The 42,995-nt window shown below is 69.6% G+C and carries 36 protein-coding genes and 1 pseudogene (1 of these 37 only partly in view); 22 read left to right on the top strand and 15 right to left on the bottom strand.

The features are described 5' to 3' along the window. Window positions 1–214 precede the first annotated feature (214 nt). The gene (locus ORI60_RS17510) at window positions 215–1,222 is read right to left on the bottom strand and encodes a Gfo/Idh/MocA family oxidoreductase (RefSeq protein ID WP_266038449.1); all 1,008 of its coding nucleotides are present in this window, start codon (window positions 1,220–1,222) and stop codon (window positions 215–217) included. Between the two features lie 191 nt (window positions 1,223–1,413). Here ORI60_RS17510 and ORI60_RS17505 point away from each other — a divergent pair, with 191 nt between their 5' ends. Both ORI60_RS17505 and metX read left to right on the top strand, forming a co-directional pair. Next, a complete protein-coding gene (locus tag ORI60_RS17505) occupies window positions 1,414–2,700 on the top strand; it encodes a bifunctional o-acetylhomoserine/o-acetylserine sulfhydrylase (RefSeq protein ID WP_416234418.1) in 1,287 nt (428 codons plus the stop codon). After that, window positions 2,700–3,713: a homoserine O-acetyltransferase MetX gene (gene metX / locus ORI60_RS17500; RefSeq protein WP_266038448.1), complete on the top strand. Its 1,014-nt coding sequence runs from the start codon at window positions 2,700–2,702 to the stop codon at window positions 3,711–3,713. The genes ORI60_RS17505 and metX overlap by 1 nt, the downstream gene beginning before the upstream one ends. On the opposite strand, the gene ORI60_RS17495 is transcribed toward metX, so the two are convergent. Next, the gene (locus ORI60_RS17495; RefSeq protein ID WP_266038447.1) at window positions 3,676–4,362 is read right to left on the bottom strand and encodes a TioE family transcriptional regulator; all 687 of its coding nucleotides are present in this window, start codon (window positions 4,360–4,362) and stop codon (window positions 3,676–3,678) included. The two genes, metX and ORI60_RS17495, sit on opposite strands and share 38 nt — an antisense overlap. A 78-nt stretch (window positions 4,363–4,440) precedes the next feature. On the opposite strand from ORI60_RS17495, the gene ORI60_RS17490 reads away from it, so the two are divergent. Next, on the top strand, window positions 4,441–5,568 hold the full coding sequence (locus tag ORI60_RS17490; RefSeq protein WP_266038446.1) for an erythromycin esterase family protein: 1,128 nt from the start codon (window positions 4,441–4,443) through the stop codon (window positions 5,566–5,568). On the opposite strand, the gene ORI60_RS17485 is transcribed toward ORI60_RS17490, so the two are convergent. Further along, window positions 5,540–6,046: a hypothetical protein gene (locus tag ORI60_RS17485; RefSeq protein WP_266038445.1), complete on the bottom strand. Its 507-nt coding sequence runs from the start codon at window positions 6,044–6,046 to the stop codon at window positions 5,540–5,542. The two genes, ORI60_RS17490 and ORI60_RS17485, sit on opposite strands and share 29 nt — an antisense overlap. Before the next feature lie 120 nt (window positions 6,047–6,166). Between ORI60_RS17485 and ORI60_RS17480 the strand changes: the two genes are divergently transcribed. From ORI60_RS17480 to ORI60_RS17465, 4 genes are all read left to right on the top strand, one after another. Beyond that, window positions 6,167–7,285 (top strand): sensor histidine kinase, encoded by a 1,119-nt coding sequence (locus tag ORI60_RS17480; protein WP_266038444.1) that lies wholly within the window; start codon window positions 6,167–6,169, stop codon window positions 7,283–7,285. Then, window positions 7,282–7,935: a response regulator gene (locus ORI60_RS17475; protein WP_266038443.1), complete on the top strand. Its 654-nt coding sequence runs from the start codon at window positions 7,282–7,284 to the stop codon at window positions 7,933–7,935. The genes ORI60_RS17480 and ORI60_RS17475 overlap by 4 nt, the downstream gene beginning before the upstream one ends. 62 nt (window positions 7,936–7,997) lie before the next feature. Beyond that, window positions 7,998–8,708, top strand: a complete 711-nt coding sequence (locus tag ORI60_RS17470; RefSeq protein WP_266038442.1) for an alpha/beta hydrolase — start codon at window positions 7,998–8,000, stop codon at window positions 8,706–8,708. Then, window positions 8,705–9,727 carry an acyltransferase family protein gene (locus tag ORI60_RS17465; protein ID WP_266038441.1) on the top strand — a complete coding sequence of 341 codons (1,023 nt, stop codon included), beginning with the start codon at window positions 8,705–8,707 and terminating at the stop codon, window positions 9,725–9,727. The genes ORI60_RS17470 and ORI60_RS17465 overlap by 4 nt, the downstream gene beginning before the upstream one ends. Before the next feature lie 1,360 nt (window positions 9,728–11,087). Here ORI60_RS17465 and ORI60_RS17460 read toward each other — a convergent pair. Then, window positions 11,088–11,321, bottom strand: a pseudogene (locus ORI60_RS17460) (hypothetical protein); the annotation flags it as partial. A gap of 387 nt (window positions 11,322–11,708) precedes the next feature. On the opposite strand from ORI60_RS17460, the gene ORI60_RS17455 reads away from it, so the two are divergent. From ORI60_RS17455 to ORI60_RS17445, 3 genes are read left to right on the top strand one after another with little or no spacing between them, the layout of a single operon-like run. Next, window positions 11,709–12,791: a DUF418 domain-containing protein gene (locus ORI60_RS17455; protein WP_266038440.1), complete on the top strand. Its 1,083-nt coding sequence runs from the start codon at window positions 11,709–11,711 to the stop codon at window positions 12,789–12,791. A gap of 5 nt (window positions 12,792–12,796) precedes the next feature. Continuing rightward, window positions 12,797–13,918, top strand: coding sequence for a sensor histidine kinase (locus tag ORI60_RS17450; protein WP_266038462.1), 1,122 nt, complete (start codon window positions 12,797–12,799; stop codon window positions 13,916–13,918). After that, the gene (locus ORI60_RS17445) at window positions 13,915–14,535 is read left to right on the top strand and encodes a response regulator (RefSeq protein ID WP_266038439.1); all 621 of its coding nucleotides are present in this window, start codon (window positions 13,915–13,917) and stop codon (window positions 14,533–14,535) included. Before ORI60_RS17450 ends, ORI60_RS17445 begins: the two co-directional genes overlap by 4 nt. Here ORI60_RS17445 and ORI60_RS17440 read toward each other — a convergent pair. Then, window positions 14,532–15,104, bottom strand: a complete 573-nt coding sequence (locus ORI60_RS17440; RefSeq protein ID WP_266038438.1) for a TetR/AcrR family transcriptional regulator — start codon at window positions 15,102–15,104, stop codon at window positions 14,532–14,534. The two genes, ORI60_RS17445 and ORI60_RS17440, sit on opposite strands and share 4 nt — an antisense overlap. 164 nt (window positions 15,105–15,268) lie before the next feature. Between ORI60_RS17440 and ORI60_RS17435 the strand changes: the two genes are divergently transcribed. The 5 genes from ORI60_RS17435 to ORI60_RS17415 all read left to right on the top strand — a co-directional run bounded on the left by ORI60_RS17435 (window position 15,269) and on the right by ORI60_RS17415 (window position 23,709). Beyond that, window positions 15,269–16,054: an SGNH/GDSL hydrolase family protein gene (locus ORI60_RS17435; protein ID WP_266038437.1), complete on the top strand. Its 786-nt coding sequence runs from the start codon at window positions 15,269–15,271 to the stop codon at window positions 16,052–16,054. Window positions 16,055–16,193: 139 nt separating this feature from the next. Beyond that, on the top strand, window positions 16,194–17,783 hold the full coding sequence (locus ORI60_RS17430) for a carboxyl transferase domain-containing protein (RefSeq protein WP_266038436.1): 1,590 nt from the start codon (window positions 16,194–16,196) through the stop codon (window positions 17,781–17,783). Window positions 17,784–17,785: 2 nt separating this feature from the next. Next, entirely contained in the window at window positions 17,786–19,699 is a 1,914-nt protein-coding gene (locus tag ORI60_RS17425) for an acetyl/propionyl/methylcrotonyl-CoA carboxylase subunit alpha (RefSeq protein ID WP_323055917.1), read from the top strand. A 5-nt stretch (window positions 19,700–19,704) separates the two neighbouring features. Then, complete coding sequence (locus ORI60_RS17420) at window positions 19,705–20,856, top strand: acyl-CoA dehydrogenase family protein (protein WP_266038433.1); 1,152 nt, start codon at window positions 19,705–19,707, stop codon at window positions 20,854–20,856. 126 nt (window positions 20,857–20,982) lie between these two features. Then, a complete protein-coding gene (locus tag ORI60_RS17415) occupies window positions 20,983–23,709 on the top strand; it encodes a hypothetical protein (protein ID WP_266038432.1) in 2,727 nt (908 codons plus the stop codon). On the opposite strand, the gene ORI60_RS17410 is transcribed toward ORI60_RS17415, so the two are convergent. Then, window positions 23,706–25,241 (bottom strand): acyl-CoA dehydrogenase family protein, encoded by a 1,536-nt coding sequence (locus ORI60_RS17410; RefSeq protein WP_266038431.1) that lies wholly within the window; start codon window positions 25,239–25,241, stop codon window positions 23,706–23,708. The genes ORI60_RS17415 and ORI60_RS17410 overlap by 4 nt on opposite strands. A 170-nt stretch (window positions 25,242–25,411) precedes the next feature. On the opposite strand from ORI60_RS17410, the gene ORI60_RS17405 reads away from it, so the two are divergent. Together ORI60_RS17405 and ORI60_RS17400 are read left to right on the top strand one after the other, a co-directional pair. Then, complete coding sequence (locus ORI60_RS17405) at window positions 25,412–26,662, top strand: FAD-binding oxidoreductase (protein WP_266038460.1); 1,251 nt, start codon at window positions 25,412–25,414, stop codon at window positions 26,660–26,662. Beyond that, complete coding sequence (locus tag ORI60_RS17400; RefSeq protein WP_266038430.1) at window positions 26,663–27,895, top strand: SAM-dependent methyltransferase; 1,233 nt, start codon at window positions 26,663–26,665, stop codon at window positions 27,893–27,895. A 41-nt stretch (window positions 27,896–27,936) separates the two neighbouring features. On the opposite strand, the gene ORI60_RS17395 is transcribed toward ORI60_RS17400, so the two are convergent. The 4 genes from ORI60_RS17395 to ORI60_RS17380 all read right to left on the bottom strand — a co-directional run bounded on the left by ORI60_RS17395 (window position 27,937) and on the right by ORI60_RS17380 (window position 32,613). After that, window positions 27,937–28,767, bottom strand: a complete 831-nt coding sequence (locus ORI60_RS17395; RefSeq protein ID WP_266038429.1) for a S1C family serine protease — start codon at window positions 28,765–28,767, stop codon at window positions 27,937–27,939. A 66-nt stretch (window positions 28,768–28,833) separates the two neighbouring features. Continuing rightward, entirely contained in the window at window positions 28,834–30,867 is a 2,034-nt protein-coding gene (locus ORI60_RS17390) for a putative bifunctional diguanylate cyclase/phosphodiesterase (RefSeq protein WP_266038428.1), read from the bottom strand. Window positions 30,868–31,048: 181 nt separating this feature from the next. Further along, window positions 31,049–31,516, bottom strand: coding sequence for a GNAT family N-acetyltransferase (locus ORI60_RS17385; protein ID WP_266038426.1), 468 nt, complete (start codon window positions 31,514–31,516; stop codon window positions 31,049–31,051). After that, the gene (locus tag ORI60_RS17380) at window positions 31,513–32,613 is read right to left on the bottom strand and encodes an LLM class flavin-dependent oxidoreductase (RefSeq protein WP_266038425.1); all 1,101 of its coding nucleotides are present in this window, start codon (window positions 32,611–32,613) and stop codon (window positions 31,513–31,515) included. Before ORI60_RS17380 ends, ORI60_RS17385 begins: the two co-directional genes overlap by 4 nt. Before the next feature lie 191 nt (window positions 32,614–32,804). On the opposite strand from ORI60_RS17380, the gene ORI60_RS17375 reads away from it, so the two are divergent. Next, window positions 32,805–34,499, top strand: a complete 1,695-nt coding sequence (locus ORI60_RS17375; RefSeq protein WP_266038424.1) for an FAD/NAD(P)-binding protein — start codon at window positions 32,805–32,807, stop codon at window positions 34,497–34,499. Here ORI60_RS17375 and ORI60_RS17370 read toward each other — a convergent pair. From ORI60_RS17370 to ORI60_RS17360, 3 genes are read right to left on the bottom strand one after another with little or no spacing between them, the layout of a single operon-like run. Continuing rightward, complete coding sequence (locus tag ORI60_RS17370) at window positions 34,488–34,955, bottom strand: flavin reductase family protein (RefSeq protein WP_266038423.1); 468 nt, start codon at window positions 34,953–34,955, stop codon at window positions 34,488–34,490. The two genes, ORI60_RS17375 and ORI60_RS17370, sit on opposite strands and share 12 nt — an antisense overlap. Beyond that, window positions 34,952–35,431 carry an NADPH-dependent FMN reductase gene (locus tag ORI60_RS17365; protein WP_266038422.1) on the bottom strand — a complete coding sequence of 160 codons (480 nt, stop codon included), beginning with the start codon at window positions 35,429–35,431 and terminating at the stop codon, window positions 34,952–34,954. The genes ORI60_RS17370 and ORI60_RS17365 overlap by 4 nt, the downstream gene beginning before the upstream one ends. Window positions 35,432–35,488: 57 nt before the next feature. Continuing rightward, a complete protein-coding gene (locus ORI60_RS17360; RefSeq protein WP_266038421.1) occupies window positions 35,489–37,144 on the bottom strand; it encodes an FAD-binding dehydrogenase in 1,656 nt (551 codons plus the stop codon). 73 nt (window positions 37,145–37,217) lie between these two features. Between ORI60_RS17360 and ORI60_RS17355 the strand changes: the two genes are divergently transcribed. Continuing rightward, window positions 37,218–37,637, top strand: a complete 420-nt coding sequence (locus ORI60_RS17355; protein ID WP_266038419.1) for a cupin domain-containing protein — start codon at window positions 37,218–37,220, stop codon at window positions 37,635–37,637. 277 nt (window positions 37,638–37,914) lie between these two features. Next, on the top strand, window positions 37,915–38,358 hold the full coding sequence (locus ORI60_RS17350) for a DUF6098 family protein (RefSeq protein WP_266038418.1): 444 nt from the start codon (window positions 37,915–37,917) through the stop codon (window positions 38,356–38,358). On the opposite strand, the gene ORI60_RS17345 is transcribed toward ORI60_RS17350, so the two are convergent. Beyond that, window positions 38,342–39,028, bottom strand: coding sequence for a hypothetical protein (locus ORI60_RS17345; protein WP_266038416.1), 687 nt, complete (start codon window positions 39,026–39,028; stop codon window positions 38,342–38,344). The genes ORI60_RS17350 and ORI60_RS17345 overlap by 17 nt on opposite strands. Before the next feature lie 27 nt (window positions 39,029–39,055). Beyond that, entirely contained in the window at window positions 39,056–40,924 is a 1,869-nt protein-coding gene (locus tag ORI60_RS17340) for a tetratricopeptide repeat protein (RefSeq protein WP_266038415.1), read from the bottom strand. A gap of 43 nt (window positions 40,925–40,967) precedes the next feature. Here ORI60_RS17340 and ORI60_RS17335 point away from each other — a divergent pair, with 43 nt between their 5' ends. Beyond that, window positions 40,968–41,507 (top strand): hypothetical protein, encoded by a 540-nt coding sequence (locus ORI60_RS17335; RefSeq protein WP_266038414.1) that lies wholly within the window; start codon window positions 40,968–40,970, stop codon window positions 41,505–41,507. Between the two features lie 254 nt (window positions 41,508–41,761). Further along, a protein-coding gene (locus ORI60_RS17330; RefSeq protein WP_266038413.1) for a S8 family serine peptidase crosses the window boundary here: on the top strand, window positions 41,762–42,995 show its beginning. The gene runs 1,997 nt beyond the window's last position; the window shows 1,234 of its 3,231 coding nt (coding positions 1–1,234); the start codon lies at window positions 41,762–41,764; the stop codon falls past the right edge of the window.

The following is a 42,995-nucleotide window of genomic DNA, read 5'->3' as shown; positions in this document are numbered from 1 at the left end:
TGTCAACTCGACGAAAAGCGTGTCGAGTTGACACCCCTTCTCTCATGCAGCAAGTGCTATGGCGCGACTCGTGATGGGACCCCACCGCCCTTGCCTTATGGAAAGACGGCTCGCCTTCGGCATCGCTTGGAGGGCGGCTCGCCTTCGGCATCGCTTGGAGGGCGGCTCGCCTTCGGCATCGCTTGGAGGGCGGCTCGCCTTCGGCTTCGCTTGGTTATAGGCGTACTGCGTCGCCTGTTGTTGCTGACTGCTTTGCTGCTTCGATCACTTCTAGGCCCGCTACTGCGTCTTGGGGTGAAACTGGGGGTTTTCCTGCTGCTACTGAGGCGTAGAAGTCCTGGTATGCGCCTGGTTCTGTGCGGTGAGGCTTGCCGTTCAGCTTGCCCCAGGCTTCTTCTGGTTCTTCGCCCCAACCCGGGCCTGCTGGGGTTTCTCCTGCCTTCAGGTGTTCTTCCTGGGGGTCCATGCCGTACTTCACGTAGGCGGCGTCGTGGCCCAGCACGCGGAAGCGCGGGCCCAGGTCTGCTGCCAGGGCGCTCATCCAGAGGTGGGAGCGGACGCCGTGTTCGTGGGTCAGGGAGAGGAAGACGTCGTCGTCTGCCCTTGCGCCTGGGCGGACGGTGGCTATTTCGGCGTGGACTGAGGTGGGGCGGCCGAAGAGGGCCACTGACTGGTCCACCAGGTGGGTGCCCAGGTCGAAGAGGATGCTGCCCAGGTCTGCCGGGTCGCCCGATTCCTTCCAGGAGGACTTGATCTCCGGGCGGTAGCGTTCGAAGCGGGACTCGAACTTGTGGACCGTGCCCAGGGTCTTCTCCGCCAGCAGGCGTTTCACCGTGAGGAAGTCGCCGTCCCAGCGGCGGTTGTGGAACGGGACGAGCATCAGGCCCTTGGAGGAGGCGATCGACGCCAGTGCTCTCGCCTCCATCGCCGAGCCCGCGAAGGGTTTGTCCACCACCACGTTGAGGCCGTGTTCCAGGACCTGGCGGGCGTGGGTCGCGTGGAAGCGGTTCGGGGTGGTGATGACCACCAGGTCGAAGTCGCCCGACCAGACTTCGTCCAGAGAGGACAGAAGGCGGGTGTTCGGGTAGCGGGCCGCCACCTCTGCCTGGCGCCTCGGGTTCGACGTGACGACGGCGGAGAGGTCCAGGCCTTCCGTCGCCTCGATGAACGGGGCGTGGAAGGCCGCCCCACCTAGTCCGTAGCCGACCAGAGCTGTGCGCATGCGATCAGCCTAAGCGGTCTCACCTGGTGGACGGGGTGTCGGAGGGACCGTCCGGCCCCCTACCTTCGTCGACCATGACCATGTCGTTGGTTAGCAGGCGCCACGTCGACTACGTGCGCGTCACCAGCATGGCCTGTCGTCGCTCCCGTTGATCTCAGACCCCCCGAATCAGCGAACGTTGGAGCACAGCCATGTCCTGGTCCTTCGAGACTGCTCAGATCCACGCGGGCGCCGCGCCCGACCCGGCCACTGGCGCTCGTGCCACGCCGATCTACCAGACCACCTCCTACGTCTTCAGGGACACGCAGCACGGCGCTGATCTCTTCGCGCTGGCTGAGCCCGGGAACATCTACACGCGCATCAACAACCCCACGCAGGACGTGCTCGAGCAGCGCGTCGCCGCGCTCGAGGGGGGCGTTGCGGCTGTCGCGTTCGCGTCCGGGTCGGCCGCGGAGACCGCGGCGATCCTGAACCTGGCCCGGTCCGGGGACCACCTCGTGTCCAGCGCGTCGCTGTACGGCGGTACGTACAACCTGTTCCACTACACGTTGCCGAAGCTCGGCATCGAAGTGTCGTTCGTGGACGATCCGGACGACCTCGACGCCTGGCAGGCCGCGGTGCGGCCCAACACCAAGCTGTTCTTCGCGGAGACGCTGGCCAACCCGCGCAGCCACGTGCTGGACGTCGAAGGGGTCGCCGGGGTCGCGCACGCGAACCAGGTTCCGCTGATCGTCGACAACACGGTGCCCACGCCGTACCTGCTCAGGCCGTTGGAGCACGGCGCTGACATCGTGGTGCACTCCGCGACCAAGTACCTCGGCGGGCACGGAACGGCCATCGCGGGCGTGGTCGTGGACGGCGGGAAGTTCGAGTACGGCGCGGAGAAGTTCCCGGACTTCCACGAGCCCGACCCCAGCTACAACGGGCTGCGGTACTGGCCGGTGCTCGGGCACGGGGCGTTCGCGGCGAAGCTGCGGGTGCAGGGGCTTCGGGACACGGGTGCGGCCATCGCGCCGCTGACCAGCTTCCTCGTCATCCAGGGCATCGAGACGTTGTCGCTGCGGATCGAACGGCACGTGCAGAACGCGCAAGCGCTTGCGGAGTGGTTGGAGGGACGGGACGAGGTCGCGAAGGTCCACTACGCGGGCCTGCCGTCGTCGCCGTTCCACGACAACGCGCGGAAGTACCTGCCGAAGGGCGCGGGCGCGGTCGTGAGCTTCGAGCTGCGCGGTGGTGTCGAGGCCGGACGGGCGTTCGTCGACGGCACGAGTCTGTTCAGCCAGCTGGTGAACATCGGTGATGTGCGGTCGTTGATCGTCCACCCGGCGTCGACCACGCACAGCCAGCTCACGCCCGAGGAGCAGCTCGTCACGGGTGTCTCGCCCGGTCTGGTGCGGCTGTCGGTCGGACTGGAGGGGCTGGAGGACCTCAAGGCGGACCTGGAGGCGGGCTTTACCGCGGCGAAGTCCGAGCTGTAGTGGGCGGCTGGCGGTTCGGTGATCCGTTCGGCCGGCGGAAGTGGTTCAGCCACGCCGGGAAGTTCGGGGAACTGCCGGGTTTCCAGCTCGCGTACGAGACGTGGGGGACCTTGAACGCCGAGGCCTCCAACGCGGTGCTCGTGCTCCACGCCCTGACCGGGGACAGCCATGTCGCCGGGGGCGTGGAGCCGGGTCACCCGACGCCGGGCTGGTGGGACTCCCTCGTGGGGCCGGGTAAGCCGCTCGACGCGTTCTTCGTCGTCGCGCCGAACGTGCTGGGAGGCTGTCAGGGCAGCACGGGGCCCTGGCAGCACCCCCGGTTCCCCGACCTCACCATTCGCGACCAGGTCGCGGCCGAGGTGCTTCTCGCGGACCACCTGGGCATCGGGCGGTGGGCCGCCGTGCTCGGCGGGTCCATGGGAGGCATGCGGGCCGTCGAGTGGGCGGTGAGCGAGCCGGAACGGGTCGAGTCGCTGCTGTTGCTGGCGACGACCGCCGCGGCGTCCGCCGAGCAGATCGCGCTGGCGTCCGCGCAGCTGCACGCGATCCGGGCCGATCCCGTGGGAGGACTGGGGATCGCGCGGCGGATCGCGCACATCAGCTACCGCAGCGAGCAGGAGTTGCAAGCCAGGTTCGGCAGGAGCAGGCAGGAGGACGGGCGGTTCGAGGTCGAGTCCTATCTGGACCACCACGCGGCGAAGCTGAGCAGGCGGTTCGACGCGGCCAGTTACGTCACGCTGACGGAGGCGATGAACTCGCACGACGTCGGGTATCAGCGCGGTGGCATCAAGGCGGCGCTGCGCAAGGTCACCGCGCGCACGATCGTCGCCGGTGTCGACTCGGACCGGCTCTATCCGCTGGCGCAGCAGGAAGAGCTGGCCGCGGGCATCCCCGGGGCCGACGACCTGAGGGTGATCGGGTCGCCGTACGGGCACGACGCGTTCCTGATCGAGAGCGAACAGGTCGGCGCGCTGGTCACGGAGCTGCTGCCCGTGCGGTCAGGTAGTCGTTGAGGCGTGCGGAGGCGGCCAGCATCGCCAGGCCCCGTGCGGTGAGGCGGCGGCGCCAGTCGGCGAGGGCGGCACCGAGGGTGTCGGTGCCGCCTGCCGTGCGGATCTGCTCGACCACCAAAGCTATGCGCGCCAACGGATAGCCGCCGCGCCGCAGCAGGTGGGCGAGTTCGGCGTCGCGGACGTCCTCGGCCCGGAACAGGCGGTGGCCGGTCGGTTCGCGAGACGGCACGAGGATGCCGGCCTCCTCCCACGCGCGCAGCGTCGCCGGGGTCACGCCGAGGCGCCGGGCCAGCTCGCCGATCGTGCGCGGCTCCAGGACGGGTTCGACGTCGGTCAGGTCCTGCACGGCCCGGCTGACCGAGTCGAGGGTCGAGCGATCGCGCAGCAGCTGTTCGTGGCCCCTGTCGATCGTCGTGAGCACGTCGTCCAGCGAGCCGGCGTGGATCGCGTTCATGATCTGGCCCGCGGTGGCGTGCCCGAAGGCCGGGACCAACGCTAGGAACGTGCGCAGCGCGGCGGCGTGGGTCTCGGTGTAGACGCGGTAACCGGACGGTGTGCGCTCGGCGGGCGGGAGGAACCCGGACTCCTCGTAGTTGCGCACCGCCTGGGTCGAGAGGCCGTGCTCGCGGGCGAGGTCAGTTGGTCGCACGGTTGAGACTTTAGATGCGAATGACGAGAAGATCGCACAAAAGTCTCAACGGAGCTTTCAATGTTACGGTTGAACCACATGAGCCAGGACATTCGCGAGTTCATCACCCCCTTCACCGAGCTGCTGGGCTTCGGGGAGCCGACCCACCTCGAGCACGCCCACACGTGGATCCGCAACGAGCTGTTCGAGCAGCTCGCGGGCTTGGGCTTCCGCTCGATCGCCCTGGAGACCTGCCGGATCAGGGGCTTGAGCGTCAACGACTACGTGCACGGCGGCCCCGGTGACCTCGACACGATCATGAAGGAGGGCTTCTCCCACACGTTCGGGGAGAACTGGCCCGCCAACCGCGAGCTCGTGCAGTGGATGCGCGAGTACAACGCGGGCAAAGCGCCTCGGGACCGCCTGTCGTTCCACGGCTTCGACTTCCAGACCGAGACGGCCAGCGCGCCCAGCCCGCGTCCCTACCTCGAACACGCCCGCGACCACCTGGGCGAGGACGTGGACCTGACGATCGACGACGAGAAGTGGAGCCGCGACGAGGCGGTCATGGACCTCACCCAGTCGCCGGGCCGGTCGGAAGAAGCGATCAGGCTGCGCGAGATCGGCACCGGGATGCTCCGGCGGCTGCACGAGCGCAGGAGCACCGACGAGGCCTGGGCCCGCGCGGAGACGCATCTGGTGGCCGGGCTGAACCTGCTCCGGTACCACCGGGAGTGCGCGGAACCGAACCCGCTGGGCGTGCGCCTCACCCGCCTGTGCCAGATGCGGGACGGCGTGATGGCCCGGAACCTGCTGGAGATCCGGCGCGCCGAGGCCGCGAACGGGCCGACGTTCGTGTTCGCGCACAACGCCCACCTGCAGCGCACCACCAGTTCGATGGAGATGGCCGGCGAACGCGTCGAGTGGTTGTCGGCAGGCGCGCTCGTGGCGCCGATCCTCGGTGACCAGTACACCGTGATCGGCGGCACGCTCGGCCGCAACGACTCCATCGGGCTCGGCGAACCGGACGAAGCCACCTTCGAGGGCCAGTTGCAGGACCGGTTCACGACCTGGGGCATCACGAAGGACAAGCCCGAGGGCTCACCTCGCACCGACACGGGCGCCGACCCCATGCTGGCGATGGCCTACTTCCCGCTCGACCAGCACCTCATGGACGGTGTGGACGCTCTGCTGCACATCAGGGTTGGTCGTCCAGCGACGCGGTGATCCACGGCGCGACGGGGAGGTCGCGCGTCTCGCACTCGATCGCCAGCTTCAGGGTCCACCGCAGGGCTTGCAGGACGACTGTCGCAAGCTCCTGCGGTTGACCGTTGGCCAGGGCGATCTCGATCTGCTCCGACGCCGCGTCCTGATCGCCGTGCACCTCGGCCAGCAGCGCGCGGATCGCCGTGCGGACGGGTGGGTCCGCGTCGTCGATCTGGACCTCGTTGCCCTCCTCGTCGAAGACCTGCATCTTCACCGGGGTGGCGCCGCCGGAGCCGAGCGCGCTGACCATGCTGCTGCACTCGGCGAACAGCAGGAGCACGAGCTCACGGATCTCCTCGTTGCCCTCGGGCGACCCGCTGAGGTACCCGGTCACGAGGTCTACCGCCACAGCGTCTTCCCCGGCCCTGGCCGCAGCCAGCGCCTCGCCGGCGACGGCCGTCAGCCGTGACCAGCGATCTGGATCCTGTGGTGGTGTCACAGGTACTGCCTACCGCGCGGTGTCACGCATTCGCAATGCCCCATCTTGATCAGAGTGCTACCCGGGTATGTCACTCCGCAGGTCAATGTGCGAATCGGCGGATCCACCTAGCATCGGCTGGTGTTCCGCGCGCTGTACCGAACCGTTCTCGGTCCTGATCGCACCCGAGTGCTCGCCAAGGCGCTGGGGCGGTGGCGCGTCCCGGTGCACGGCGCGCTGATCATCTACGCTGTCGTGTGGGCGATCGTCGCGAGCGCCGGCTACGTGCGCCAGGAGGACTCGGACGGCTGGTGGGTCGTCATCTTCCTGGTGACGGTCGTGCCGTACGTGCTGCTGATCTGGTCGCCGCTCTACGCCTGGCGGCTGGCGGTTCCGGGCTTCTACCTCGTCAGTCTCCTGTGTGCCGGCGACGGCGCCGAGACCTTCCAGTACTGGACCGCGGTGCCGCTGTTCGTCGCGGTCGCGGCGTTCTACTCGCGCGCGATCGTGATCGTGGCCACGTTGCTCAGCGGCGCGCTCATCATCGCGTCCGAGCCGCAGGCCGCGGACATGGCGTTCTTCGTGCCGATCGTGGGTACCGCGGTCTTCCTGTTCGGTGCGCGCGGCAGAGCGGAACGCGAACTCGAGGAGGAGCGCGACGCCAAGGCCGCGCTGGAGGAACGCGCCCGCATCGCACGCGAGATGCACGACGTCGTGGCGCACCACATGTCGCTGGTGGTGGTCAGGTGCGAGACCGCGCCCTACCGTCTCAAGGGGCTGAACGAGGAAGCACAGCGGGAGTTCGCGGAACTCGGCGAGGCCGCGCGTGAGGCGATCACCGACATGCAACGGCTGCTGGGCGTGCTGCGGACGAACGGCGAGGCTCCTCAACGGGAACCGCAGCCGGGCATCAGCCGCATCCCGGAACTGGTGAGACCCGGCGACGAGGCCGAGGTCGACGTGGACGACGTCTCGGAGGCGGTCGGCCTGACCGCGTACCGGATCGTGCAGGAGGCGCTCACGAACGCCACCAGGCACGCGCCCGGCTCGAAGGCGTCCGTCCAGGTGCACCAGAACAAGGGCGTGCTGGAGGTGTACGTGATCAACACCGCCGGCGGGCCGTCCAGGGGTGGCGGCAGCGGGCAGGGCCTGGTGGGGATGCGGGAACGCGTCGCGGTGCACGGTGGCACGCTGACCGTGAAGTCGACCGAGGACGGCGGGTTCCTGGTCAGGGCGAGAATTCCGTTGGGGGACAAGTGATCAGGGTGGTCGTGGTCGACGACCAGGAGATGGTGCGCGAGGGGTTCTCCGCGCTGCTCGACTCGCAGGAGGACATCGAGGTCATCGGTTCCGCGGGCAACGGCGTGCAGGGCGTCGCGCTGGCGCGTACGGTCAGACCGGACGTCGTGCTGATGGACATCCGCATGCCCGAAATGGACGGACTGACGGCGACGAGGTTGTTGCTGAACGGGTCGGACGACCTGAAGGTCCTCGTGCTGACCACGTTCGACCTCGACGACTACGTCTACGAGGCGTTGCAGGCCGGTGCGAGCGGGTTCCTGCTCAAGCACGCGCCCGCCCGCGAGCTGCTCAACGCCGTGCGCGTGGTCGCCGCGGGAGAGGCCCTGCTCGCGCCGTCGATCACCAAACGCCTGATCGAGGACTTCGTGCGGTCGCGCCGGTCCGACCGCGTCCGGCCGGCGCAGCTGTCGGTCCTGACCGAACGCGAGACCGAGATCCTCGTGCTGATCGCGCAGGGCCTGTCGAACACCGAGATCGCCGCGCACCTGGTGCTGGCCGAGCAGACCGTCAAGACGCACGTGAGCCGCGTGCTCACCAAGCTCGGCCTGCGCGACCGCGCCCAGGCCGTCATCGCGGCCTACGAGAGCGGGCTCGTGGTACCGGGGTAGCAGCGGGAAGACGGCACGCCGGGGTGACGATCCGGGGTCCGTGGTCTTCCTAGCGTCGGTGCATGCGCCGAGCCGTCCTGTTCCTCCTGCTGATCGCCCTCCCGTCGGTCGCGCCGTCGATCGCGCAGTGGCGTTCCGACGTCGCCCGCCGGGTCGCGATCGTCGGTGACCTGAGCACCGCGCGTGACGTCGTGGTCCTCGTGCCGGGGTCCGACGTGGACCTCGGCAGGTTCGAGCGCACCGTCGGGCGGATGGCGTCCAACTTCTACGAGCAGGCGCGCCGGGACGACCTCGCGGTGATCGCCTGGCTCGGGTACCGGACGCCGCAGGGGCTCGGCGTGGACGCGATGACGGGCTCGCTGGCGCGTCAAGGGGCCACGGCGCTCGCCGACTTCGTGCGGTCGTTGCGGACGCAGGCGCGCGTGCACGTCGTCGGCCACAGCTACGGGTCGGTGGTGGTCGGTCTCGCGGCGCACGAACTGGACGTGGCGGACATCGTGTTCACCGGAAGCCCTGGCGTGCGGGCGGACTCCGTCGAGGAGCTGGGGACCCGCGCTCGGGTGTGGGCGCTGCGGACCAGCGGGGACTGGATGAGGTTCGTGCCCAACGCGCGGTTGTTCGACCTCGGGCACGGCACGGATCCGGCTTCGGACGGCTTCGGGGCGACAGTGCTGCGGTTCGAGGGCGGGAAGCACGACACGTACTACGAGCCGGGCAGCGAGACGTTGAACGCTCTCGTCCGGATCGCTTCGGGTTCGGGGGAGAAGCTGTGAGAAATCCGTTCATCGACGCCGTGCGGGCGATCGCCGTCGTCACGGTCGTGCTCGGCCATTGGCTGGTGACCGCACTCGTCGACACGCCCACCGGCATGTACATCGACAGTCCGTTGAAGCACCTGACCTCGCTGACACCGGTCTCGTGGGTGCTGCAGACGCTCGGCCTGTTCTTCTTCGTGGGCGGGTATGCGGCCGCCCGCTCGAAGACGCCGTTCCTCGTCCGGCTCAAGCAGCTCGCCGTGCCCACGGCGCTCATGCTCGGCTGCTGGGCCGCTGTCCTCTTCGGACTGACGTTGCGCGGCGTGGACCAGGGCACCGCCTGGAACATCGGGTTCCTGGTCACGACGCCGCTGTGGTTCTTCGGCGTCTACCTGGTGCTGCTCGCGTTGAAACCGCTGGTGCGCAGGCTGGACGAGCACTCGTGGGGTGTGCTCGTCCCGGTCCTGCTGGTGCTGGTCGTGCCGTACGCGGTGTGGTGGGCGGTCTGGCAGCTCGGGTTCTCGCTGGCGCGCAGGAGGATTCCCGGACCGCCTCTGCTGGTGCTGGGCGTGCTCGGGTACGCGCTGCTGACGACGTTCGGAGGCTACCCGCTGTCGGCGGTGGGCATCCCCGGTGAGGCCGTCTCGAACCTGAACCCGCCGAACTACGCGACGCTCGCGCTGGCGTTCGCACAGATCGGCCTGGTACTCACGATCGCACCGCTGCTCACGAGGCTCGGCACGGCGAAACCCGTGGCGTGGCTGAACAAGCACGCGCTCGGGATCTTCCTGACGCACCAGAGCGCGTTGATCACCGTGACGCTGGCGCTCAGCGCGTGGGGTTCGCTGCCGGGGCTCCAGCAGCCACCAGACCATCCAGGCTGGGTGTGGCAGCGGCTGCTGTGGCTGCCGGTGTGCGCGGCCGTGACCTGGGGATGGCTCCGAGCGCTGCGAGCCCGATCGCCACGGCGTGCAGCACCACCACCGGCGGGGCCGGGTCCAGCGCCAGCATCGGCGGCACGCACGCCAGCGCCGTGAGCAGCCACGGCAGGCGGGTGTCGCAGCTGCCGGTGCGGGCGGTGTGGATCAGGTACCAGCCGAGCAGCAGGTGGATGAGGTTCTGCAACGGGTCCACGGGCAGCAGCACCAGCACGCCGTCGCCGAGGAACCCGCTCACCACGAACCCGAGCACGCCGAGCGTCCCGAACGACACGCCCATGGCCGTCGCGAGCCGTGTGCGGTGCGACTCGTGGGGCAGGCGTTGGAGCCGGACCAGGCGGCGTTCGAACCGGTGGAACAGCAGGATGAGCGGCACCAGCCCGAGCACCAGCCAGACCGGGGCCTGTGTCAGCCCGAGCAGCCCGACCAGCGCGCCGACCCCGGCCAGGTACGCGAGGTACACCGTCATCGGGGCGCGGCGGGCGAAGTCCACGACGTGCCACGACCGGCCGTCGAGCCACGAGGTGACGCGCCCGCGGGCCAGCAGCGCGAGGCACACCTGCGCCACGCCGAGCACCATCATCGAGCGCGGGTAGTCGCTGAAGAACACCAGCGCGGGCAGCGTGACGGCCCCCAGCGCGGCCAGGAGCCTGCGCGAGAGGACGGTCAGCGTGCCGTCCGCGTAGAAGAAGCCGATCTGCTGCATCAGCAACGCGCCGACGATCAGGTTCGCGTACCCGCCGGTCTTCCAGTCCGTCGACGTGCGCGCGATCTCGACCGCGAGCGTCACCAGCACCAGCACGAACGGCGTGGTGCGGCGGAAGTGCCGGTGCAGCCACGCGGCCGCCGGGGTCGCGGCCACGGCGAGCAGGTAGACCCCGAGGAACCACAACGGATGCGTGATCAGCCGGCTGTACGCGTCGACCTCCACGTCCATCAGGTTCAGCGCCGCGAACAGCACCACCCACAGCAGCACGAACGCCAGCACGGGCCGCAGCAGCCACGACGTCCGGCTCGACACCCAGCAGCCGAAGCCGCCCTGGTGCGCCTGCCAGCTGCGCAGGTTCGCGTGCCCGCCGGCGAAGAAGAACAGCGGCACCGCCTGCAGCGCCCACAGCCACGGCGTGCCGACGCCTCTGAGGTGCGCGAGCGTCGCCACCGTCTCGCCGAGCACGAGCAGCGCGAGGCTGAAGAGCCGCAGGAACGTCGCGTACCGGTCCTGCTCCGCGTGGGCCAGCACGAGGGGCAGCGAGTTCGCGGTCGTGCTCTCGCGACGCCGGCCGTGCAGCCGCGCCAGCAGGAGGAACACGACGACCGCGCTGCCGAACGCCCACGCCACCACGGGTTCGTGGCCGGGCGCTCCCCACCGCTGCCGCCAGGAGTTGAACTTCAGCCCCAGCGCGTAGGTCTCGGCCACCGCGTGACAGCTCTGCTGCGCACCGCGCGGGTTCAGCCGGCACTGCGCGTGCAGGTCCGTCGTCAGCCTGTCGTCCAACGCCTTGCGCGCCTGCGGCCCGAGCGGATCGCCCTTGTGGTCGGCGTAGCGCAACAGGTCGTAGCCCAGGTCGTGCGCCCGGCACGCCGCGCTGAAGTCCCACTCCGTGTCACCGGCCGGCCCGGAGCACCCGCCACCCGCGTCGACGACCCGCAGCGTCCCGTCCGGTGCCGTGATGGTCTGGGGATCGCGCCCCATCTCGCGCGCGAAGTCCGACGGCAGGTTGAGGTACGGGTCGTGCGTCGCGGACGGCGCCACGAACGCGTCGACGGCGTTGGCCGCGGCGATCACGTCGGCACTGGGCGGAACCCCGTTGTCCCCGGTGGCCGGGCGGGAGGCGACCACCCCGCAGACGAACACCGCGAGCGTGATCACCGTGAACCGGAACCAGGCCGGGAGCCGGAGGAGGAGTTTGCGCGCGCCCATTGTCGGGCAAGGTTACGGAAGGGTCTCGGCTGATCGCCAGTTCGCCAGGTCAGGCGCACGCCATCCGTCGATCGGTGGATCCCGGGCCAGCCCCGGTGGAGGCCGGGGTGCGCGACACGGCCGATGCCGCGCGGTTCGTCGCGCCGCCAGGCTCGAAGCATGAAACGCCTGCTCACACCTGATCTCGCCCGCGGCGGCATGCTCGCGTTGATCGCGCTGGCCAACTCGGCGGTCTACCTCCACGGCCGTCCGTACGGCGTCCGCCAGCACATCGTCGAGACGGACCTGGCCGATCGCCTGGTCAGCGCCGGTGTGGTGACGTTCGTCGACGCCCGCGCGTACCCGATGTTCGCCTTCCTGTTCGCATACGGCGTGGCCCGCATGGCGCCGGAACGGGCCCGGTCGCGCAACGTCTGGCTGATCGTCTTCGGGTTCGTGCACGCCCTCCTGCTGTACCCCGGCGACGTGCTCGGCCTGTACGGCCTGCTCGGGTTCGGGGTGATCGCGATGAGCAGGCTGAAGGACAGGACGTTGCTCGTGGTCGCCGCCGGCTGGCTGGTGCTGACCGCGGTGGTCCAGGGCCAGGCGTACGCGGCGCCGCCGAACGGGCAGCGGTCGTTCTTCCAGTCGTTCGAGACAGCGGACCCGCTGGCCGCCATGGCGCTGCACCCGGTCGAGTGGCTGCTGGTCCCGTTCGGGCTCTTCGGGGTCGGTGCCGCCGCTCTCACCGGCGTCTGGGCCGCCCGTCGCGACGTCCTCGCCGAGCCGGAACGCCACCGGCGGCTGCTGCGGCACGTCGCTACGTGGGGTCTCACCCTGGCCGTGCTCGGCGGGCTGCCCAGCGGCCTCGCGGTCGCGGGCTTCTGGCACACCTCCGCCCTGTGGCAGCTCGGCGCTCTGCACGCGGTCACCGGCGTCGCGGGCGGACTGGGGTACGCCGCGCTGATCGGTCTGATCGCGATCCGGATCACGCGGCCGAACGCGGTCGTGCGAGCGATCGCGGCGTGCGGGGAGCGGTCGCTGAGCTGCTACCTGTTCCAGTCCGTCGTGTTCGTGCTGCTGCTCAAGCCCTACACGCTCGGGCTGGGTGCGACGCTCGGGTCCGCTGAGGGCGCGGTGCTGGCGCTGGCGACGTGGCTGGTCTCGGTGCTGCTCGCGGACCTGCTGCGGCGCAAGGACATGCGCGGACCTGCGGAGACCTTGCTCAGAAAGGTGCGGGAGCTGCGAAGCTCACCGGCGTGAAGTCCATGGTCGAGCAGGAACGCCGGTGGAACCTGGTGTGGGCGCTCGCGCCGTACGGTCTCCTGGCCGTGGCGACGAGCGTCTACCTGGTGAGCCGGCCGGTCACCCCGGTGCCGCTGGTCGTGGTCGCCGCGCTGGCGGTGTGGCACTGGTGGTTCGTGATGGCGCACCCCGAGTGGTGGGAGCGCAGGACCGGGCTGATGCTGCTGTACTTCGCCGGCGTGCTCGGCGGGACCTTCTCGCTGCTGCTGCACGACAGCGCGTTCGTGATCTTCGTGCCGGCCTGCTACGGCCTCGCGTTCCTGGCGCTGCCGGGCTGGCTCGCCTACGTGGGCGTGCTGGTGGTGAGCGCGCTGTGGGTGGTGCCGCAGGGCACCGACGTCGGCGCGACCCTGCTGGCCAACCTCGGCGTCACCACCCCGATGGCGATCCTGATCGGCTGGATCATCCGCGTGATGGAACGCGAGGTGATCCGGCGGCGCGAGATGAACGAGCGGCTCACGGTGCTGTCCGCCGAGAACGCGAGGTTGCAGGTGCTGGAGGAACGCGCACGGGTGGCGCGCGAGATGCACGACACCGTCGCCCAGGGCCTCACCGGCATCGTGACGCAGCTGGAGGTCGCCGAGGAGCTGACGCCCGCCGGTGATCCGGCGCGCGGCCGCATCGCCACCGCCCGCCGGCTCGCCAGGGACAGCCTGGTCGAGGTGCGCCGGTCGATCGAGGCCCTGCGGCCGGGCCCGCTGCGCGACGCCCGGCTCGGTGAGGCCGTGGAACGGGCGGTGGTGGCGTGGCGGGAGGAACACGGCGTGCCGGTGCACTGCACGGTGACCGGCGACGCGCGTCCGTTGCCCGCGGAGACCGAGGTGGCGGTGCTGCGCGCGGCCCAGGAGGCCCTGGCGAACGCGGGAAGGCACGCCCGCGCCGGGAGGGTGGACGTCACACTGTCCTACATGGAGGACGTGGTGGTGCTGGACGTTCTCGACGACGGCGTCGGGTTCGACCCGTCGGTGCGCGGCTTCGGCCTGACCGCGATGGAGGAACGGGTGGCGTTGCTGGGTGGCACGGTGACCGTGGAATCCGCGCCCGGCGGCGGAACCGCGGTCAACGTGACGCTGGACGCCCGGTGATCCGCGTGGTGGTGGTCGACGACCACCCGGTGGTGCGGGACGGCCTGCGCGGCATGCTCGGCACGCAGGACGACTTCGAGGTCGTCGGCGAGGCCGCGAGCGGACAGGAGGCGCTGACCGTGATCGCGGCCGTGCGCCCGGACGTCGCGGTCACCGACCTGCGGCTGCCCGCGCCGAGCGGGGCCGAGCTGGTGCGGCAGATCCGCGCACGCGCGCCCTCGACGCGGGTGCTGGTGCTGACGACGCACGACACCGACGCCGACGTGCTGCCGACGATCGAGGCGGGTGCGATCGGGTACCTGCTCAAGGACGCGCCGCGGGAGGAGCTGTTCCGCGCGGTGCGGGCGGCGGCACGCGACGAGACGGTCCTGTCGCCCTCGGTCGCCACGAGGCTGGTGCAGCGGATGCGCGCGCCGGTGTCCGCCGCCCCGCTGAGCAACCGCGAGCGGGAGGTGCTGACCCTTGTCGCACAAGGGAAGACGAACCGCGAGGTGGGCGCTGCGCTGCACATCAGCGAGGCGACGGTGAAAACGCACCTGCAGCACGTCTACGCCAAGCTGGAGGTGCCGGACCGGGCTTCCGCCGTGTCCGCGGCGCACCAGCGAGGGCTGCTCTAGGACGCCACCACGGCGGGCGTGAGCGAGGCGAGCGCCATGCGGGACAGCAGCGCGGCCATCTGGTCGCGGTCGAGGTGGGCGCTGTGCGGCGTCGAGTTGATGAGCCCGAACACGGCGTGGGCGGCGGCCCGCGCCGTCGGTTCGTCGAAGTCCGGCACCGTGCGCCGGATCGTCTCCACCCACACCTCGACGTACCGGCGTTGCAAGGCGCGCACGCGCCGGCGGTCCGGATCGGTGAGGTTCGCCAGGTTGCGCATCTGCACGGTGATGAGCGCGGGGTCGTCCAGCGCGAAGTCGACGTGCCAGCCGATGAGCTCGCGCAACGCCTCCTCGGCGTTCGAGGCGGCGTCCACCCGCGCCTGGCCGCCGTCGAGCAGCCGTTCGGAGATCGACGTCAGCATCTCGCCGAGCATCGCGTCCTTGCTGCGGAAGTGCCGGTAGAGGGCCGGGCCGGAGATGCCCACGGCCGCACCGATGTCGTCGATGCCCACGCCGTGGAAGCCGTGGCGCGCGAAGAGCTCGGCCGCGGCGTTGAGGATCTGGTCCCGACGTGAGGGTTTGTCGACCACGGAAGGAGGTTAGCAGCCGTTCACTTCATCGCCCGATGGGTGGAATTCACGCAGGTGCAGGCCCTGATCGTTGACTGTTGACCAATACTTCACACAGGCCTTACCCGTGGGTAACCATTGACCCGCAATGCATCACATCCCTGCGGCCCCTTCGGGAGTCTTCGATGCGTCCTGCTCACCTCATCGCCTCGGTGGTCACCGCCGCCGCGGCCGTCATCGCGCTCGCCAACCCCGCCAGCGCCGCTCCGATCAACTACGTCGCGCTCGGCGACTCCTACGCCTCCGGGCTCGGGACCGGCAGTTACGACGGCGCCAGCGGTAGCTGCAAGCGCGGCCCGCTCGCGTACCCCGCCCTGTACGCGGCGGCGACAGCGCCCGCGACGTTCAAGTCCGTGGCCTGTTCCGGCGCACGGACCGGCGACGTCATCACCCAGGCCAACAACCTCACAGCCGCCACGAACCTGGTCACCGTCCAGGTCGGCGGCAACGACGCCGGCTTCACCGACGTCATCACCACCTGCACCTTCGGCTCGGACCAGGACTGCACCAACCGGGTGAACCAGGCCAAGACCTACGCCGCCACGACGCTTCCCGGGCTGCTCACCAACGTCTACAACACGATCAGGTCGAAGTCGCCGTCGGCGCGCGTGGTCGTGCTCGGCTACCCGCGCCTGTACAAGGTGCCGGGCACGTGCAACGTCGGCCTGAGCGACACCAAGCGCGCCGCGATCAACTCCGGTTCCGACGCGCTGCACAACACCATCGCCGCACGTGCGGGGGCGGCCGGGTTCGGTTACGTCGACGTGCGCGGTGCGTTCACCGGGCACGAGATCTGCTCGTCGAGCTGGTGGCTCAACAGCCTGAGCTGGCCGGTCGAGGAGTCCTACCACCCGAACCGGGCGGGACATCAGAGCGGCTACCTGCCCGCTCTGCGGTCGGCCGTCGGCTAGGTTGATTCCGGAACGTGAGAGTGTCCGAAAGGCGGCTTGACCTGCGTTCGGGTCACTCTCGAGCCGTTGCTGTGGACCGCCAGGTGAGCGGGCGTTAACATTGCCTTGTTAACGCCCGCTAACCTGAGGTCTGGGGAGCATGGACGCACCTGTCCTGCGCAGCGCAGCCGAGCCGTCGGACCGCTACGCCAAGGAGCACACCGCGCTCGTCGACGAGCTGCGCGGCAAGCTCGCCACCGCCGCTCTCGGCGGTCCCGAGAAGGCACGTCAGCGGCACGTCGACCGCGGCAAGTTGCTGCCGCGTGAGCGCGTCGACACGCTGGTCGACCCCGGTTCGCCGTTCCTGGAGCTGTCGCCGCTGGCCGCCAACGGCATGTACGGCGATGAGGCACCGGCCGCGGGCATCATCACGGGCGTCGGACGCGTCTCCGGCCGTGAGTGCGTGATCGTCGCGAACGACGCCACGGTCAAGGGCGGCACCTACTACCCGATCACGGTCAAGAAGCACCTGCGCGCGCAGGAAGTGGCGCTGCAGAACAACCTTCCGTGCATCTACCTCGTCGACTCCGGCGGCGCGTTCCTGCCCAGGCAGGACGACGTGTTCCCGGACCGCGAGCACTTCGGCCGGATCTTCTACAACCAGGCCACGATGTCGGCGCGCGGGATCCCGCAGATCGCCGCCGTGCTGGGGTCGTGCACCGCCGGTGGCGCGTACGTGCCGGCGATGAGCGATGAAGCGATCATCGTCCGCAACCAGGGCACGATCTTCCTCGGTGGCCCGCCGCTGGTGAAGGCCGCGACCGGTGAAGTGGTCTCAGCCGAGGACCTCGGCGGCGGTGACCTGCACTCCCGCACGTCCGGCGTCACCGACCACCTGGCGGAGAACGACGCGCACGCGCTGCGGATGGTCCGCTCGATCATCTCGACGCTCGGCCCCCGCGCGCAGCGTCCGTGGGACGTCGCGCCCGTCGAGGCGCCGGTGGTCACGGACGACCTCTACGGCGTCGTGCCGACGGACTCCCGGACGCCCTACGACGTGCGCGAGGTGATCGCGCGGGTCGTCGACGGCTCGAAGTTCCAGGAGTTCAAGAAGGAGTACGGGCAGACGCTCGTCACCGGCTTCGCGCGCATCCACGGCCACCCGGTCGGCATCGTGGCCAACAACGGCATCCTGTTCGGCGAGTCGGCGGTGAAGGGCGCGCACTTCATCCAGCTGTGCGACAAGCGGTCCATCCCGCTGGTCTTCCTGCAGAACATCACCGGCTTCATGGTCGGCCGCGAGTACGAGGCGGGCGGCATCGCCAAGCACGGCGCCAAGATGGTGACCGCCGTGGCCTGCGCGCGCGTCCCGAAGTTCACCGTGATCATCGGTGGCAGCTTCGGTGCCGGCAACTACTCGATGTGCGGCCGGGCGTACTCGCCGCGGTTCCTGTGGATGTGGCCCAACGCCCGCATCTCCGTGATGGGCGGTGAGCAGGCGGCGTCCGTGCTCGCGACGGTCCGCCGCGACCAGCTCGGCGACGAGTGGTCGGCTGAGGACGAGGAGGCGTTCAAGGCGCCGATCCGCCAGCAGTACGAGGATCAGGGCAACCCGTACTACTCGACCGCGCGGCTGTGGGACGACGGTGTCATCGACCCGCGCGACACCCGCACGGTGCTGGGACTTGCCCTGTCCAGTGCGGCGAACGCCCCCATCGACGATGTTTCCTACGGCGTCTTCCGGATGTGATCATGTTCGACAGCGTTCTGGTGGCGAACCGCGGGGAGATCGCGGTCAGGGTGATCCGCGCGCTGCGGTCGCTCGGGATTCGTTCCGTCGCCGTGTACTCCGACGCGGACGCCGAGGCGTTGCACGTCAGGCTGGCCGACGAGGCCGTGCGGATCGGGCCGGCCGCGGCCCGGGAGAGCTACCTGTCCATCGAGAAGATCGTCGCGGCCGCGGTGTCCACCGGAGCGCAGGCGATCCACCCCGGTTACGGCTTCCTCGCCGAGAACACGGCGTTCGCGGCGGCCTGCGACGCCGCCGGGATCGTGTTCGTCGGACCGCCCGCGTCGGCGATCGACGCGATGGGCGACAAGATCCGCGCGAAGCTGACGGTGTCGGCGGCGGGCGTTCCCGTCGTGCCGGGCCGCACCCGCGCGGGCATGTCCGACGACGAGATCGCCGAAGCGGCCCTGGAGATCGGCTTTCCGGTGCTGCTCAAGCCTTCCGCGGGTGGCGGTGGCAAGGGCATGCGGCTGGTGCACGAGGAATCGGCGCTGCGCGAGGCGATCGAGTCCGCACGGCGCGAGGCGCGCGGGTCGTTCGGTGACGACACGTTGCTCATCGAGCGGTTCATCACGAACCCGCGCCACATCGAGATCCAGGTCCTCGGTGACGCGCACGGCAACGTGATCCACCTCGGTGAGCGCGAGTGCAGCCTCCAGCGGCGGCACCAGAAGATCATCGAGGAGGCCCCGTCGCCGTTCCTCACGCCCGAGATGCGCGAGGCCATGGGTTCCGCGGCGGTCGACGCGGCGAAGTCCGTCGGGTACGTCGGCGCGGGCACCGTCGAGTTCATCGTGGACGGTGCGTCCGGCGACTACTTCTTCATGGAGATGAACACCCGGCTGCAGGTCGAGCACCCGGTGACCGAGATGGTCACGGGCGTCGACCTCGTCGAGTGGCAGCTCCGCGTGGCGTCGGGCGAGGTGCTCGACCTGACCGTCGAGCTGAACGGCCACTCGGTCGAGGCCCGCGTCTACGCCGAGGACCCGGCGCGCGGGTTCCTGCCGACCGGTGGCCGCGTGCTGGCGTTGAGCGAACCGGCCGACGTGCGCGTGGACTCCGGTCTGTACGAGGGACTTGTCGTCGGTTCGGACTACGACCCGATGCTCGCCAAGGTGATCGCGCACGGCCGCACCCGCGAGGAAGCGTTGCGGCGCCTGGACCACGCGCTCGGCCGGATGGTGCTGCTCGGCGTCACGACGAACATCCCCTTCCTGCGCGCGCTTCTGCGCGACGAGGACGTGCGTTCGGGCGCCCTGGACACCGGCCTGGTCGAGCGGAAGCTGGACTCGCTGACCTCCGCCGAGATCCCGGACGACGTGTACGTCGCGGCCGGCCTGGAACGCTCGCTGCAGCCGCACGGCGACGACCCGTGGGACCAGCCGGGCGGCTGGCGCGTCGGTGAGCACGCCTGGACGACCTGGCGGATCAACGACGTCGACGTGCGCGTGCGCGGCGAGGAAGTCGTTGTGGGTGCTGGAGAACCGGTCCGCGCTCGGGCGCGCCGCGAAGGCGCCGACCTGCTCGTCGGCTCCCGCCGCTACGCGATGGCCCGCGACGGTGACGTCCTGTGGCTGGGCCACGACGGCGCCTCCTGGGCGCTGGTCGAGGCCGAGTTCCTGGTCGGCGCCGCCGGCGGTGCCGCCGCCTCCGGTGGCCCGGTGAAGTCGCCGATGCCCGGCACCGTGCTGGTGGTGCGAGCCCAGCAGGGCGAGGAAGTGACCGCCGGTCAAGCGTTGTTCGTGGTCGAGGCCATGAAGATGGAGCACACCGTCACGGCACCCGTCGACGGCGTGCTCGCCGAAGTGAACGTGCAAGCAGGCCAGCAGGTCGCACTCGACCAGGTGCTGGCCCTCGTCGTCTCTCACGAGGAGTGACAGCAATGGTGGACTTCAGGCTCCCGAGCGAGTACGAGGACCTGCGCAAGACCGTCGAGGAGTTCGCCCGCGACGAGGTGGCGCCGGTCATCGGCGACTACTACGAGCGCTGCGAGTTCCCGTACCCGATCGTCGCGAAGATGGGGCAGATGGGCCTGTTCGGCCTGCCGTTCCCCGAGGAGCACGGCGGCATGGGCGGCGACTACTTCGCCCTGTGCATCACGCTCGAGGAGCTCGCGCGCGTCGACTCGTCGGTCGCGATCACGGTGGAGGCGGCGACGTCGCTGGGCGCCATGCCGATCTACCGCTTCGGCACCGACGAGCAGAAGGCCGAGTGGCTGCCTTCCCTGACGTCCGGCGAGAAGCTCGGCGCGTTCGGCCTCACCGAGCCGGGCTCCGGCTCCGACGCGGGCGCCCTCGCCACCACCGCCCGCCTCGAAGGCGACGAGTGGGTCATCAACGGCACCAAGGCGTTCATCACGAACTCCGGCACGGACATCACCGGCCTGGTGACGGTCGCCGCGGTCACGGGCACCCGGCCCGACGGCCGCAAGGAGATCTCCTCGATCATCGTCCCGTCCGGCACCCCGGGCTTCACGGTGTCGAAGAAGTACTCCAAGGTCGGCTGGAGCGCCTCCGACACCCGCGAACTGTCCTTCCAGGACTGCCGAGTGCCCGCCGCGAACCTGCTCGGTACGCGAGGCCGCGGCTACGCCCAGTTCCTGCGCACGCTGGACGAGGGCCGCGTCGCCATCGCCGCGCTGTCGGTCGGCCTCGCCCAGGGCTGCGTGGACGAGTCGGTCCGCTACGCCCACGAGCGCGAGACGTTCGGCGCGAAGATCGGCACCTACCAGGCGATCCAGTTCAAGATCGCCGAGATGGAGGCCCGCGCCCACACCGCGCGCCTGGCCTACTACGAGGCCGCGTCCCGGATGCTGCGCGGCGAGCCGTTCAAGAAGCAGGCGGCCATCGCGAAGCTGGTCTCCTCGGAGGCGGCGATGGACAACGCCCGTGACGCCACGCAGATCTTCGGCGGCTACGGCTTCATGAACGAGTACCCGGTCGGCCGGTTCTACCGCGACGCCAAGATCCTGGAGATCGGCGAGGGCACCTCCGAGGTGCAGAAGATGCTGATCGCCCGCGAGCTGGGTCTTTAGTCCGTTCCATCTAAATAGTTTCAAAACGCCGGTTCGAATCGCGCTGTCCGGCTACCGTCGTCTGCCTTCCGCACGAGTGTGAGGGTGCAGATGACAGGTAGCCGGACAGAACCGTTCTTCCCGGGTTTGAACGTTCTTCTCGAAGTCATTCGCGGTCTGTGCGACAGGCCCGGCTTCTTCTACCGGAGCAGGACCGAGGAAGTGGTCGGTGACCAGCCACTTCCGCTGCTCTACCTGGAGAGCGAAGCCAGTCCGACGCCATTTCTGCGCGCCCTCGAACACAAGCTCGACGAGGGTCGTCCGGCAATACCGCACGCCTATGTCGACGTGTCCGCCGTACGTGCGGAAGTGGACAAAAGATGGCCACCGGAAGCGCGTGAGACGCCGCCGTTGTTGCCGTTGCTGGACGTGTTGAGCCGGCAGCTGGCCGAGGTCCACGTCGGCACCGAACGGCTGACTCGGTTCGACCACTACCGGCTCGTCGACTGGCTCACGAGCAAGCGCCTGCCGCGCAAGCCCGGCCGTGACGACCGGGCGAGCGTCATCGAGCTGCTGCGGCAGTGGACGGGCCGTTCCGGCCAGGACGGAGACGCGCTGAACCGGGCCGTCGACGCGTTCATCCCCAACCTCGTGACGAGGCTGGGCCTGGGGCTGGTCGCGTGGGTCGGCAGCAAAGCCGGCTTCCGGTGGCTCGGCAAGCGGGTGCCGGGGCTCGCGCGCGAGTCGAAGTGGTTCATGCGCGGGCAGAACTTCGCGCTGCCCAACCACTCCATCGAGTTCCTCGGGTTCGCCGAGCGGCTCACGCTGGGCAGGCGCGAGTCGGAGAACGAGGAGCAGATCAAGCTGCTGCTCGTGCACGCGTTCCTGGAGGACCTGCGGATCTCCTACCGGCGGCGCCGCCGGTTCCTGCCGCGCAGGGCCGGGTTCCGCCGCACCGCCTACATCCCCGTGCTGCTCGACGGCGTCACCGAGGACAACGGCGGCTGGGAGCTGCTGGAGCTGATCAACGACGTCCGCAACGAGACGGGCGAGCTGGACCCGCTGCTGGTGATCGCGGCGAGCTCGGTCCAGCCGGCGCTGTCGCAGCGGCTCGGGACCACGCCGGTCGCGCCGGACGAGACGGCGGAGGCGTTGACGACCTGGCGGGAGGAGCTGCCGCGCAAGCGCCAGATGCTCGCGCCGGACGCCCGCTACCTGATGATCACGCTGCCGTTCCCCAGCTCGGACCGGAAGAAGTGGAAGGGAGCGCCCGCGTTCACCGCGGCTCCGGTGCGCTGGCTCGCGAAGTCGCGACGACTGGAGGCGATCATCGCGGCGGTGGTCGTGGTGCTGCTGGTGCCGGGGTTCGTGGCGGTGCAGAACAACGTCGAGGCCAACTGCTCCATCGTCGGCTCGGCGATCTCACCGGGCGTCTCGACGCGGCTGATGGACGTCGGCGGCAACGTGGAGTGCCTCGGCTACAGCGACAACACCAGCCAGGTGTTCGGCTCGAACGAACGGCTGCGGTGGACGCAGCAGGCGGTCTTCGCGCAGAACGAGGCGGCGGAACGGCTGCACGACTCGGAGCCCGCACGCCCGCTCGTCTCGCTGCTCTACTTCTCGAGCCTCACCCACAAGGACAGCAACCCCGACGCCGACCACTCCAGGGCCGAGGAGTTGGAGGGGATGCTGCTCAAGCAACGGCAGCAGAACGACAGGTCGAGCTCGGGACCGTTGCTGCGCGTCGTGGTCGCGAACGGCGGCGGGAAGATGGGCCGCGCGGACGACGTGCTGTCGGAGATGCTGATCCCGTTGCTGGAGAGGGACCCGAGCATCATCGGCGTGGTCGGGCTCGACCGCAGCGTCGAGCAGACCCAGAAGGTCATCAGCGCGCTCGGCTCGTTCGGCGTGCCGACCATCGGCACCACGCTGACCGAGGCGTCGCTGCCGAAGCTCTCGACGACGTACTTCCAGCTCATCCCCGGCAACGTCCGGCAGGCCGACCTCGTCAGGAGGTACGCGCAGCACGTCGGCGCGAGCAAGGTGTCGATCCGCCACCCCCGGCTCGGAGGAACGGACGTCTACCTCGACAACCTGGTCAACGTGCTGGGCAAGGAACTGGCAGCCTCGGGCGTGCGGTACGAGGCGATCGAGTGGGTGAACAGCCCGCAGGAGGTTCCATCGCAATGCGTCGAGGACCACTCCGGCGAACTGGTGTTCTTCGCGGGCCGCGAGGAGCACTTCGGCGAGTTCCTGCAGGCGGTCGGCAAGGACTGCTACGACAAGAACCGCCTGCCGCGCATCCTCGCGGACGACGCGATCATCCGGTTCATCGCGCAGAAGGCCAGCCGCACGCGCGACTCGCTGGCCGGCATGCGCGTGTCGTACGTGAGCATGGCCGGACTCGTCGTGCTCGCGGGCAAGTCCTGCGTGGAGGGCAAGCCCGACCAGAAGGTGCGCGGTGGCCTGCCGCTGGACGCCTTCTGCGCCGGCTACAGCAGGCTGGCCGACGAGATCCGGCAGTCCGCGCTGCCGCCGGAGGACAAGCCCGCGAAGCCGTGGCCGGGCGAGCACATGGCGGTCGCCTACGACGCGGCAGGCCTGTTCCTCGACACCGTGGGCAACGCCCAGGCGCGTCTGTCCGGGCGTGCCCCGCACCGCGGTGCGATCGCGGGGGAGCTGCGCGAGCTGGAGTTCTTCGGCGCGACGGGACGCACCAACTTCAAGGCGTCGCGGGTCGGTGAGACGCGGAACTTCACGATCCTGGAGATCGCGAACATCCACGACTTCGAGCAGCAGCCCACGTGCGTGTTCCTGACCGGTGACCTTTACGGGCCGGAGTCGCCGCGCCTCGCGAACGGATGCCCTGCCTAGATCTTCGGTACAGCCCGGTCGATGATCGAGGCGAAGTCGGTGGACCTGGGGAGCGTGCCGAACGCGACTCCCCAGTCCCCGCCCAGCCGTGAACCGAGGAACGCGTCCGCGACGGCGGGGTGCCCGTGCTTCACCAGCAGGGCACCCTGCAGGATCAGCGCCATCTTCTCCACGACCCGGCGGGCCTGCGACTCGTCCACATCGGACAGCGCGGTGCCGAGCTCGTTCAGCGCCCTGTCGACGCGCTGGTCGACCCCGGTGACGGCGGCGAGGAACTCCTGCACCGAGTCGGGCTCCTTCTTCATCGCCCGCAGGACGTCGAGCGCGGCGACGTTGCCGGAGCCCTCCCAGATCGACATCAGCGGTGACTCGCGGAACAGCCGCGGCATCCCGCTGTCCTCGATGTACCCGTTGCCGCCCAGGCACTCCAACGCCTCAGCGGCGTGCGCCGGGCCGCGCTTGCACACCCAGTACTTGGTGACCGCGAGCCCGAGCCGCGGCCGGTGCTGGGCGAGCCACATGGCGGTCGTGGTCGCCGCCTCGGACTCGATCGCGAGGTCGGCCAGCACGTTGCGCATGGCCGGCTGGTCGATCAGGTAGCTGCCGAACGCCTTGCGGTGCGCGGCGTGGTGCGCGGCCTGCCTGAGCCCGGCGCGCATACCCGCGGCGCTGCCGAGGACGCAGTCGAGCCGGGTCGTGTTGACCATCTCGATGATGGTCCGCACGCCGCGGCCCTCGTCGCCGACCCGGTGCGCGAACGCCTCGTCGTACTCGATCTCGGCGGAGGCGTTGGACTTGTTGCCGAGCTTGTCCTTCAGGCGCTGCAGGAAGAACCGGTTGCGCGTGCCGTCCGGGAGCACCCGCGGCACGAGGAAGCACGTGAGTCCGCCGGGTGCCTGCGCGAGGGTCAGGAACACGTCCGACATCGGCGCCGAGGTGAACCACTTGTGCCCGGTCAGCACGTAGCCGTCGGCGACCGGCCTCGCGACGGTCGTGTTCGCGCGGACGTCCGATCCACCCTGCTTCTCGGTCATGGACATGCCGGCGATCAGGCCCTGTTTGGACAGCGGCGCGCGCAGCCCGAAGTCGTAGTTCCGCGCGGTCAGAAGGGGTTCGTAGCTCTCGGCCAGATCCGGCGCGACGCGCAAAGCGGGCACGGACGCGTAAGTCATCGAAATCGGACATCCGTGGCCCGCCTCGACCTGGGACCACACGTAGAACCTGGCCGCCCGCTCGAGGTGTCCACCGTCGACATAGGCGTGCAACCCGTGCGTAACGGCGACGTCCATCAGTTGGTGCCAGGCGGGGTGGAACTCGACCTCGTCGATTCGGTTCCCGAATCGGTCGTGGGTGTGCAGCACCGGCGGGTAAGCGTTTGCGAGCCGGCCGCGCTCCTGCCACTCGTGGCTGCCCGCGAGCCTGCCCAGCGCGTGCAGTTCGGCGTCGTCGACCCAGCTGAGCAGGGCCGGGTCGTCCGCGACGTCGTGGCCGCTCAGCAGCGGGACCTGGTTGGTCACCTCGTGCGTAGCCATGCCCCGCACGTTACTACTCGCAAGTAACTTTAGGCAGGGGGCCGGTGAAGATCGCTGGCCCATTCGGGCTTTTGGGCGTGCCAAGGACGCTGACGAGGAATAACGTCGTTCTGGTGAGTGACCATGGGCACAGCTCGGCCGTGGCTGCGCTGAGCGCGCAGTACGCCGCGATGCGCGAAGGTGCGCCAGTGCGGCTCGCGAAGAAGACGTCGAACCTCTTCCGGTTCCGCGCCGACCAGGCCGGCGGCCTCGACGTCGGCAGGTTCGACCGGGTCCTGTCCGTGGACCCGGCCGGACGCACCGCACAGGTGCAGGGCATGACCACCTACGAGAACCTCGTCGCCGCGACACTTCCCCACGGCTTGATGCCGTTGGTGGTGCCGCAGCTCAAAACCATCACCATCGGCGGTGCGGTCGCCGGACTCGGCATCGAGTCCACGTCCTTCCGCAACGGGCTGCCGCACGAGTCCGTGCGGGAGCTGGAGATCCTCACCGGCGACGGCGAGGTGGTCGTCGCCAAGCCGGACGACGACCTGTTCCGCGCGTTCCCCAACTCCTACGGGACGCTGGGCTACGCGCTGCGGCTGGAGATCGAGCTGGAGCCGGTGCGCCAGTACGTCCGGCTGCGGCACGTGCCGTTCGGCTCCTTCGCAGAGTGCGCCGCCGTCATCGAGGAGGTCTGCGAGGACGGCTCGGCGGACTTCGTCGACGGCACCGTGTTCTCGCGGGGTGAGATGTACCTGACGCTCGGCCACTACGCCGACATCGCGCCCTACACGTCGGACTACACCGGCAACCAGATCTACTACCGGTCCATCCAGAAACGCCGCACGGACCACCTGACGATCCACGACTACCTGTGGCGCTGGGACACCGACTGGTTCTGGTGCTCGCGGGCGTTCGGCGCGCAGAACCCGGTCGTCCGTCGCATGTGGCCGAAGCGGTACCTGCGTTCGGACGTGTACCGCAAGCTCGTCGCGAAGCACCGGCGGCTGAGGCCGCGCACGGACGTCGAGCCGGTGATCCAGGACGTGGAGATCCCGGTCGCCGGACTGGCCGACTTCCTCGACTTCTTCGACCGGGAGATCGGCATCTCGCCGGTGTGGCTGTGCCCGGTCCGCCTGCGCGACACCACGGGCTGGCCGCTGTACCCGATGGACGAGGACACGTTGTACGTCAACGTCGGGTTCTGGTCGGAGGTCCCGGTACGACCGGGGGAGAAGATGGGTGACCGCAACCGGCTGATCGAGCGCGAGGTGGCGCGGCTGGGCGGCCACAAGTCGCTGTACTCGGACTCGTACTACACCGAGGACGAGTTCTGGCGGCACTACAACGGTTCGCACTACCGGTCCGTGAAGGCCCGGTACGACCAGACGAACCGCCTGCCTGATCTGTACGCCAAGTGTGTCAGGGGACGATGAATGCGGTTGGCCTCCATTTTCCAGAGCATCACAGGTGGCAGCGACGTTCGCTTCCAGGCCTACGACGGCAGTACCGCCGGGCCGTCGGCGGCCGCGGTGTCCATCGACATCAAAACACCGGAAGCCTTGTCCTACCTGGCTTCCGCGCCGGGTGAACTGGGCCTGGCCCGTGCCTACGTGACGGGTCACCTGGAGATACTCGGCGACGTGCACGCCGGGCTCTCCCGGCTGTCGGAGTTCTCGCTGCGCGAGCTCCCGTGGCTGCAACGGGTCGAGCTGCTGCGGTTCCTCGGCCGGATCCGGTTGTCGCACAAGGTGACCCCGCCGCCGCAGGAGACCCGCCTGCGCGGCCTGCGGCACTCCAAGGCCCGCGACTCGCAGGCCATCGCGCACCACTACGACGTCTCGAACCAGTTCTACGAGTGGGTCCTCGGTCCGTCGATGGCCTACACCTGCGCGGTCTACCCGGCCCTCGACTCCACCCTGGAGGAAGCCCAGTTCGCCAAGCACGACCTGGTGGCGCGCAAGCTGGGGCTGAAGCCCGGGATGAAGCTGCTGGACGTCGGCTGCGGCTGGGGCGGCATGGTGATGCACGCGGCCCGCGAGTACGGGGTGCGGGCGATCGGCGTGACGTTGTCGCGCAACCAGGCGGAGTGGGCGCAGAAGGCGATCGTCGAGGCCGGGTTGTCGGACCTGGCGGAGGTCCGGCACCTCGACTACCGCGACGTGCGGGAGACCGGGTTCGACGCGGTGTCGTCCATCGGCCTCACCGAGCACATCGGCAAGGCCAAGCTGCCGGCGTACTTCTCGTCGTTGTACCGGAAGCTGAAGCCCGGCGGCCGGCTGCTGAACCACTGCATCACCCGGCCGGACAACAAGCAGCGGGCGTTGTCGGGGCCGTTCATCGACCGGTACGTGTTCCCTGACGGTGAGCTGGTCGGGCCCGGCCACCTCGTGTCGCTGATGCACGACACCGGGTTCGAGGTGCGGCACGAGGAGAACATCCGCGAGCACTACGCCCTCACGCTCGCCGCCTGGAGCCGCAACCTCGACGCGCACTGGGAGGAAGCGGTCGAGGAGGTCGGCGAGGCCCGGGCGCGGGTGTGGCGGCTGTACCTCGCGGCGTCGCGGCTCGGGTTCGAGCGCAACAACATCCAGCTGCACCAGGTGCTCGGGGTGCGGCTGGACGGGACGACGTCGCACATGCCGTTGCGCCCGGACTGGCTGTCCTGACACGGCTGGGGCCGCGGCGTCACCGCGGCCCCAGCCGAACGTCAGCTCAGCTCGTCCACGATCTGCTTGGCCGTGTTGGACGGGATCGCGAACCCGATGCCCACGCTCCCGGCCTCACCGCTGCTCGACGCCGGCGAGTAGATCGCCGAGTTGATCCCGACCAGCTCGCCGGCCGCGTTCACCAGCGCGCCACCGGAGTTGCCGGGGTTGATCGACGCGTCGGTCTGGATCGCCTGGTACGACACGGAGGACGCGCGGCGGGTCTCGCCCGGCACCGTCACCTTGCGGTCCAGGGCCGAGACGATGCCGGTCGTCACGGTGCCCTGCAGCCCGGACGGCGAGCCGATGGCCATCACCGCGTCACCGACCTTCACCGAGCCGGAGTCCGCCCACTTGATCGGCGTGAGGCCGGACGCCCCGGAGACCTGCAGCACGGCGAGGTCCGAGGCGGGGTCGGTGTCGACGACGGTGGCCGGCAGTTCGCGGCCGTCGTTGAACTTCACGGTGACCCGGCCGCCGGACGAGGCGACGACGTGGTTGTTGGTGAGGATCTTGCCGTCCGCGGAGAGGACCACGCCGGAGCCGAGGCCGTTGCCGACGTTCACCTGGACCACCGAGGGCAGCACGCCGGAGGCGACGGCGCTCCAGTCCGGTGTGGACGTGTTCGCGATCGTCTGCGCCGACACGGAGGAAGTCGTGGGGGTGGAGTCCGGCGAGGCGATCACCGCTCCGGTGACGCCTCCGAACAGGCCCGCGACGAGTGCCGCGGCCGTGAGCATCGGCGCGGTCCGGCGCCAGAACTTCGGGGCGACGACGACGGGCTGCGGTTCCACCAGTGACCCGCTCATCGCGGGGAAGCTCTGCTCGGTCATGACTCCACGATGGACCCCCATCATGTGAGCCAGCTGTGCCGAAACCCTCGAAAACCCTGATAAGAACTAGCTGAGAAGGAGCGCGGAGACCTCGGCGGCCGACAGCGGCGGCCCGAAGTGCGGGCCCTGCCCGCCCTCGACACCCAGCTTCCCCAGCCTCGCGGCCTCGGCGGGGGTGCGCACGTCCTCGGCGTAGAGCGTCAGCTTCAGCATCGACGCCCACCGCAGCAGCGCCACCGAAGCGCTCTCCTCCACGCGGTTCGCGCCCTCGTCGAGACCGTGCACGACGGAACCGGTGAACTTCACGCCGCTCAACGGCAGCCGGCGCAGCCGGTCGACGCCCACGTTGCCGCCGTTCACCTGGTCGAGCACCAGCCCGACGCCGCGTTCGGCCAGGATCGTGAGCTCCTCCAGCTGGTCGTCGTTCAGCAACGCCGGCAGCTGCTCGTGCAGCTCGAAGCGCAGCAACGACGCGGGCAGGCCGGTGCGGTCCAGCACTCGGGCGACCTCGGCGACGAGCTCGGGCTCCTGGCACAGCCGCGGCGGCAGGTCCATCGAGAGCACGGGCATCCGCGGGCCCAGCGCCAGGTGCCAGTCGGCCGCGTGCCGGCACGCGGCCTCCAGCGCCCAGTGCACCAGGCGGACGACCATGCCGTTGTTCGACGACTGGTCGAGGAACGTGTCCGGGCACAGCACCCCGCGTTCGGGGTGCTCCCAGACGATCTTGGCCTCCAGCGCGAGCACCGAGCCGTCGGCCAGCGAGTGGACGGGCAGGTAGTCGACGCGGAACTGGCCCTCTTCCAGCGCGCCGGGGATCGAGGCCGCGAGCGCGTACCTCGCCTTGTCGTGCATGTCCCGTTCACGGTCGTACAGCGCCCACTGCGCCTTGCCGTCGCGCTTGGCCCAGCCGACCGTGACGTCCGCCGCGCGCAACAGGTCCGCCGAGTCGCCGTCGCGCGCCGCCCGCGCAACGATGCCGACGCTCGTGGTCACGCCGACGCCGTGCGAGTCGATCCAGATCGGCTCCTCCAGGCGTGCGGTGAAGTCCTCGACCAGGGCGACCACGCTGCGCACGTCCTGCGGGTCCTTGATCAGCACGCCGAACTCGTCCTCGCCGATGCGCGCGACCTTGGCGACGTCCTCGGAGAACACCGCCCGCAGGTGCGTCGCGACGTGCAGGAGCACCCGGTTGCCCGCCTCGTGCCCGAACGCGTCGTTCACGCCGCGGAAGCCGTCGACGTCGACCTGCACGAGCGCCAGCGTCTCCGGGCCCTTCGAGCCGGACACGCCCTCCAGCCAGCCGAGGAACTGCGCGCGGTTCGGCAGGCCCGTCTGCACGTCGTTGAGGCTCTGCCGCACGAGCTGCGTCTGCAGCGCGCGCATCTCGCTCATGTTCTCGATCATGGTGACGAGGTACGGCGGCGTGCCGTCCTCCTCGCGCACCACCGAGATCGCCATGTGCGTCTGGATCGTCTCGCCGTCGCTGCGGACCATCCGCTTCTCGACGCGGATGTTGTCGTGCCCGGACGCGATCAGCTGCTTCGTCAGCTCCCGCAGCCCGGCCCTGTCGTCCGGGTGCACGAGGTCGCGGCCGCTCATCTTGCGCAGGTCCTCGTGCTTGTAGTCGAGCATCGCGAGCAACGCCTCGTTGACGTCGATGATCTCACCCTTGACGCCGCTCACGACGATGCCGAACGCCGAGCTCTCGAAGACCGCGCGGAACTTCGCCTCGCTCGCCCTGACCGCGGCCTCGGCCCGGCGCATCGTGTTGATCGCGGCCGTGCGGCTGAGCTCCTGCTGGGCGAGCGTGCGGTCGCGCAGCCCCTCCGCGTACCCGGCGGCGAGCGCGGCGAGCTGGGCCGGCGTGACCGCGGTGTGCTCACTCAGACAGGTGAGCGACAGCTCCAGCGTCGCCGAGGCGATGAAGTCGTGCTCGACCATGGACCGGCCCACCTGCCGGGCCTCGTCCACGCCACCGCTGAGCAACTGCTCGACGTAGACGCCGAGCAGTTGCTCGAGTTTCGCGCGCGTGAAGTTCGCGACGAGGGTGCTGGAGATCGCCGCCGCCCAGCGAACGGCGGGCTCTCGGCTGTCGACCATGTTCATTCAGCTCAGGTGGCCGTTCGTGGGGACCGGGGTGATCTGCTTCGATCGGTTGACGCGGTACCACCACCAGGAGTGGGTCCAACGGACAAGCTTACTGATCACTCAGAACCTGTCCAACCGAACCGCGAATCCCGGCCGAGAATCGGCGGTTCGACCACTAATTCACTCGTTTGAACTAATGAATCACCTTGCTGAAGGCTAGCGAGCCAATTGTCAGGGGGTCTGTATCAACGTCGAACAACGGTGTGTAACCGGTCGCCAGGTACAGCCCTTTCGCCTCCGGCTGGCGCGGTCCCGTGGTGAGGTAGATCCTGGTGTACCCAAACGTTCTGGCCTCGTTCTCCAGTTCCACGAGAACCCGCCGCGCCAATCCGCGCCGGCGGTGTCGTGAATGCGTCCAGATGCGCTTCAGTTCGGCTGTTTCGGCGTCAAACCGTTTGAACGCACCGCCCGCTACGGCCACACCCGCTTCCACGAGAAGGAGGAACTGTCCGTTCGGCGGCTCGAACACATCCGCCGGTCGTTGCATCTCCTGTGCACCCATCGGGCCGTAGCGAGATGTGTATTCGTACGTGAGCTCAGCGACCAATGGCGCCGCGTCGGGATCCGATTGCCGGACGCGGCGCACTTCGAGAGTCGTCATGCGGCCTTGGCCCGGTCTCGCTTCGCGACCTCCTCGCGCACGATGGGGATCACGTACCGGCCGAAGTCGATCGCGTCGTCGAGCAGGTCGTAGCCCCGCGCGGACAGGATGTCGACGCCGAGGTCGTAGTAGTCCAGCAACGCCTGCGCGACGGTCTCCGGAGTGCCCACCAGCGCGTTGGAGTTGCCGGCACCGCCCGTCGCCTTCGCCGTCGGCGTCCACAGAGCACGGTCGAACCGCTCGCCGCGTTCCGCGACCGCCAGCAGCCGTTGCGAACCGGTGTTCTCCGGGCTGGTCGCCGAATGCCGGCGGCTCAGCGGCCCGTTCGCCTTCCGCGCCTCGATCCGGTCGACCGTGCGGTGGGCCTTCTCCCAGGCCAGTTCCTCGGTCGGCGCGATGATCGGCCGGAACGCGACCTGGATCCTCGGCACGTCCGTGCGCCCGGCGTCCTTCGCGGCCTGCTTCACCGACTCGATCTGCTGCGCGGTCTCGGCCAGCGGCTCGCCCCACAGGCAGAAGATGTCGGCCTCCGCTCCACCGGCCGCGTAGGCGGCAGGGGAGGAGCCGCCGAACGACACCTTCGGGCGTGGTTGCTGGACGGGGAACACGTCGCTCACGAAGTCCGCGAAGTGGTAGTGCTCGCCGTCGTGGTCGAAGGCCGACCGGCTGGTCCAGGCCTTCTTGACGATCTGGATGTACTCGCGGGTGCGGCCGTAGCGCTGGTCCTTGGTCAGGTAGTCGCCCTCGCGCTGCTGTTCGTGATCGGTGCCGCCGGTGATGAAGTGCACGGTCAGCCGGCCGTCGCTGATCTGGTCGAGCGTCGCGAACGTCTTCGCCGCGAACGTCGGGTAGCTGACGTTCGGCCGGTGTGCCAGCAGGATCTGCAGCCTGTCGAGCTTGCTGGCGAGGTAGGCGGCCGCCGCGGAGGGTTCCGGCGCGCCCGAGCCGTACGCGAAGAGCACGCGGTCCCAGCCGTGCTCCTCGTGCGCCCTGGCGAGCCTGAGCGTGTAGTCCTTGTCGAACGCGCCGCTGGACGACCGCGGCGTCGTTTCCGACCCGTCGTTCGTGGCGGCGATCCCGAGAAACTCAACTGGCATGACCGATTCCCCAGAACTGGTAGTGGGAGTGGGGCGCGTTGAGGGAGGCGCTCTTCGAGTGCACACCCGGACCCGGCTCGTCGCAACGACGTCCACAGAGCGGGATTTGCTTGCACACGCGGGGTACCGTGGTGGTGCTCGCGTTGAGGGACGTGGCTCGTTTCTCGTTGCCCTCCAACGGAAAGACGCGCATGCGCTCACTCGTCCTGATCGGTGGCGGCCCCCGTGCCGCCGGCCTGCTGGAACGCATCGCCGCCCAGTCGCCCGCCGTGGCCCTGACCGTGCACGTCGTCGACCCGTTCCCGCCCGGTGCGGGCCGGGTGTGGCGGCACGCCCAGTCCCCGTTGCTGCGCATGAACTCCATGGCCGAGGACGTCACCGTGTTCACGGACGACTCCTTCGACGGCCTCGGCCCGGTCCGTCCCGGCCCGTCGCTCGCGGAGTGGACCGGCATCGACCCGACGGCGTTCCCGTCACGTCAGGTGCAGAGCGGATATCTGGCGTGGTTCTTCGAGCACGTAAGAGAATCTCTGCCACCGAACATCTCTGTGACCGTGCATCAGGCCTCGGCCACGAAGGTCGCCGGCAACGAGGTGTGGCTCGACGACGGCTCCTCGTTGACCGCGGACGTCCTGGTGCTCGCCCTGGGACACCTCGACGCCGAGCCGGAACCCGAACACCGCAAGCTCGCCGAGCACGCCGCGGAGCACGGGCTGGTCTACGTGCCGCCGCTGTACTCGGCCGACGCGGACCTGTCGGCCGTGTCCGGTGACGTGGTGCTGCGCGGGTTCGGGCTCGCGTTCATCGACCTCATGGTGTTGCTGACCGAAGGGCGTGGCGGCCGGTACGTGCGGTCGGACGGCCGGCTGTCCTACGTGCCCTCAGGTGCGGAACCGACGCTGTACGTGGGCTCGCGGCGGGGCGTGCCGTACCACTCCAAGACCGGCTACCGGCTCCAGGGAACCCGCCCGGCGCTGCCGCACTTCTTCGTCGCGGATGCGTTGCGAGGCCGCGACTTGGACTTCCGGACCGACGTGTGGCCGTTGATGGCCAAGGAGATCGCCTGGGGCCACTACCACGAGCTCTTCACCGGACATCCTGGCCTGGTGCGGATGCCGTTCGTGGAGTTCGCTGCCTCGTTCACCGCCTTTCCCTGGTACAGCGCCGAAATGCGGGCGCTGGAAGAGCTCGCCGTGCCCGATCCCGCCGACCGCATCGACTTCGAGCGACTCGATCGCCCGCTGGCCGGCGTGACCTTCGGCTCCGCCGAGGAGTTCCAAGAGCACCTGAGGGCGTACGTCGAGGCCGACGTGGCCCGGCGCTCCGATCCGCGGTACAGCGCCGATCTGGGGGCGTTCCTGGCGTTGCTGTCGGTCTACGGCCAGCTGGCGGGGCTCATGCCGTTCGACGGCTGGTGGCACGGCTACTTCAGCTACCTGGCCTCGGGCCCGCCGCCGGACCGGCTCGAGGAGCTGCTGGCGTTGTCGCGCGCAGGGATCGTGCGGTTTCTCGGCGCCGACATGTGGGTGGAGGCGGTCGAGGGCGCCTTTGTGGCGGGCAGCGCGACGACGCCGGACGTGGTGCGCGCCAACGGTCTGATCGAGGCCCGCCTGCCCACGCACTCGTTGTCGCGCACGGCGGATCCGGTGCTGCGGTCGCTGCGCGCGGCCGGAGCGGTCTCCGAGGACGCCGCCGGGCTGGTGCGGGTGTCGCCGGTGGGGCGCCTGATCGACGAGAACGGAGACGAGGACCCGTTCCGGTTCGCCGTGGGGCCTTACACGACGGGGAAGGCGTTCGCGGCGTTCGCGCGACCGAACACGAACGCCCCGGCGTTCCGGCAGAACGACTTGCTGGCGCGGGAGGTCCTGCGAGTGCTAGGCGACTGAGGTGTAGCGCCCCTGGTGCCGCACCAGGGGCGCGGCGAGGTCGGAGTGCGTGATGTCCAGCGGTTCGCCGACCAGCGCCACGTGGTCACCGACCGCGATCCGCCGCGCCGTCCGGCACCGCAGCCGCACCGGCGCGTCCAGCAGCCACGGCACGCCGTCGGCGTCCTCCTGCCACCGCGTCGCCGGGCCGAACCTGTCGACGCCCTTCGTCGCGAACAGGTCCGCGAGCCCGGTCTGCGCGGCGTCCAGCAGGTGCACGGCGAACAGCGGCGCGGTCCGCAGCACCGGCCACACCGACGCGCCCTCGCCGATCCACACGACGACGAGCGGCGGTTCGAACGAGACGGAGGTGAACGAGGAAACCGTTGTGCCGACGGGACCTTCCGGTCCGGTGGCGGTCACGATCGTCACGGCCTGGGCGTGGTGCCGCAGCGCGTCGCGCAGCTGCTCCTTCATCGCAGCACCTTCAGCGCGTCGAGGTCGAAGTCCGTGACGTCGGCGGGAAGCGCGGCCTCGTTGAGGAACAGGGCCTGCGGCACCACCGCCCCCAGTTCGGCGAGCACCGGACGCAGGTGCACCTCGACGGCGAGCGCGTGCCTGTCGGAGGCGGCGATCTGCAGCGGGACGACGAGCTTGCCCTTCAGCCAGCCTGGCGGTGCCTGGTCCAGCACCGCCTTCAGCAGACCGGTGTACGCGGCTTTGTACGTCGGCGTCGCCACGACAAGCACCTCGGCCTGCCCGAGCACCGCCAGCGCGGCCTTGATCGTGTCCGGTTCCGTGAACACGGCCGGTGCCAGGTCCGCCGCCTCGACGACGGGCCCCTCGACGGACACGCCCAGGGTCGCGGCGAGGGCCTCGCGCAGGGCCAGAGCAGCCTGCAGCGTGCGTGAGGCGGGCCGCGGGTTGCCGACCAGAACACCGATCTGCGTCATGCCTTCCAGCACAGCCGCAGGGCCGGGGACCGTCAACCCGCGTCCACCACGCGAGAACTACTTGACGGCCTCCGCCGCCGAACGCCCGGCCACCCTGCCGGAGAACAGGCAGCCGCCGAGGAACGTGCCCTCCAGCGCGCGGTAGCCGTGCACGCCACCACCGCCGAACCCGGCTGCCTCACCGGCGGCGTACAGGCCCGGCAGCACCTCGCCGGACGCGTCGAGCACCCGCGACGACAGGTCGGTGTGCAGGCCGCCCAGCGTCTTGCGCGTGACCACCGAGAGCCTGACCGCGATCAGCGGACCGGCCTTGGGGTCGAGCAGCCGGTGCGGCTCGACGACGCGGATCAGCTTGTCGGTCAGGAAGTGCCGCGCCGCGCGGATCGCGTTGACCTGCATGTCCTTGCTGAGCCCGGCGGTGACCTGGCGATCGCGCTCGACGATCGTCTTCTCGAGCTCGGCCGCGTCGATGCGCGAGTCGCCGGTCAGCGCGTTCATGCCGCGGGCCAGGTCCGCGACCGTGCCCGCCTGGATGAACTCCTTGGAGTTCTGGGCGAACGCCTCCACGGGCGCCACGGCGCCCGGCAACGCGCGCTTGAGGACGGCCCTCGTGTCCTTGCCCGTGAGGTCCGGGTTCTGCTCGGAGCCCGACAGCGCGAACTCCTTGCCGATGATCTTCTTGTTCAGCACGAACCACGAGTGCTCGTGGCCGTGCGTGGTGATGTGCTGCAACGACCCCAGCGAGTCGAAGCCGGGGAACAGCGGGATCGGCAGCCTCTTGCCCTCGGCGTCGAGCCACAGCGACGACGGGCCCGGCAGGATGCGGATGCCGTGCCGCGACCACACCGGGGCGTAGTTCGCGATGCCCTCGGGGTAGTGCCACATGCGGTCGGCGTTGATGATCGCGCCGCCGGCCTTCTGCGTGATCTCCATCATCGAGCCGTCCACGAAGTCCGGCACACCGGCCAGCATGAACTTCGGCGGTGTGCCCATGCGCTCCGGCCAGTTCTTGCGCACCAGGTCGTGGTTGCCGCCGATGCCGCCGGACGTGACGATCACGGCCTGCGCCGTGAACGAGAAGTCGCCCGCGACGGTCCGCGAGCTCGGCTCGGCCCTGCCGGCCGACGAGGCTTCCAGCACGTCGCCGGACACGCCGTCGCACACACCGTTGGTGACGTTGACGTTCGTGACCTTGTGGCGGAACTTGAGCGTCACGAGACCCTTCGCGACGGCTTCCCGCACCCGGCGCTCGAACGGCTCGACGACGCCCGGCCCGGTTCCCCACGTGACGTGGAAGCGCGGCACCGAGTTGCCGTGCCCGTCGGCCAGGTAGCCGCCGCGCTCGGCCCACTGCACGAACGGGAACCAGCGCATTCCCATGTTGTGCAGCCAGGAGCGCTTCTCACCGGCGGCGAAGTCCACATAGGCCTGCGCCCACAGCCGGGGCCAGTGGTCTTCCTCCCGGTCGAACGCCGCCGAGCCCATCCAGTCCTGCAACGCCAGGTCGTGCGAGTCCTTGACCCGGAGCCTGCGCTGCTCGGGGGTGTCCACCATGAACAACCCGCCGAACGACCACCAGGCCTGGCCGCCGAGCGACGCCTCAGGCTCCTGGTCGAGGAGAATGACCTTGCGACCCGCGTCCGCGAGTTCTGCGGTCGCGACGAGACCTGCGAGGCCCGCGCCGACGACGATGACATCCGCGTCATGTGCCATCGGGCGAGTCTAGATCTACCGCTGGTCACACACGAGACCTGAGTCAATTTCACTTTTTGGGGGAGGGTGTTCGATGAGCTTCAGGCCGGCGTCCGAGGTGGGGTTCACCACCGCGACCACGCGTTTCGTAGCGCCTGGATCGGTCACGAACGGCGAGTTCGGCTTGTTCGAGTGGCGGATGGAGGCCCGTCGGCCGGGTCCCCGTCCGCACTTCCACAAGACCTTCTCGGAGTCGTTCTACGTGCTCGAGGGCGAGATCACCGTGCTCGACGGGGAGGAGTGGAGGACGGCGGGGGAGGGCGACTTCCTCTACGTGCCCGCTCATCGCCCGCACGCGTTCCGCAACGACAGCGACGCTCCGGTGCGGATGCTGATCCTGTTCTCGCCCGGGATCGCCCGTGAGGAGTTCTTCCTGGAGGTCCAGGAGGCGAAGAACCTCTCGCCGGAGGAGCTCGTCGCGTTCTACGAGCGGCACGACCAGTACAACCTCTGAGGGTGCCGTCGACCGTCACTGCCGGTGAGGGGGGTTTACCGGAGTGCCGGTCGACGGCGGGTTGACCGCGGCGCGAGCACGCGACGCCTGCGGAAGGGCTTTTCCAGCCTGGGGGTGCCGGATCGCCCTGGCGAGCAGCTCGAGCGCCAGCGGCCAACCACATCGTTGAACGTACAACCGGTCCGTCGTGTTCCGGTCGGCGAACACTGTGACCAGGCTCAATTCCTTCAGCTGGCCTTCAGGTTTCCTTCAAATCCGGCCGGGTACGTCACCAGGCGTGACAGCACGGCTGCCGACGATCACGAGCCTCGCCGAGCTCACCGGTTTCATCGGCGAGGACGTCTACGTGCGCTGGTCCAAGGGCCCGGAGGCCGACGCCGCCTCGAAGTCGCGCGACTCGCTGACCGGCGTGGAGCTCCCCGGCCTGTCCGCGAGCCCGTTGCGGGTCGAGCCGTGGTGGGACGACCGCTCCCGCGAACTGTGGGTGGCCCGCCGCCTGTTCGACTACCGCCACCTGCGCGACCTGCGCGGGCCCGACGTCCGCGCGTGGGTGCTGCGGGGCGTCGAGGTGGGCCGCGGCCCGGACAACGAACCCCTGGTCCGCTGCCTGGAGCCGCTCGCCTGGGTGGCGGACAGCGCGCTCGAGGAGTGCTCGTCGCTGGTCGGTTCCCAGCACTCCGACGAGTGGGGACCGCTCGACCGCTCTAACTCAGGTCGGTGAGCTTGCGTTCGGCGGCCTTCCTGGCCTTCTCCGCGGCGCTCGTGACCCGCTTCGCGTCCTCCAGCCGTTCCGCGGCCCGGTCGAACGCCCGCTGCGCCGCCAGCTGGTCTGCCTGGGCCTCCCCGAGGGCCTGCTCGGCCTCGTCCAGCGCCTGCTGGGCCTCGGCGCGCTTGCGTTCCTGCCGCTCCCGCCGCTTGCGGGCCAGCGCGTCCTCGCCTTCCTGAGCCGGCTCCGGCGTGGGTAGGGCGAACCCGAAGCCCGAGTACTCCAGCGCCTTGGTCAGGTGACCGGCACGCACCTGCTCGGCGGACTCGGGGTCGGCCATCGCGGCCGTCAGCGTGTTGCGCACCTGCGTGACGGCGTCGTCCGCGAGCGGCCCGGTCAGCTCCAGCGTGCGGTAGACCAGCGTCTCCATGAGCTCTTTGCGCTTGCGGCCCAGCTCCCGCATGGTCAGCTGCGCCGTGGAGAGGCCCAGCGCCTCCTCCAGGCCCTCGGGGGCGTCCCGGACGAGCTTGTTGACCGCCCAGGCGCCCACGGTGGGCTTGCGGAGCTCCTGGATGGCCTTCGCCAGGTCCTTGTCCTCGGCCTGCTTGGCCGCGGCGTTGCGGGCCGCGGTGAAGTCCTTCGGAGGCAGGCCGTAGAGCTCGTCGGCGACCGGCTTCAGGTCCATGGGCGCAAGGTAGCGCCTGACCGGCCCTCAGTCCTGCCGAATGATCTGGAGCGCGCCTCGAGCGGTGGTCACGACCAGGTGATCAGGGCCGAGCACGTCGGTGCCGATGGCCTCCACGACCAGCAGCAGGCTTCTCGCGAGTTCGCGCTCGCCGTTGTTGAAGAGAGCCACTCCGAGCTTGCCGGCCGCGAACAGCGTGAGCGGGTGGTCGGGGCCGGCGGTGCGGCGGTACGCGTTCCACACCTGCTCGCACACCCGTCGTGCGTCGGCGGCACGGCCCAGCGCGCCGTACGCGTCGCTGAGCATCGTCCGCGTGTAGAGCGAGTCCGGCCTCGCGACGAGGGACCGCTCGAGCACCACGACCGCGTCCCCGGGCCGCCCGGCGACCGTGTAGGCGTAGCCGAGATCGTCCAAGGCGCCGAGGAGATCAGGCGTGTCGAGCGGCTGGTCCCGCCACGGTTCGAGCGCCTGTTCGAGCACGGAGACGGCCTCGTCGCCCCGATCGACCTTGAGGCAGTACCGGCTGAGGAGCCTCGCCGCGGAGAGCGTGGCCGGATGCGCCGCGCCCTGGACCTCGCGGCTGGTGGCGAGGTCGATCCGCAACTGGGACAACAGCTCGCCCGTTCCGCTCAGCGCGGCGGCCACCTGACGAGCGCCGAGGAGAAGCCCGTCGTCGTCGCCGAACCGCGCGACGCTTTCCGCGTACACCTCCTCGCTGATCGTCCCGGCCCGGGCGAAGTCCGCGACGCTCCCGAGGAAGCTCGCTTCCCACAACCTCAGGAGCAGCACCGGCTTGGACACGTCCTGCGGACCGGTGTTGGCCCACAGCGCCTCGATCTGCCGCACGAGCTCGTTGCCGGAGTGGCGGCGCTGCCAGGCATCGCCACCGAACTCGACCCGGTCGAGGAGCAGCTCCGCGGCGAGCCGGACCCCGCCGTCCAGGTCGCGGACCACCCGTTGCACCAGCCGGTGCATGACCACGGACGAGTCGCCGGCGAACTCCACCAGCGACGCCTCGTGCAGCTCCACCAGCTCGTCGTCGGCCGGGTCGCCGAGCACCTGCCTCGACACGCCGTCCGGCGACAGCACCGACAGGATCCGCACGAGTTCGCTGTCCTGGAACGGTTCCAGCGCCATCAGGATCGCGGTCGCGGCACCGAGCGGGTACGGGTCGCCGTCGCGCCGGACGAGGTACCTGTCCGCCGGGAACTTCCGGAATTTCTCCAGGTACTTCGCGAAGTCCCACCGCGCGGCCCTGATCCGCGCCGCCGCCTGCGCGAGCGCCAGCGGCAGGTGCCCGAGCTCGGCGGCGAGTCCGGCGGCGTCACCGTCCAGCCCGGTGGCCTCGCGCAGGAACCGCTCCGCGGCCTGCGGCGTCAGCACGTCCACCGGCACCTCGTGGCCGATCTGCGACCCGCGCCTGGTACTGGTGATCACCACCTGGCAGGCGTCGGCGGACGGCAGGTGCGGCCTCACCGCGTCCAGCGACACCACGTTGTCGAACACGAGCAGGGCGTTCCCGGACCGCGTCCGCAGGTGGTTGCGGGCTCGCGCGAGGGCGATCTCGACGCCGTCCTCCGGCCGGTACAAGCCCAGCCGGTCGGCCAGCTCCACCATGCCGGCCCTGATCTGGTCGGCGGTCTCCGCCCCGACCCAGGCCACCAGCCACCCGTCCGACACCCGCTGCCGCGCGTAGGCCGCGGCCAGCTGCGTCTTGCCCACCCCGCGCTGCCCCGTGACGACGCACACGGGCTCGTTCAACAGATCGAGGGCCGACGGCGTTAGGAAGTGGGGTGGCTCGTGCGGTATCAGGCCCGTGACCACCTGCTCGGCAGGCACGGCGGGCAGACCGCGGTATTCCGCCCGCACCGGTATCCCGCCGTCCTGGTTTCGCACCGAACGATGCTAAGCCCGGCGATCGGGTAAACAGGATGGAGACATGCACACCAGGTGGAGATGGGTCCTGTTCGGCCTCGGCGCGGCCGTGGCCGCGATCGGTCCGCTCGCGGCCACGGGCGGCCCCTGGTACGGCTACGTCTTCGGCGGCCTGTGGTTCCTCATGGGCGGCACTGTGGCGTGGCGGACCTTCAAGATGGGCACCAAGGTCACGAGCGAGGGCATCACGTCGAACGGCCTCGACCGGCAGGTCACCGTCGAGTGGTGCGACGTCGAGGTGGTCGAACCCGCGCGCAAGAGGAACCTGATCTTCTTCCACACCATCGCGCCCACGGCGCGACTTCACCGGGGCCGGCACGCGCTGACCGAGCTGAGCCTGCTTTCGGTCAAAAAGGACTCGGTGCCCGAACGGACCGCGAAGTACGTGACGGAACTGCAGCGCGCCCTCGACGCACATCGCGCAGGCTGTCCGTCGTGCGGAGCGCAGCCTAAAGTGCTCGCCACCCCGCAGGGGATCGTCGGCCGCCTGCGGGCGAGATTGCGTGAGCTAATGGGCGGAAATAGCGATCAGTCCATCGCCTGATACCGGGATCCTGTTACACGCCAACGCCGTTCACCGTTGACACAGCCTTGACATTCCCCTCCATCAGCTCTTGACTGGAGGCCGGTTGCTCGTTCCACGGGGAAAGAGAAACGCGCAGCACTAAAAGCGCGCCCTTTCAAGCCGCTGAACAGTCCAATGTGGATCCGTGAATTAGTCCGGTCCGACGATTGCCCCTCGCGAGGCGAAGAGATGTGCTTCGGAGCACTCTTTACCCCACGAAGGGCACATGCGCCGTGAAGAACTGGAGACGCCGCACCGGCACGGTCTTGCTGACCGCGGTGCTGGGCACTACCGGGTTCGGCTTCGCCGCCACCCCTGCCATCGCGCAGAACGCACCGCAGCAGCAGCCGGCCGCTGACAAGCAGCTGGACAAGCAGGACCGGGCACTCGTCGACCAGGCGGCTCGCGAAGGCAAGCCGACCGTCGACCTGCTGGTCGCCGCCGAGGACGGCAAGACCGACGCCGCGGTCAACGACCTCAAGGCGCTCGGCGCCACGGTCCAGAAGACCGAGAAGGACGTCGACTACGTCAAGGTGACCATCCCGCGGGAGAACGCGGCCAAGGCCGCGAAGCTGGCCTCGGTCAGCACCGTGGACGTCGACGGCCTCATCGCCCTCGACAACCCGCGCCCCGAGGGCATGGAGCAGCCCGCTCCGCAGAAGGCGCCGGACTCGAAGACGCCGCGCACCAACCCGTACATGCCGACGCAGGACACGCAGGCGGCGCAGTTCGCTCTGGCGCACCCGAAGTGGGACGGCCGCGGCACCACGATCGCCGTGATCGACTCCGGCATCGACCTGGACACGCCCGCCCTGCAGACGACCAGCACCGGTGAGCGCAAGATCATCGACTGGTACAACGCGAACGCCACGAACTCCGGCGACGGCACCTGGGTCTCGATGACCAAGACCGGCCGCGTCGGCAAGTTCACCGAGGGCGGTCGCGAGTGGACCGCGCCGGCGACCGGTGGTCCCTACTCGTTCGGCCTCTTCAACGAGACCGCGGGCGACCTGAACCTCGCCAACAGCGAGACCGGCGGTGACATCAACCGCGACGGCGACCGCACGGACGCCTTCGGTGTCATCCAGGACATCACGACGAAGGAAGTCTTCGTCGACACCGACGGTGACGGCGACTTCACCAACAACAAGCGCATGATCGACTACAAGGTCAAGCAGGACGTCGGTTTCTTCGGTACCGACAACCCCGCGACCGCCGTCGTCGACCGCATCGCGTTCGTCGTGCAGACCGACCGCTCGGTCTACGACAACGCGGGCACCCCGTTCGTCAACCTGGGCATCTCGGCCGCGCACGGAACCCACGTCGCCGGCATCACCGCCGCCCACAAGCTGTTCGACGGCAAGATGGCAGGCGCCGCGCCCGGCGCGAAGCTGATGGCCATCAAGGCCTGCCTCACCACGCCGTCCTGCACGAGCTCCGGTCTCATCGACGGTGTCCTCTACGCCG

The sequence above is a fragment of the Lentzea sp. NEAU-D7 genome, from assembly GCF_026242055.1.
Lineage (GTDB): Bacteria > Actinomycetota > Actinomycetes > Mycobacteriales > Pseudonocardiaceae > Lentzea.
The sequence above is the reverse complement of the archived record's forward strand: the minus strand, read 5'-3'. Positions and strand labels throughout refer to the sequence as shown.

What these genes read in the sequence shown, in the direction of transcription:
- ORI60_RS17450 (WP_266038462.1), top strand. Translation starts at nt 12,797, where the DNA reads ATGGTCGAGCAGGAACGCCGGTGGAACCTGGTGTGGGCGCTCGCGCCG.
- ORI60_RS17430 (WP_266038436.1), top strand. Translation starts at nt 16,194, where the DNA reads ATGGACGCACCTGTCCTGCGCAGCGCAGCCGAGCCGTCGGACCGCTAC.
- ORI60_RS17510 (WP_266038449.1), bottom strand. Translation starts at nt 1,222, where the DNA reads ATGCGCACAGCTCTGGTCGGCTACGGACTAGGTGGGGCGGCCTTCCAC.
- ORI60_RS17490 (WP_266038446.1), top strand. Translation starts at nt 4,441, where the DNA reads ATGAGCCAGGACATTCGCGAGTTCATCACCCCCTTCACCGAGCTGCTG.
- ORI60_RS17345 (WP_266038416.1), bottom strand. Translation starts at nt 39,028, where the DNA reads ATGGACCTGAAGCCGGTCGCCGACGAGCTCTACGGCCTGCCTCCGAAG.
- ORI60_RS17505 (WP_416234418.1), top strand. Translation starts at nt 1,414, where the DNA reads ATGTCCTGGTCCTTCGAGACTGCTCAGATCCACGCGGGCGCCGCGCCC.
- ORI60_RS17470 (WP_266038442.1), top strand. Translation starts at nt 7,998, where the DNA reads ATGCGCCGAGCCGTCCTGTTCCTCCTGCTGATCGCCCTCCCGTCGGTC.
- ORI60_RS17355 (WP_266038419.1), top strand. Translation starts at nt 37,218, where the DNA reads ATGAGCTTCAGGCCGGCGTCCGAGGTGGGGTTCACCACCGCGACCACG.
- ORI60_RS17375 (WP_266038424.1), top strand. Translation starts at nt 32,805, where the DNA reads ATGCGCTCACTCGTCCTGATCGGTGGCGGCCCCCGTGCCGCCGGCCTG.
- ORI60_RS17410 (WP_266038431.1), bottom strand. Translation starts at nt 25,241, where the DNA reads ATGGCTACGCACGAGGTGACCAACCAGGTCCCGCTGCTGAGCGGCCAC.
- ORI60_RS17425 (WP_323055917.1), top strand. Translation starts at nt 17,786, where the DNA reads ATGTTCGACAGCGTTCTGGTGGCGAACCGCGGGGAGATCGCGGTCAGG.
- ORI60_RS17435 (WP_266038437.1), top strand. Translation starts at nt 15,269, where the DNA reads ATGCGTCCTGCTCACCTCATCGCCTCGGTGGTCACCGCCGCCGCGGCC.
- ORI60_RS17390 (WP_266038428.1), bottom strand. Translation starts at nt 30,867, where the DNA reads ATGGTCGACAGCCGAGAGCCCGCCGTTCGCTGGGCGGCGGCGATCTCC.
- ORI60_RS17360 (WP_266038421.1), bottom strand. Translation starts at nt 37,144, where the DNA reads ATGGCACATGACGCGGATGTCATCGTCGTCGGCGCGGGCCTCGCAGGT.
- ORI60_RS17455 (WP_266038440.1), top strand. Translation starts at nt 11,709, where the DNA reads ATGAAACGCCTGCTCACACCTGATCTCGCCCGCGGCGGCATGCTCGCG.
- ORI60_RS17370 (WP_266038423.1), bottom strand. Translation starts at nt 34,955, where the DNA reads ATGAAGGAGCAGCTGCGCGACGCGCTGCGGCACCACGCCCAGGCCGTG.
- ORI60_RS17420 (WP_266038433.1), top strand. Translation starts at nt 19,705, where the DNA reads ATGGTGGACTTCAGGCTCCCGAGCGAGTACGAGGACCTGCGCAAGACC.
- ORI60_RS17365 (WP_266038422.1), bottom strand. Translation starts at nt 35,431, where the DNA reads ATGACGCAGATCGGTGTTCTGGTCGGCAACCCGCGGCCCGCCTCACGC.
- ORI60_RS17395 (WP_266038429.1), bottom strand. Translation starts at nt 28,767, where the DNA reads ATGACCGAGCAGAGCTTCCCCGCGATGAGCGGGTCACTGGTGGAACCG.
- ORI60_RS17380 (WP_266038425.1), bottom strand. Translation starts at nt 32,613, where the DNA reads ATGCCAGTTGAGTTTCTCGGGATCGCCGCCACGAACGACGGGTCGGAA.
- ORI60_RS17405 (WP_266038460.1), top strand. Translation starts at nt 25,412, where the DNA reads ATGCGCGAAGGTGCGCCAGTGCGGCTCGCGAAGAAGACGTCGAACCTC.
- ORI60_RS17335 (WP_266038414.1), top strand. Translation starts at nt 40,968, where the DNA reads ATGCACACCAGGTGGAGATGGGTCCTGTTCGGCCTCGGCGCGGCCGTG.
- ORI60_RS17385 (WP_266038426.1), bottom strand. Translation starts at nt 31,516, where the DNA reads ATGACGACTCTCGAAGTGCGCCGCGTCCGGCAATCGGATCCCGACGCG.
- ORI60_RS17400 (WP_266038430.1), top strand. Translation starts at nt 26,663, where the DNA reads ATGCGGTTGGCCTCCATTTTCCAGAGCATCACAGGTGGCAGCGACGTT.